The sequence below is a fragment of the Streptomyces sp. NPDC030991 genome (genome assembly GCF_055571235.1).
Genome location: NZ_JBVIFR010000001.1, coordinates 373,484 through 422,122 on the forward strand (window position 1 = coordinate 373,484; position 48,639 = coordinate 422,122).

General features: G+C 72.7%; 48 protein-coding genes and 2 pseudogenes. 22 read left to right on the top strand and 28 right to left on the bottom strand.

What is annotated here, in order from left to right; translation table 11 throughout:
- Positions 1-170: 170 nt before the first annotated feature.
- A complete protein-coding gene (locus ACZ45E_RS01825; RefSeq protein ID WP_468215250.1) occupies positions 171-497 on the bottom strand; it encodes a plasmid stabilization protein in 327 nt (108 codons plus the stop codon).
- A 395-nt stretch (positions 498-892) separates the two neighbouring features.
- Between ACZ45E_RS01825 and ACZ45E_RS01830 the strand changes: the two genes are divergently transcribed.
- Positions 893-1,696, top strand: coding sequence for a VOC family protein (locus ACZ45E_RS01830; RefSeq protein WP_468215251.1), 804 nt, complete (start codon positions 893-895; stop codon positions 1,694-1,696).
- 22 nt (positions 1,697-1,718) lie between these two features.
- On the opposite strand, the gene ACZ45E_RS01835 is transcribed toward ACZ45E_RS01830, so the two are convergent.
- Entirely contained in the window at positions 1,719-2,486 is a 768-nt protein-coding gene (locus ACZ45E_RS01835; protein ID WP_468215254.1) for a maleate cis-trans isomerase family protein, read from the bottom strand.
- A 119-nt stretch (positions 2,487-2,605) separates the two neighbouring features.
- Between ACZ45E_RS01835 and ku the strand changes: the two genes are divergently transcribed.
- Positions 2,606-3,646: a non-homologous end joining protein Ku gene (gene ku, locus ACZ45E_RS01840; protein WP_468215255.1), complete on the top strand. Its 1,041-nt coding sequence runs from the start codon at positions 2,606-2,608 to the stop codon at positions 3,644-3,646.
- Between the two features lie 13 nt (positions 3,647-3,659).
- On the opposite strand, the gene ligD is transcribed toward ku, so the two are convergent.
- Positions 3,660-4,571, bottom strand: coding sequence for a non-homologous end-joining DNA ligase (gene ligD, locus ACZ45E_RS01845; protein WP_468215256.1), 912 nt, complete (start codon positions 4,569-4,571; stop codon positions 3,660-3,662).
- 48 nt (positions 4,572-4,619) lie between these two features.
- Complete coding sequence (locus ACZ45E_RS01850; protein ID WP_468215258.1) at positions 4,620-5,501, bottom strand: SDR family oxidoreductase; 882 nt, start codon at positions 5,499-5,501, stop codon at positions 4,620-4,622.
- 342 nt (positions 5,502-5,843) lie between these two features.
- Here ACZ45E_RS01850 and ACZ45E_RS01855 point away from each other — a divergent pair, with 342 nt between their 5' ends.
- Positions 5,844-7,025, top strand: coding sequence for a PP2C family protein-serine/threonine phosphatase (locus tag ACZ45E_RS01855; RefSeq protein ID WP_468215259.1), 1,182 nt, complete (start codon positions 5,844-5,846; stop codon positions 7,023-7,025).
- A gap of 146 nt (positions 7,026-7,171) precedes the next feature.
- Positions 7,172-7,462: a DUF5133 domain-containing protein gene (locus ACZ45E_RS01860; protein WP_468215261.1), complete on the top strand. Its 291-nt coding sequence runs from the start codon at positions 7,172-7,174 to the stop codon at positions 7,460-7,462.
- A 9-nt stretch (positions 7,463-7,471) separates the two neighbouring features.
- Here the strand turns inward: ACZ45E_RS01860 and ACZ45E_RS01865 are convergent, their stop codons facing one another.
- Both ACZ45E_RS01865 and ACZ45E_RS01870 read right to left on the bottom strand, forming a co-directional pair.
- Entirely contained in the window at positions 7,472-9,283 is a 1,812-nt protein-coding gene (locus ACZ45E_RS01865) for an ABC transporter ATP-binding protein (RefSeq protein WP_468215263.1), read from the bottom strand.
- A gap of 74 nt (positions 9,284-9,357) precedes the next feature.
- The gene (locus tag ACZ45E_RS01870; RefSeq protein WP_468215265.1) at positions 9,358-9,828 is read right to left on the bottom strand and encodes an MSMEG_6728 family protein; all 471 of its coding nucleotides are present in this window, start codon (positions 9,826-9,828) and stop codon (positions 9,358-9,360) included.
- Between the two features lie 98 nt (positions 9,829-9,926).
- Here ACZ45E_RS01870 and ACZ45E_RS01875 point away from each other — a divergent pair, with 98 nt between their 5' ends.
- Complete coding sequence (locus ACZ45E_RS01875) at positions 9,927-10,964, top strand: aminoglycoside phosphotransferase family protein (protein WP_468215267.1); 1,038 nt, start codon at positions 9,927-9,929, stop codon at positions 10,962-10,964.
- Between the two features lie 36 nt (positions 10,965-11,000).
- On the opposite strand, the gene ACZ45E_RS01880 is transcribed toward ACZ45E_RS01875, so the two are convergent.
- Complete coding sequence (locus tag ACZ45E_RS01880) at positions 11,001-11,777, bottom strand: ANTAR domain-containing protein (protein ID WP_468215268.1); 777 nt, start codon at positions 11,775-11,777, stop codon at positions 11,001-11,003.
- Positions 11,778-11,906: 129 nt separating this feature from the next.
- Here ACZ45E_RS01880 and ACZ45E_RS01885 point away from each other — a divergent pair, with 129 nt between their 5' ends.
- The gene (locus ACZ45E_RS01885; protein ID WP_468215270.1) at positions 11,907-12,266 is read left to right on the top strand and encodes a helix-turn-helix transcriptional regulator; all 360 of its coding nucleotides are present in this window, start codon (positions 11,907-11,909) and stop codon (positions 12,264-12,266) included.
- A gap of 45 nt (positions 12,267-12,311) precedes the next feature.
- Here ACZ45E_RS01885 and ACZ45E_RS01890 read toward each other — a convergent pair whose 3' ends face one another.
- Positions 12,312-12,686: a VOC family protein gene (locus ACZ45E_RS01890; RefSeq protein ID WP_468215272.1), complete on the bottom strand. Its 375-nt coding sequence runs from the start codon at positions 12,684-12,686 to the stop codon at positions 12,312-12,314.
- 94 nt (positions 12,687-12,780) lie between these two features.
- On the opposite strand from ACZ45E_RS01890, the gene ACZ45E_RS01895 reads away from it, so the two are divergent.
- Positions 12,781-13,200: a carboxymuconolactone decarboxylase family protein gene (locus ACZ45E_RS01895; RefSeq protein ID WP_468215275.1), complete on the top strand. Its 420-nt coding sequence runs from the start codon at positions 12,781-12,783 to the stop codon at positions 13,198-13,200.
- An 11-nt stretch (positions 13,201-13,211) separates the two neighbouring features.
- Here ACZ45E_RS01895 and ACZ45E_RS01900 read toward each other — a convergent pair whose 3' ends face one another.
- Both ACZ45E_RS01900 and ACZ45E_RS01905 read right to left on the bottom strand, forming a co-directional pair.
- Entirely contained in the window at positions 13,212-13,625 is a 414-nt protein-coding gene (locus ACZ45E_RS01900; RefSeq protein ID WP_468215277.1) for a (R)-mandelonitrile lyase, read from the bottom strand.
- Between the two features lie 68 nt (positions 13,626-13,693).
- Complete coding sequence (locus tag ACZ45E_RS01905; protein ID WP_468215279.1) at positions 13,694-14,017, bottom strand: carboxymuconolactone decarboxylase family protein; 324 nt, start codon at positions 14,015-14,017, stop codon at positions 13,694-13,696.
- 258 nt (positions 14,018-14,275) lie between these two features.
- Between ACZ45E_RS01905 and ACZ45E_RS01910 the strand changes: the two genes are divergently transcribed.
- Complete coding sequence (locus tag ACZ45E_RS01910) at positions 14,276-15,163, top strand: helix-turn-helix transcriptional regulator (RefSeq protein ID WP_468215281.1); 888 nt, start codon at positions 14,276-14,278, stop codon at positions 15,161-15,163.
- On the opposite strand, the gene ACZ45E_RS01915 is transcribed toward ACZ45E_RS01910, so the two are convergent.
- On the bottom strand, positions 15,144-16,847 hold the full coding sequence (locus ACZ45E_RS01915; RefSeq protein WP_468215284.1) for a glycosyltransferase family 39 protein: 1,704 nt from the start codon (positions 16,845-16,847) through the stop codon (positions 15,144-15,146). The genes ACZ45E_RS01910 and ACZ45E_RS01915 overlap by 20 nt on opposite strands.
- Before the next feature lie 86 nt (positions 16,848-16,933).
- On the opposite strand from ACZ45E_RS01915, the gene ACZ45E_RS01920 reads away from it, so the two are divergent.
- Positions 16,934-17,146 (top strand): hypothetical protein, encoded by a 213-nt coding sequence (locus ACZ45E_RS01920; protein WP_468215286.1) that lies wholly within the window; start codon positions 16,934-16,936, stop codon positions 17,144-17,146.
- Between the two features lie 15 nt (positions 17,147-17,161).
- On the opposite strand, the gene ACZ45E_RS01925 is transcribed toward ACZ45E_RS01920, so the two are convergent.
- The 5 genes from ACZ45E_RS01925 to ACZ45E_RS01945 form a co-directional block, all read right to left on the bottom strand.
- Positions 17,162-17,317, bottom strand: coding sequence for a hypothetical protein (locus ACZ45E_RS01925; protein WP_468215289.1), 156 nt, complete (start codon positions 17,315-17,317; stop codon positions 17,162-17,164).
- The gene (locus ACZ45E_RS01930) at positions 17,314-18,156 is read right to left on the bottom strand and encodes a GNAT family N-acetyltransferase (RefSeq protein ID WP_468215292.1); all 843 of its coding nucleotides are present in this window, start codon (positions 18,154-18,156) and stop codon (positions 17,314-17,316) included. The genes ACZ45E_RS01925 and ACZ45E_RS01930 overlap by 4 nt, the downstream gene beginning before the upstream one ends.
- 140 nt (positions 18,157-18,296) lie before the next feature.
- Positions 18,297-19,022 carry a chitinase gene (locus ACZ45E_RS01935; protein WP_468215295.1) on the bottom strand — a complete coding sequence of 242 codons (726 nt, stop codon included), beginning with the start codon at positions 19,020-19,022 and terminating at the stop codon, positions 18,297-18,299.
- Positions 19,023-19,157: 135 nt separating this feature from the next.
- Positions 19,158-19,676, bottom strand: a complete 519-nt coding sequence (locus tag ACZ45E_RS01940) for a lytic polysaccharide monooxygenase auxiliary activity family 9 protein (protein ID WP_468215297.1) — start codon at positions 19,674-19,676, stop codon at positions 19,158-19,160.
- 326 nt (positions 19,677-20,002) lie between these two features.
- Positions 20,003-20,407: a hypothetical protein gene (locus ACZ45E_RS01945; RefSeq protein WP_468215299.1), complete on the bottom strand. Its 405-nt coding sequence runs from the start codon at positions 20,405-20,407 to the stop codon at positions 20,003-20,005.
- Positions 20,408-20,758: 351 nt separating this feature from the next.
- On the opposite strand from ACZ45E_RS01945, the gene malX reads away from it, so the two are divergent.
- Both malX and ACZ45E_RS01955 read left to right on the top strand, forming a co-directional pair.
- Entirely contained in the window at positions 20,759-22,351 is a 1,593-nt protein-coding gene (gene malX / locus ACZ45E_RS01950; RefSeq protein WP_468215302.1) for a maltose/glucose-specific PTS transporter subunit IIBC, read from the top strand.
- A 3-nt stretch (positions 22,352-22,354) separates the two neighbouring features.
- Positions 22,355-23,581 carry a MalY/PatB family protein gene (locus ACZ45E_RS01955; RefSeq protein ID WP_468215304.1) on the top strand — a complete coding sequence of 409 codons (1,227 nt, stop codon included), beginning with the start codon at positions 22,355-22,357 and terminating at the stop codon, positions 23,579-23,581.
- A 32-nt stretch (positions 23,582-23,613) separates the two neighbouring features.
- On the opposite strand, the gene ACZ45E_RS01960 is transcribed toward ACZ45E_RS01955, so the two are convergent.
- On the bottom strand, positions 23,614-23,973 hold the full coding sequence (locus ACZ45E_RS01960; RefSeq protein ID WP_468215305.1) for a hypothetical protein: 360 nt from the start codon (positions 23,971-23,973) through the stop codon (positions 23,614-23,616).
- A 178-nt stretch (positions 23,974-24,151) separates the two neighbouring features.
- Here ACZ45E_RS01960 and ACZ45E_RS01965 point away from each other — a divergent pair, with 178 nt between their 5' ends.
- The 3 genes and pseudogenes from ACZ45E_RS01965 to ACZ45E_RS01975 all read left to right on the top strand — a co-directional run bounded on the left by ACZ45E_RS01965 (position 24,152) and on the right by ACZ45E_RS01975 (position 26,393).
- A complete protein-coding gene (locus tag ACZ45E_RS01965; RefSeq protein ID WP_468216002.1) occupies positions 24,152-24,532 on the top strand; it encodes a helix-turn-helix transcriptional regulator in 381 nt (126 codons plus the stop codon).
- Positions 24,533-24,636: 104 nt separating this feature from the next.
- Positions 24,637-24,849: pseudogene (locus ACZ45E_RS01970) on the top strand (carbohydrate ABC transporter permease); the annotation flags it as partial.
- Positions 24,850-24,950: 101 nt separating this feature from the next.
- A complete protein-coding gene (locus ACZ45E_RS01975) occupies positions 24,951-26,393 on the top strand; it encodes a glycoside hydrolase family 43 protein (RefSeq protein WP_468215308.1) in 1,443 nt (480 codons plus the stop codon).
- A 15-nt stretch (positions 26,394-26,408) separates the two neighbouring features.
- On the opposite strand, the gene ACZ45E_RS01980 is transcribed toward ACZ45E_RS01975, so the two are convergent.
- A complete protein-coding gene (locus tag ACZ45E_RS01980; RefSeq protein ID WP_468215311.1) occupies positions 26,409-27,263 on the bottom strand; it encodes a class I SAM-dependent methyltransferase in 855 nt (284 codons plus the stop codon).
- Positions 27,264-27,358: 95 nt separating this feature from the next.
- Between ACZ45E_RS01980 and ACZ45E_RS01985 the strand changes: the two genes are divergently transcribed.
- Entirely contained in the window at positions 27,359-27,961 is a 603-nt protein-coding gene (locus ACZ45E_RS01985; RefSeq protein WP_468215314.1) for a TetR/AcrR family transcriptional regulator, read from the top strand.
- 270 nt (positions 27,962-28,231) lie between these two features.
- Here ACZ45E_RS01985 and ACZ45E_RS01990 read toward each other — a convergent pair whose 3' ends face one another.
- A complete protein-coding gene (locus tag ACZ45E_RS01990) occupies positions 28,232-30,442 on the bottom strand; it encodes an MMPL family transporter (protein WP_468215316.1) in 2,211 nt (736 codons plus the stop codon).
- 323 nt (positions 30,443-30,765) lie between these two features.
- Here ACZ45E_RS01990 and ACZ45E_RS01995 point away from each other — a divergent pair, with 323 nt between their 5' ends.
- Together ACZ45E_RS01995 and ACZ45E_RS02000 are read left to right on the top strand one after the other, a co-directional pair.
- On the top strand, positions 30,766-31,239 hold the full coding sequence (locus ACZ45E_RS01995; protein ID WP_468215318.1) for a MarR family winged helix-turn-helix transcriptional regulator: 474 nt from the start codon (positions 30,766-30,768) through the stop codon (positions 31,237-31,239).
- Between the two features lie 111 nt (positions 31,240-31,350).
- Positions 31,351-32,940, top strand: coding sequence for a DHA2 family efflux MFS transporter permease subunit (locus tag ACZ45E_RS02000; RefSeq protein ID WP_468215321.1), 1,590 nt, complete (start codon positions 31,351-31,353; stop codon positions 32,938-32,940).
- 143 nt (positions 32,941-33,083) lie between these two features.
- Here the strand turns inward: ACZ45E_RS02000 and ACZ45E_RS02005 are convergent, their stop codons facing one another.
- The 6 genes and pseudogenes from ACZ45E_RS02005 to ACZ45E_RS02030 all read right to left on the bottom strand — a co-directional run bounded on the left by ACZ45E_RS02005 (position 33,084) and on the right by ACZ45E_RS02030 (position 38,846).
- Positions 33,084-34,418, bottom strand: coding sequence for an MFS transporter (locus ACZ45E_RS02005; protein ID WP_468215323.1), 1,335 nt, complete (start codon positions 34,416-34,418; stop codon positions 33,084-33,086).
- A 193-nt stretch (positions 34,419-34,611) separates the two neighbouring features.
- Entirely contained in the window at positions 34,612-35,580 is a 969-nt protein-coding gene (locus ACZ45E_RS02010; RefSeq protein WP_468216004.1) for a catechol 2,3-dioxygenase, read from the bottom strand.
- A 24-nt stretch (positions 35,581-35,604) separates the two neighbouring features.
- A pseudogene (locus ACZ45E_RS02015) lies at positions 35,605-36,660 on the bottom strand (4-oxalomesaconate tautomerase); the annotation flags it as partial.
- A 32-nt stretch (positions 36,661-36,692) separates the two neighbouring features.
- Complete coding sequence (locus ACZ45E_RS02020) at positions 36,693-37,397, bottom strand: 4-carboxy-4-hydroxy-2-oxoadipate aldolase/oxaloacetate decarboxylase (RefSeq protein ID WP_468215326.1); 705 nt, start codon at positions 37,395-37,397, stop codon at positions 36,693-36,695.
- Positions 37,397-38,149 carry a PIG-L deacetylase family protein gene (locus tag ACZ45E_RS02025; RefSeq protein WP_468215328.1) on the bottom strand — a complete coding sequence of 251 codons (753 nt, stop codon included), beginning with the start codon at positions 38,147-38,149 and terminating at the stop codon, positions 37,397-37,399. Before ACZ45E_RS02025 ends, ACZ45E_RS02020 begins: the two co-directional genes overlap by 1 nt.
- Before the next feature lie 43 nt (positions 38,150-38,192).
- Entirely contained in the window at positions 38,193-38,846 is a 654-nt protein-coding gene (locus ACZ45E_RS02030; RefSeq protein WP_468215330.1) for a GntR family transcriptional regulator, read from the bottom strand.
- 204 nt (positions 38,847-39,050) lie between these two features.
- On the opposite strand from ACZ45E_RS02030, the gene ACZ45E_RS02035 reads away from it, so the two are divergent.
- Positions 39,051-40,325 (top strand): phytase, encoded by a 1,275-nt coding sequence (locus ACZ45E_RS02035; protein WP_468216007.1) that lies wholly within the window; start codon positions 39,051-39,053, stop codon positions 40,323-40,325.
- Here the strand turns inward: ACZ45E_RS02035 and ACZ45E_RS02040 are convergent.
- The gene (locus ACZ45E_RS02040; protein ID WP_468215332.1) at positions 40,303-40,761 is read right to left on the bottom strand and encodes a MarR family winged helix-turn-helix transcriptional regulator; all 459 of its coding nucleotides are present in this window, start codon (positions 40,759-40,761) and stop codon (positions 40,303-40,305) included. The genes ACZ45E_RS02035 and ACZ45E_RS02040 overlap by 23 nt on opposite strands.
- A gap of 120 nt (positions 40,762-40,881) precedes the next feature.
- Here ACZ45E_RS02040 and ACZ45E_RS02045 point away from each other — a divergent pair, with 120 nt between their 5' ends.
- The 3 genes from ACZ45E_RS02045 (at position 40,882) to ACZ45E_RS02055 (ending at position 43,557) form a co-directional block, all read left to right on the top strand.
- Positions 40,882-41,439, top strand: a complete 558-nt coding sequence (locus ACZ45E_RS02045; protein ID WP_468215334.1) for a quercetin 2,3-dioxygenase — start codon at positions 40,882-40,884, stop codon at positions 41,437-41,439.
- Entirely contained in the window at positions 41,436-42,314 is an 879-nt protein-coding gene (locus ACZ45E_RS02050) for an alpha/beta hydrolase fold domain-containing protein (RefSeq protein ID WP_468215337.1), read from the top strand. The genes ACZ45E_RS02045 and ACZ45E_RS02050 overlap by 4 nt, the downstream gene beginning before the upstream one ends.
- A gap of 79 nt (positions 42,315-42,393) precedes the next feature.
- On the top strand, positions 42,394-43,557 hold the full coding sequence (locus tag ACZ45E_RS02055) for an alpha-hydroxy-acid oxidizing protein (protein ID WP_468215338.1): 1,164 nt from the start codon (positions 42,394-42,396) through the stop codon (positions 43,555-43,557).
- Between the two features lie 125 nt (positions 43,558-43,682).
- Here the strand turns inward: ACZ45E_RS02055 and ACZ45E_RS02060 are convergent, their stop codons facing one another.
- On the bottom strand, positions 43,683-44,510 hold the full coding sequence (locus ACZ45E_RS02060) for an N-formylglutamate amidohydrolase (protein ID WP_468215341.1): 828 nt from the start codon (positions 44,508-44,510) through the stop codon (positions 43,683-43,685).
- 78 nt (positions 44,511-44,588) lie between these two features.
- Positions 44,589-47,783, bottom strand: coding sequence for an amidohydrolase family protein (locus tag ACZ45E_RS02065; RefSeq protein WP_468215342.1), 3,195 nt, complete (start codon positions 47,781-47,783; stop codon positions 44,589-44,591).
- 423 nt (positions 47,784-48,206) lie between these two features.
- Between ACZ45E_RS02065 and ACZ45E_RS02070 the strand changes: the two genes are divergently transcribed.
- Positions 48,207-48,497, top strand: coding sequence for a tetratricopeptide repeat protein (locus ACZ45E_RS02070; protein WP_468216009.1), 291 nt, complete (start codon positions 48,207-48,209; stop codon positions 48,495-48,497).
- The last annotated feature ends 142 nt before the right edge of the window (positions 48,498-48,639 follow it).

Consider the following 48,639-nt stretch of genomic DNA (forward strand, 5'->3'; position numbering starts at 1 on the left):
TACCCCCCCCCCCCCCCCCCCCCCCCCCCCCCCCCCCCCCCCCCCCCCCCCCCTCCCCTCCCCCCCCCCCCCCTCCCCCCCCCCCCCCCCCCCCCCCCGGGCCGGGTTCGTTCGGTGCCTCGGAGCCGCCGGACGCCGGCGGTGGCACGCCGGACGGCCGGACGCGTTGGTCAGCGACCGACGGCCTTGGCCAGCTCCTGCTTGTTCATCGACGAGCGCCCCTCGATGTTGCGCTTCTTCGCCTCCGCGTACAGCTGGTCCTTGGTCGGTCCCTGGGAACCGCTGTGGGAGCGCTCGCCGCCGCGCTGCGGGGCGGACTTCTTGTCGCGCGTGGAGGTCTTGCTCGCGGTCTTCGACTCGCCGGAGCGCGCCCGCTCCTTGTTCACGGTGCGCGACGCGATCTCCTTGGCCCGGCCCTCGGAGGTGCCGCGCTTCTCCGCGCCCTCCTTGATGTGCTCGTACTGCCGCTCGCGCTTCGCGTTGGAACCCTGGGGCATGCCGTTCTCCTTCCGGACCGGGCCGGCCTGCTCGGCCGCGCCGACTGTGCGATCACCCTCCGCGTACCCTCCGGCGGGCTGGTGACCCGCCCGGACTGTTCCCATCCGACGCGGGGCGCCGACGGTGTGCCAGCAGGCGTCGACCGAACGGATGAGCAGGCGCGGCCGGCCCGTGTACGCGCGCCGTGCGGAGGCGGGAAGCGGCGGAGTTGGGTCTAATGGACGTGGTTCGAGCAGCCACGAGAGTGAACGCGACGCACCGGGGGGCCGGTCGTTCGTTGGAGGTCACGCGCTCTGTCAGGGATCGCGGGCCACCGGTCGGCTTCCGGTCTCGGGCCGGGCCCCGGTAGCCCCGGACGGGCGGGGGCCTCCATCGACCTCGGAACGGTACGAAAATGAGCAGTTACGACACACCCGCGCACAAGGGGACCGCCAGCCGGTCGGTGTTCGGCGCGCCTTGTTGGGTCAGCTTGTCCACGTACGATCTGCGGACCGCCGAGAGCTTCTACCACGCCGTACTGGGGTGGGAATGGCACACCGGCGCGATGGGCGACCAGTACAGATTCGCGAGTGTGAACGGTGTGCCGGTGGCGGGTGTGTCCGCCGCGAAGAGCATCGGGCAGACGTCCGTCGCCTGGACGCCGTTCTTCGCCGCGTCCAGCGCGAACGAGACCGTGGCCCGCAGCCACGAGCGCGGCGGGACGACAGCCGTGGGGCCCCTCTCCTTCCCGCCGGGACGCGCGGCTCTGCTGGCCGATCGCGACGGGGCGGTCTTCGGTATCTGGGAGGGCGCGCTGGTGGCCGGCTGGGAGGAGTGGCGCCGCGCCGCGCCCGCGTTCGTGGCGCTCCACACGCGGAACGCCTTCGACGCGGCCATCTTCTACGGGGAGGTTCTCGGCTGGGCGTCCGATGCGCCCGAAGCCTGCGACGTCCAGTACGAGGACGAAGAGGTCGTGCTGCGCAGCCGGGGCGAGATCGTGGCCCGGATCCATTCGGGGGCGGTGGAGGCCGCGCCCGATCCCGCGATCCGGCCGCGCTGGCAGGTCCACTTCTCGGTGACCGACGTGGCGGCGTGCGCCGAGGCCGCGACCGCCCACGGCGGCAAGGTCCTGCCGGGTGGCAGCGGGCCCCACGAGGTCTTCCTGAGCGACCCGGACGGGGCACGCTTCGCGGTGAACTCGAACGGCTCGGCGAAGTGAGGGGCCGGAGGCCCGGTCGTCCTCAGCCGGCCCGCGTCCCCGGAGGCAGCGTGAGGAGCCGCTGACGGGGGCCGTGCGCCCGTTCGCCCACGGCGCCCAGTAGCGCCCAGACAGTGGCCTGGTTCGCGCTGATCACGGGCTTGCCGAGGCGCTCCTCCAGACGCGGCAGAGCATCGTAGGTGGGCAACGCGGTGCAGCTGATGAACAGGGCGTCCGCGTGGGAATGGTCTCCTCGCACCACCGCGTCCACCACCTGGTGCTCCTCGACGGAGTAGACGTCCTCGACCGTGTCGAGCCCCAGCGAGGTGAGCGCCACGACGTCGAAGCCGGACGCGCTGAGGTAAGCGGCCAGCAGACGGTCCACCGGCTCCTGATACGGATGGACGACCGCGAGTCGCCGGGCGCCCACGGCGCGGAGCGCGTCGGTGACCGCACCGCTGGTCGTCAGCGCCTGCCGCGCGCCGTACGAGAGCATCGCCTCCCGCAGCGCCCGCTCTCCCGCCACGCCGTGGACGAAGCTGCACGCTGTGCAGAGGTAGGCCACCGCCTCCGCTCCGCCCGCGACGACGTCGCGCACCGGCTCGGCCAGCAGGCTCGCCCGGCCGAGCCGGGAGACGAGCTCCAGGTTGTCCCGGTAGGGGACCTCCTCGGTCGAGGCCATCGCCCCTCGCACGTCCGGCGGGAACCAGCGCCGCAGTTCCTGCTGTCGGGTGAAGTCGCAGGAGGCGACCACCGCGACATGCCGGCCGGTGTGTCCGCCTCGCGTGGTACGCGGTTCTGCCTGACGCATGTCCACGAGGCTAACGACCGCGCGCCCCCGGGCACCCCTCCCCCGGATGCGGCGAGCCGCCGGCCGGGGTGCCATGGGGGGAGGCAGCCGAGCCGGGAGCGGGAAGGGGTGGCGCGGAGATGGCGCGTCCAGTGTGGAGCGGAACGCTGACCTTCGGTCTCGTGTCGCTGCCGGTCCAGATGTTCACCGCCACGGACAGCCACACCGTCAGGTTCCACCAGTTGCAGCGCGGCACGTCCGACCGCGTGCGCAACAAGCGGGTGAACGAGCGGACGGGCGAGGAAGTGCCGCTCGACGAGGTCGTCAAGGCCTTCGACGACGGCGACGAGTACGTACTGGTCGAGCCGGAGGAGCTGGACGACATCGCCCCCGGCCGCTCGAAGGCGCTGGAGATCACCGGTTTCGTCGACCTGGCGGACGTCGAGCCGGTCTTCTTCGACAGGACGTACTACCTGGGGCCGAAGGGCCAGGAGTACACCAAGGTCTACGCGCTCCTGGAGAAGGCCCTCGGCGAAGCGGGCAAGGCCGGGATCGCCACGTTCGTGATGCGTAACCACCAGTACCTGGTCGCGGTCAGGGCCGAGGCGGGTCTGCTGACGCTGCACACCCTGCACTGGGCCGACGAGATCCGTGACCCGCGCAAGGAGATCGACAACCTGCCGGGGAGGACGAAGGTCACCGACCGCGAACTCAAGATGGCGCGTCAACTCGTGGACACACTCGGCATGGAGTGGCGGCCCGAGGACTTCCACGACACGTATCAGGAGCGGGTCGCCGCTCTCGTCAAGGCGAAGCGCACGGGTGAGTCGGTCGAGAAGGCCGAGCCGCCGGCCGATTCCACCAACGTGGTCGACCTGATGGACGCCCTGCGGGCAAGTGTCGACCGGGCGAAGAAGCCCTCCGGACGCGGCGGCAAGCGTGCCGGGAGCGGTGCTCCGTCGGCTCCGGCCTCGATTCGGGACGCCGCGGCCAAGCGCCGCCCGGGCGCCAAGGGCTCGTCCCTCGGCGCCCTGACCAAGGCGGAGCTCTACCGGCGGGCCACCGACGCCGAGATCCCGGGCCGCTCGTCCATGACCCGGGAAGAACTCGTCGACGCCCTGCGGGGAGCCGGGAAGCAGCGGGCCACGTCCGGAGGCCGGAAGCGCCGGGCCACGTCCTGACCGGCCCCGGTCGTCAGCCCTGCTCCAGGCTCCGCAGGCGCTTGTCGGCCGCCGCCAGACCCCGGCCCCGCCGCGCGAGCCCCTCCCACGGGTCCTTCTCCAGGCGGTCGCCGAGGTCGGTGACCGTCCAGCGGCGCGCGGTCAGCCCTGGTGTGTCCAGTTCGTCCCAGTCCAGCGGGACGGCCACCGGCGCGCCGGGCCTCGACCGGACGGCGAAGGGGGCGACCACGGTCTGGGCGTAGCCGTTGCGCGCGACGTCCAGGTAGAGCCGTCCCTTGCGGGTGTCCTTGCGCGGCTCCGTCGTCAGCTCCTTCGGGTACCGCGCCGCCAGCGTCCTCGCGGCGGCGCGGGCGAACGCGAGCACGTCGTCGGCGTCGTCGCGCCGGTTCAGCGGTACGACGACGTGCAGGCCGCGGGAGCCCGTCGTCATCAGGCCGGACGAGAGGCCGAGCTCGTCGAGCAGCTCGTGCAGGCGGTGCGCGGCGCTGCGGACGGGTTCGAAGTCGTCGGCGGGCGGGTCGAGGTCGAAGACCAGGCGGTCGGGGCAGCGCGGCCGGTCCGCACGGCTCAGCCAGCGGTGCGGTGTGATGCACGCCTGGCCCGCCAGATAGACCAGCGTCGCGGCGTCGTCGGCGATCACATGCGTGACCTCACCGCCCTCCTTGGCCACCGGCGCGCGATGGATCCAGTCGGGGAAGTAGTCGGACACCTCCTTCTGGTAGAAGCGCTGCCCGTCGATCCCGTCCGGCATCCGCTCCAGCATCAGGGGTCTGCCGCGCACCTCGGGAAGCATGCGCGGGGCGACCCGCCGGTAGTGCTCGACGAGGTCGGCCTTGGTGAGGCCGTCCTGCGGGAACAGCTCCTTGTCGGGCCGCTTCACCTGGACGGTGTGCCGTCCGATCCGTACGTCGACGTCGGGGCTCATGTCATCGCCTCCTTCACACCGATGCCTGCGCTCCCTGCCCGCACCCGGCTACGGGAGCGGTGTACCCCCGGTGGCGTTCATGATCTCCGCGGTGATGAAGCTCGCGTGGTCCGAGGCGAGGAACACGTACGCGGGTGCCATCTCGGCGGGCTGCGCCGGGCGGCCCATCGGGGCCTGCTTGCCGAACTCGCTGGTGTCCGGGAGCGTGGCCGGGATCAGCGGCGTCCACACCGGTCCCGGGGCGACGGCGTTGACCCGGATGCCCTGCTCGACCAGCATCTGGGCGAGGCCCTGGGTGAAGGTGACGATGGCGCCCTTCGTCATGGCGTAGTCGAGCAGGTGCGGGCTGGGCTTGTAGGCCTGGACCGAGGTGGTGTTGATGATGGAGCCGCCGGACGGGATGTGCGGCACGGCCATCTTGCACAGCCAGAACATGCCGTACAGGTTCGTGTGGACGACGCGGTCGAACTGCTCGGTGGAGATGTCCCCGATGCCCTTGGGCTGGGACATCTGGTAGGCCGCGTTGTTGACCAGGACGTCGATCCGCCCGAACTCCGTCACGGCCCGCTCCACGAGCCGCCGGCACTGCTCCTCCTCCCGGATGTCGCACGGCACGGCCACCGCGCGGCGGCCCGCCTCCTCGACGAGGCGGGCCGTCTCCCGGGCGTCCTCCGCCTCCTCGGGCAGGTAGGTGAAGAGCACGTCCGCGCCCTCACGGGCGTAGGCCAGGGCGACGGCGCGGCCGATACCCGAGTCACCGCCGGTGATCACCGCCGCCCGGTCCCGCAGCAGCCCGCTGCCCCGGTAGGAGTCCTCACCGTGGTCGGGCGGCGGGTCCATGGGGCCGCTCCAGCCGGGCGGCTGCTGGTCCTGCTGGGCGAACTCCGGCTGCGGGTGCTTCGTCGTGGGGTCCTTCGGGGTGCCACCCATCGATGCTCTTCCTCTCCTTTTCGTGGTCCGGCCGTGGCCGTCGTGGTCCGCGCCGCGCGGAGCCGGTCACGGCCCACTCTGCTGGCCGCTGCCGAGCCGCGCGAGCGCAGATCGTCGAGGCATCGGGTGTCCCGCGGAGCGCGGCCCCACACCTGTGCGTCGCGTTCCGCGATACGTCGTTGCCGTCGCCGCCGCCCGGATCCGCCGGGAGGCCCCTTACGGGGTGGCGACCGGGGGACTTTCGCGGCCGTGCCCGTTCGGCCGGACTGCGGAGGCGGGCCGTGGGGCGCGGTGCGAGACTGCCCGGGCAGCCGTCCGTGCGGCCCGACAAGGAGTGATGAAGTGGCGGCACCCGAGAGCGCGGACAGTGTCCTGTGCGAGTTCCTCGCCGATCCCCGCAACGCGCCGCTGGACCTGCCGACCGCGGTGGCCCGTTGCGCCAAGGCGCTGGGCCTGCAGAACGCCGTGGTCTACCTCGCCGATCTCCAGCAGCGCCGGCTCGCCCCGCTGAACGAGGTCACGCCGATCCTCTCCATCGACGACTCGCTGGCCGGCTGGACCTACCGCACGGAGTCGCTGCGCGTGGAGGAGTCGCACCTGGGCGGCATGACGGCATGGCTGCCGATGGTCGACGGGGCCGAGCGGATCGGTGTCCTCGCCGTGCGGTCGCCCGCTCTCGACCCGGTCTCGCTGCGACGCGGCAGGACGCTCGCCCATCTGTGCGCCATGATGATCACCTCGAAGCGGGCGTACAAGGACACCTACGTCCGCCGGGCCCGCACCCGGCCCATGGAGCTGCCCGCCGAGATGCTGCGCGCCTATCTGCCGCCCCGCACGATCGGTACGACGAACGCCGTCTCGACAGCCGTCATGGAGCCGGCCTACGAGGTCGGCGGCGACGCCTTCGACCACGCCCTGACCGAGACGGCGCTGCACGCCGGGATCCTGGACGCCATGGGGCACAATCTGGCCTCCGGGCTGACCACGGTGGTCTCCCTGGCCGCTTGCCGCAACGCGCGGCGCACCGGAGCCGACCTGCCCGAACTGGTGGAATCCGTCGACGCGGCCCTGGCGCGGTGGCTGCCCGACCAGTTCTGCACCGCGATCCTCTGCCATCTCGACCTGGCCACCGGCGGGTTGCGCTGGATCAACTGCGGTCACCCCGCGCCGCTGCTCATCCGCGACGAGCGCCTCGTTCCCGACGCGATGGCCCGGGACGCCGACCCGCCCCTGGGGATGCCGGCCGCCTTCTCCTCCACCCCGCGCCGGGTGCACGAGCTGGATCTGGAGCCCGGCGACCGGGTGCTGATGTACACCGACGGCGTCACCGAGGCCCGGACCCCGAACGGTGGCGAACTCGGACTCGACCGGTTCGCCGACTACGTCATCCGCGCCACCGCCGCCGGTGAACTGGCACCGGAGACCCTGCGCCGGCTCATCCACTCCATCGTGGACGCGCAGGACAACCGGCTGCGCGACGACGCCACGATCGTCATGTTCGAGTGGCGCCCCACGGTCCGCTGACGCACTCCGGACAACCGGCCTCTTGTCTGGCATAGGCGGAAAAGGGACCAAGGTCCCGGTACGCGGCCCTGGGCGCGGGCAGAACCTCTGTCAGGAAGGCTCCGAAACCGCTGGAGCCGGACGGATGGGCGAAGGAGAACAAGAACATGACCGTGCTGCTTCCCACGGCTTCCGACCTGCGTCGCGCGCTGATACGTCACACCGAGGCCGTCGGCCGCGACGAGCGCCGCTCGACGCCCGAGACGCTCCGCGCACGTGAGGACAGCGCCTACACGCTGTGCGTGCTGACCGGCACGACCGGCGTGGAGGACGCGCTGCGGGCGGCGGACACCCTCCTGGCCCGGCGCGCCGCCCCCGTCACGGAGCTGCGCCCGGCGACGCCCGCGCCGGACGGGGCGGCCGCCCCGGGGCGCGTCGCTCTCCCGGTCGCCGCGTAGCTCCGCGCCCTACCCCGTCGCGGCGGGTTGCAGGCCCGCGTAGACCCCGCCGCGGGCCAGGAGCGCGGCGTGCGTACCGGTCTCGGCGATCCGGCCGTCCGCCATCACCACGATGCGGTCGGCGCCCTGGATCGTGGAGAGCCGGTGGGCGACCACGAACACGGTCCGGCCGTGCACCAGCCGGGCCAGCGCCTCCTGGACGAGCGCCTCGGAGCGGTTGTCCAGGGCCGACGTGGCCTCGTCCAGGACCAGGACGCGCGGGTCGCGGATCAGCGCGCGGGCGATGGCGAGCCGCTGCCGCTGGCCGCCGGAGAGCCGGGCGCCGCGCTCGCCCACGACCGTGTCCAGACCGTCCGGCAACCGCCGCACGAACTCCAGGGCGTTGGCGTCGCGCAGCGCCCGCAGCAGCGTCTCCTCGTCGGTGTCGCCGAGCCCGTACGTCACGTTGTCGCGGATGCTGCCCTCGAAGAGGATCGACTCCTGCGGCACCACCGACAGGAACCGCCGGTAGCTGCGCAGGTCGAGCGTGGCCATGTCGACGCCGTCGAGGAGGATCCGGCCCGCCGTGGGCCGGATGAACCCGATCAGCAGGTTCAGCACCGTCGACTTGCCCGCGCCGGACGCGCCGACCAGGGCGACGGTCTCGCCCGGCCGGGCGGAGAGCGTGAAGTCGGCGACGGCCGACCCTCCCGAGGGACTGTTGCCGCCGTCTTCTGCATCCTCGGTGTACTCGGCGGCGTACGAGAATCCGACCCGTTCGAAGTCGATCCGGCCCGTCACGCGCTCGACCGGCGCCTTGCCCGCGTTGCTCTCCAGGTCGGGCGCCTGGAGCACTTCGCCCGCGGAGCGCACCGATTCGAGTCCCTTGCTGATCACGGGGGCCAGGCCGAGCAGGGTCGTCACCGAGCCGGTCAGAACGGTGAAGAACGCGCTGAGCATGACCACATCGCCTGCCGAGACCCCCAGCCAGCCGTGATACGCGGCCAGTGCCGAGCCGGTCAGGCAGCAGACGCCGAGGATGTTGAGCAGGACCCAGGCCGCCGAGTTGAAGCGGCCGTTCATGGTGTCGAGGCGCAGGCCCGCCGCGAAGACCTGGCGCAGGGAGCCGTCGACGCGGCCGAGGGCGGTGCGTTCCAGGCCGTGGGCGCGGGTGATGGGGATGAGGGTGGTCATCTCGCCCACGCGCGAGGAGAGTTGTTCGACCTCGCGGCGGAACTCCTCGTTGTGGCTGCGCAGGCGTCCTCGCAGCCGCATCACCAGGAAGCCGGCCGCGGGCACGACGACCAGGAACACCGGCAGGAACTCGGGCGTACGGAAACCGATCATGACGAGCCCGCCGACGAGGGTGGTCACGGCGCCGAGTCCCATGTCGGAGCTCTGCTGCACCATCTGTTCCACCGCCTCCACGTCCCGTACGACCTTGGCCTGGAGGACGCTGGAACTGACCCGGGCGTGGTAGCCGATGGACAGTTGCTGCATGCGGCGGCAGAGCGCCGAGCGCAGCGTCGTGCCCGTCCGGCGGATGCTGCCGCCGAGCAGACGCACGTACCACTGGTGCAGCGGGTAGTTGATCACGAGGATGAACAGGAGAAGTCCGGTGGCCCGCCACAGGTCCGCCTGCGCGCCGTGCTGGACGACCACGTCGAGGACGGTGGCGGTGATGACCGGCAGCAGCCAGATCGGGCTGTGCTTGACGACGAAGAGGAGCGCGGCCAGCAGCAGCCGGCGGCGGTCGGGGCGGAAGAGGTGGCCGAGGGTGCGGATCGGATGCTCACCGCGGTAGCGGTGGTCCAGATGGTCGGGAGGAGACGGTTGGTGCATGAACCGATCCCACCGCATCGAGTACGGCCGGGAAAGCGCTTTCCGGAAGCTCGGCGAAATTCGGCTCCCGCGCCCTACGCGGCCGTCCGGTCCGAGGCCGGCCAGACATAGGGCAGGTCGTCGGGATCGTCAGGGAAGAGCGGGGCGTAGATCTCCGGCGCCTTGCGCAGCAGGGCCGATCTGTGGCTGCGGTGGAAGGCGGGATCGCCCAGCCAGGGCGGTAGTTCGCCCTTCTCGGCGAGCTGTTCCTGAGTACGTACGCAGGCACCGGGGCGATGCCGGGTGAAGTCGGTGACGAGCGTGGCCGCGCAGGTGTCGGCGCGCCCCTCGGCGACCCATGTCGCGCACACGTCCAGGCCGTAGCGGACCAGGGCCTCCTCGTAGCCGGTCCACATGCGGACGGCGGGGTGGTGCCGCCAGCCGTAGCCGGGCACGGTCAGGCCGCGCAGCACCTGAAGGGCCTCGACCCGCTGTTTGCCCAGGCGTGAGCGGTCCAGGGCCGCGGCGGAGAGGGTGAACTCGGGGTACGGGAGAAAGGTCTGCACGTGGGATGCCTACCGCGGCCGGCCCGTGGCCATACGGCCGCGTACGGCAGTCGGCCGAGCCTGGCCCGCGGGCCGCGAGCGGCTGGAATGATGAACGCATGTGGCCACGACTGCCGTTGGGGACCGAACTGCGTGCACAGCTCGGCTCCCCCGGGCGTGCCCGGCGGCTGAGCAGCAGCCCGCGCTCCCGTGTGTGGCGGGTGGAGCGGGCGGGGGCGCCGGTGGTGGTGAAGCAGATCGTCGGCAGTCCCGGCGCCGATGAGCGGTACGCCCGCGAGGTGAGTGCGCTACGGCTCGCCGCCCGGGCCGAGAACCCGGTGGTCCCCGCGCTGCTCGCCACCGACCCGGAGCGCCGGGTGCTCGTCCTGGAGCACCTGGACGAGAGGCCGCCGCCCGCCGACTGGATCGTCGGTTACGCGGCGGCGCTGGCCCGGCTGCACGCCACCGCCCGCCCGGAGGACGCCGGAGCGCTCCCCCGCTGGCGGGGGCCCGACAGGGCCGACGTCGCGTCCTTCCTCGGGCTCGCCGACGCCCTCGGGGCGTCCGTGCCGCCCGGCGTGTCCGCCGAACTCGACGCCCTCGTCGACCGGCTCGCCCGTGCGCCCGGGCATGCCCTGCTCCACGGGGACCCGTGCCCGGGCAACGATCTGCACACCAAGGACGGTGTCAGGTTCATCGACCTCGAAGGGGCCTCGCTGGGCAACGGCCTGATGGAGCTCGCCTACCTGCGCATCGGCTTCCCCACGTGCTGGTGCGTGACCTCGGCGCCCGCGCCGCTGCTCGACCGGGCGGAGAACGCGTACCGCACGGCCTGGCGCACGACGACCGGCACCGAACCCCACGGCGACCTCACCGACGCCTGCGCGGGCTGGCTGCTGCGCGGTGACGCGCTGGTCGAGCGGGCCCGGCGCGGCACGGCCGACCACCTGGCGCGGATCCCGGACCAGGACTGGAAGTGGGGCACGGTGACCGCCAGGCAACGGCTCGTCCACCGGCTCGACGTCGTCGCCCGGTCGGCCACCGGGCATCAGGGGCTCAGCGGTCTCGGCAGGCTCAGTACGGACATGCGCCGCCGCATGCTCACCCGATGGCCCGCGCTCGGACCCGTTCCGGCCCGGCGCCCGCCAGGGAGTTGAGCGCCCACCGTACGTCCCGGACGCCGGGCCCGCGCTTCAGGCCGAGCTGCTGTCCCGGTCCACGGAAGAGGCCGGTCCGGCGGCGATGATCGTCGACGGCGTCTCGGCGACGTCCCAGTCCCAGTCGAGTCCGTCGACCGGCTCCATGGGATCGACGGAATCGACGGCCTCGACCGGATCGGCGGAAACGGCCGGATCCACCCGGTCGTCCGAGCGGGTTCGCTCGCCGAGTTCGGCGATCACGGCGGAGAGCCGGCTCTGCACGGCCTTGGGCAGCGGTGCCGTGCCGTCGGTCGAATCGATCAGGTGCTGCGCCACCAGGTACAGCTTGATGTTGGAGCGCTGGGAGACGTCCACCAGCGCCGACCAGGCGTCCTGGGGGCTGATCCCGAAGGCCGCCATGAGGATGCCCCGGGCCATGTCGATGGTGCCGCGGCTCTGCATCGCCCGCCGCAGCTGGGTGACTTCGCGGCTCAGGTCCGCGTCCGCCCCGTCCGCCGGTTCGGCGGGCGAAGTCGCCACCGCGGGGTCGACATCCAGCAGAAGGTTGACGGCGGAGCAGTCGCAGTGGACGACACGGTTCAGATCCAGGTCGATGCTGCCGTTCGAGGCGAGGAGGAGCGGGCGCAGTGCGCCGTCGAGCCCCTGGCCCAGCTGGAGGTCGAGATCGCCGCGCACGCTGATGACCAGCCGCTCCCCGTCCCAGTGGTGGAAGAGTGTCAGCCCGGTCAGGCGGTGGGCACCGGCAGGGACTGCCGGTTCCGCACAGGTGGTGGCTGACGCCCCGGATTCGGACTGTGCTGACTCTGGCATGGCCTTCTCCCTCGATGCGGCCGTGCGGATCCGCCCCAGATTCCCGCCCCGCGGCAACATACGTCAAGCGATACCGGAAACGAAGTTCAGGGGTTCTATTACATGAACACCTACGCCTACGATTCGGCCATGGATGGAGTACCGGAACCGCATGCTGGATGGACGTTCATCACCAATCACGCGCGCGTGCTGGCCGCCATCGCCGACGACCAGAACGCGCGGATCCGTGACATCGCCGCACATTGCAGGCTCACCGAGCGGACCGTACAGAAGATCATCTCGGATCTGGAGGAGAGCGGCTTCCTCTCGCACACCCGTGAGGGGCGCGGCAACACGTACCGGATCGCGCCGGGGAAGACCCTGCGTCATCCCGCCGAGGCCGAGGCCGGACTGACCGTCGCCTCGCTGCTGGCCCTGCTGGCCCACGACGAGGCGTACCGCGCCGACCGGACCCACGACGGCGAGCGGCAGGGCGCCGACCACGGCTGAGCGGACCGCGCGCTCCTGGCCGGACCTCCCCCGCACCGGCGGGTGTCAGGCGCCCGGGAGGAAGAAGCAGAACGGGTGCCCGTGCGGGTCGCGCAGGACGCGTACGTCGTTCTGCGGCTGATGCTCCTCCAGCGTGGCGCCCAAGGCGCAGGCGCGCTCGACCTCCGCCGCCAGATCCCGCACCTCGAGGTCCAGGTGCGCCTGCATCTGCTGGCTGCCGGCGCGCTGCGGCCACTGCGGCGGCGTGTGGTCCTTCTCCAGCTGGAAGCTCAGCCCGGGCCGCTCCCTGTCGGGGGCGCGCAGACGCACCCACTGCGGATCGCGTTCCACCTCCTCCCAGCCCAGCAGGGCCCGGTAGAAGTCGGCCAGCGCGGGCGGGTCAGGGGTGCCGAGAACAAAACCACCGAGCGTTGCTGTCATGTCCCTACGGTTGCCCATGCCCCCCGGTCCTACGCGGTCTCACGTGTTGTCAGGAGTCCGTCCGGGGCTCACCGTCGCTCAGTAGGGTGAGGGGATGAGCACTTCGCCCGGCTCCGAGAGTCGCCAGGAACGCTTCGAGCGCGGCATGGAGGTGTTGACCAGCGTCGACGGCGAGGGCGGCCCACGTGTCGTCGACGCCCTCGCCGATGTCAGCCCCGAGCTCGCCCACCAGATCGTGGCCTGGGGTTTCGGGGAGATCTACAGCCGCCCCGCGCTGCCGCCGCGCGACCGGCAGCTGGTCACCCTGGGCCTGCTGACCGCCCTCGGGGGCTGCGAACCGCAGTTGGAGGTGCACGTCAACACCGCCCTCAACGTCGGCCTCACCCCCGAGGAGATCGTCGAGGCCCTGCTGCACTCGGCCGGTTACTGCGGCTTCCCCAGGGCGTTGAACGCCACGTTCGTGGCCAAGAAGGTGTTCGGTGAGCGCGGGCTCCTGCCGGTGGCCCAGGAGTAGCCCCGGAACGGTCAGCCGGTGACGGCGGAGAGCGCGGCCGTGTACTGCTCGTCGGTGAGGGGTTCGAGCCAGGTGGTGCCGTCGCCGTCCCCGTCGCCGACCACGATGGCGATGTGGGCCATGAGCGTGGTGTCCGTGGCGCCGTGCCAGTGCTCCTCGTCGGGCGGGCAGGAGACGGTCTCCCCGGCGCTGACCCGCACGACGTTGCCGTCGCGGGTGCCTACGAGGCCGACGCCGTCGGTGATGTAGAGGGTCTGGCCGTTGGCGTGGGAGTGCCAGTTGGTGCGGGCGCCCGGCGTGAACCGGACAAGGCCCACGGCCAGCCGCGCCGGTTCGGCGGGGGCTTCGATCAGGTTCAGGTAGACGTCGCCGGTGAAGCGTTCGGCCGGGGTCTTGACCGTGGGCGTCGAGGTGGTGTGTTTCATGTTCTCTTCCTGGGCGGGTGAGCGGGTCCTGGGCGGGTGAGCGGGCAGGACGCGCGTTCGGGCGGTGGTCAGGCGGCGTCGCGGGCGTCGGCGACCTTTTTGAGCTGGGTGATCGCGGTCATGGCGTTGGGCCAGCCCGCGTAGAAGGCGAGGTGCGTGATGGCCTCGGACAGCTCCTCGACGCTCAGCCCGTTGTCCAGGGCCACGCCGAGGTGGTAGCCGAGCTGTTCGCCGCGGTAGAGGGCGGCGAGCGCGCTCACGGTGACCAGGCTGCGGTCGCGCGGGGAGAGCCCGGGGCGCTCCCACACGTCGCCGAACAGGACGTCGTCGGTGACCTCGACGAGCTTCGGCGCGATCCCGGCCAGCTCCTGGGGTGCGGACTGCTGAGGCATGGTGAGGCTGCTCCTGGTGCGAGTAGTGCGAGGTTCGACCGGTCAAAGGGGCGCGGACGGCGAGGTGCCGGCAGGAGCCACTGTGGGGCCGGGCCGCGCGTGTGGCAGCCGCTGTGCTCCCCGGCCGTCGGACCGGCCGGAGGGCCCGGCCCCTGCCCTGTCGAGGAAACCGCAGGTCAATACCGTGGAGAAGGGTCTGGCCTTACAGGTAACGACAGGGCCCCCCACAGATACGCCGTCCGATCTAGCCTGGAATGTGTGAGCACCGAGAGCGACATCCGCGAGTTCCTGGCCTCCCGCCGCGCCAAGATCACCCCGCGCCAGGCGGGTCTGCCCGCCTACGGCGGCAACCGGCGTGTGCCGGGGCTGCGCCGGGAGGAAGTCGCCCTGCTCGCCGGCGTCAGCATCGACTACTACGTCCGTCTGGAGCGCGGTCACCTCGCGGGCGCCTCCGAGGAGGTCCTGGACGCCGTCGCGAACGCCCTCCAGCTCGACGACGCCGAGCGTGCCCACCTCTACGACCTGGCCCGCGCCGCCGCCAGACGGCCCGCCCGGCGCGGCAGGCGGGCGCGCGGCCCGCTGCCGGACAGCGTCCTGCGCGTCCTGGACTCCATGACCGACTCCCCCGCCTTCATCCGCAACGGCCGCCTGGACGTCCTGGCCACCAACCAGCTGGGCCGCGCCCTGTACAGCCCGCTCTACCGCGACGAGGGGCGGCAAGCGGCCAACATCGCCAGGTTCCAGTTCCTCGACCCCGCGGGGCGCGACTTCTTCCCGGACTGGGAGGAGTCCGTGAACACCACCGTCTCCTTGTTGCGCACGGAGGCGGGGCGCGCCCCGGGCGACAGCGAGCTGACCGGACTCGTCGGGGAACTCGTCACCCGCAGCGACGTGTTCCGCACCGCCTGGGCCAAGCACAACGTGCGCCTGCACCACACCGGCCGCAAAGCCTTCCGGCACCCCGCCATCGGCGAGATCACGCTCGACTTCGACGCGATGGAGCTGCCCGCCCAGCCCGGCCTGACCCTCACCGCCTACAGCGCCCCGCCGCACACCGCCGACCACGACAAGCTCCAGCTCCTCTCCGCCTGGTCGGCCCCTTCACGCCAGGAGGCGACCGCCCCGGTCAGCCCGCCCGGCGCGTAGTGCGCGGCCCGGACCGCGCCGCGGGCGACGCCTCGGCGGCGCGGCGCACGTAGAGCCGCAGCAGCCCGCCGCGAGCTGCGTGCTCCTCGCGCAGCACGAAGTCGGCCCGTAACGCGTCGAGTTTGGCCCGCTCCGTGCGGCTCGACGGGGTCCAGCCGGGCCGTACGACGCGGAGGTCGACCACGACCCACACCCGGTCCACCTCGCGCAGCCGGTACGTCAGCGTCGCCGCCCGGGTCTCCTCGTCGTACAGCTCCCCCGCCTGTCGGCCGCTGCGGGCCAGGGCGACATCGTCGAGGCGGGCGAAGTCGGCCGGGTAGGCGGCGGCGGCGCGCCGGGCGCCCGGTGACGGCAGGAACAGCACCGCGCTTCCCGGACCGGTCTCGCGTGCGGCCAGCACCGCGATGCCGCGCAGGTCGTCGGGGCGTGCCAGTGGTCCGCGGTCATGCTCGTGCACCGGCAGCTGCGCGGCGAAGGACACTCCCACCAGGGCTGCGCCGCCGGCCGCGAGGAGGGCGCGCCCGGCCGGGCTCCGGACCTTCCTGGTCCCGGGTACCAGGCACACGAGCCGTTCCGCGCCCGCCGCCGCGAGCAGCGGAACGCCCGCCAGGCAGAACAGCACGTACCGGTCGTAGTAGAGCGGCTCGTACTGCGAGACGCCGAGCAGCACGGCGGGTGGTACGAGTGCCAGGGGCAGCGCCACCGCGCGCAGCGACACCGGGCCCCGACGGGGAAGCGGCGCGCACGCCCCCACCGCCACCAGCGCCAGCACCACGGCGCACACCCCGCCGGTGGGGCCCGCGAAGGAGTCGACGAGGCCCATCACCTGCTGCCGGCCGGGCCGGCCCAGCCAGGCGACCTGGGCGCTCTGGCCGTGCGAGACGTGGACGAGCGGGAGCAGCGCCGCAGCGACGCAGCCGGCCACGACCAGCCACGCTCCCCACACCGCCCGTGGCACCCGGGAGCAGGACAGCGTGCACGCGTGCGCTACCAGGACGAGTACCGACAGTTCGTGCAGCCAAGCCGTCCCGGTGACCAGCACCGCGTAGAGCAGCCAGTGCCGGCGGCCGGGTGTTCGCACGGCGCGTACCAGCGCGGCGGTGGCCGCCAGCGCCCCGGCGGCCACCAGCGCGTAGGAGCGGCCTTCTTGCGCGTACCGGCCGACGAACGGCGTCACGGCGTAGAGCAGTCCCGCCCACAGCCCGACCCGGGGCCGCGCCAGCCGTGCGCCGAGCAGGCCCACGAGGGCGGCCGCGAGCGCCGCGCCCAGCACGGAGGGCAGCCGCAGCAGCACCTCACCCGGGCAGGGGGCGAGGACGACGTGCATGAGCCCGTAGTAGAGGGCGTGCACCGCGTCGATGTGGGCGACCAGGTGGGCGATCTCCGGGAGCGAACGGTGTGCCATCTGCAACGTGACGCCTTCGTCACCCCACACCGCGTCCCGGTCGAGCCCCCAGGCTCCCAGTACGGCCATCACCCCGAAGGGCACGGCGACGGCGAGCGCGGCGCCCTCCGGCGCCCGGGGCCGCGGGCGCTGCCGCCCGGATGCGGGGGCGGGCGCGGGGTCGTTCTGGACGAGGTCGACGGCCACCGGGGCGCTCTCCTGTTCGAGCGATGTGCGGCCGAGCGCCGGCACCTGACGCGCCTCATCCTGGGAGGGCCCGCACGCGACGCGTGACGCCACGCGCGGCGGGTCACCTGAAGCGCGCAGCCCGCCGATGGGGTGGTTCCGGGATGCAGGAGGGGCGGGCACGCCGGACGGTGGGGGGCATGAGCAAACCGATCATCGTCTATCAGCCCTCCCCCTCCGGAGGGCGCCGGGTCCGTGTGGACGGCGAGATCCTCGGACTCGCGCACGAGTTGCGCGATGTCGCCGAGTTCCTGCGGCGGGCCGGGCTCGACATGGACGAGGCCGATGTGGAGGCGTCGCCGTTGATCGACTGGCGCGGCGGCGGACCCGGCACGTGGCCCGCGCCGTGGTAGGGGCGGGATCGTCGTTCAGTACGCGGCCGCGCCACCGCGCCGGACGCGCCCGACGGCGTCCGCGTGCAGGGCCCTGAGCCCGTCGGGCGGCAGGGCGGCGGGGCTGCCGGTGAGCGTGTACCACTCGTCGGCGCGGGTGCTCCGCGCGGGGCACGCCGATGAGCTGTTCACCCGCGCGACGCACCCCTTTTGCGCAGCGCGGGGACGACGGCGTGTTCGGTGAAGCGGCCGAAGGGGCGGAAGCCGAGGCGGCGGTAGACGGGTTCGCCCGCGGTGGTGGCCTGGAGCACGGCGAGGGGGTGGCCGTTGCGGCGGGCCGTGTGCAGGGCGGCGAGGGTGATGGCGCCGCCGTAGCCGCGGCCGCGGTGGGCGGCCAGGGTGCTGATGTTGTAGATGCCGGCGACGCCCGCGTGCAGGAAGACCTCGGCCGTGCAGACCGGGCGCCCCGCGACGTACCCGACCAGGTAGCGGGCCCGGCAGTCGGCCGCCAGGGCCTGCGGCGCCGACTGTTCGAAGAAGCGGCGGACCGTCGCGGCGGGCGGCTCCCAGATCGCGGCGAGGAGGGCCGCGTAGTCGGCCAGCCGCTCGGGCGAGGTCACGGGGTGGACGTCGAGGCCGTCGACGTAGGGCTGGGGCAGGGTGTCGGCGAGCTCGGCCCACATGCCCGTCTCCGTGTCGGCCGCGGGCAGACCGGCGGCCGTGAGCCGGGCCGAGAGGTCGGGGGGCGTCGAGGCCGGGCCCACCCACCAGGAGAAGGGGCGGCCGGTGGCGGCCAGCGCCGCGGTCGTCTCGGCGATCCGGGCCGCCGCGGCGCCCGGGGTGAAGCGGGCCGCGGCGACGATGTTGAAGGTGTCGTCGTCGAGCCCGCTGTCGGCGATCAGGAGGTCGTCGGTGGCGGTCACCGTCGCGCCGCGGAGGCGGCGGTGCAGATGGCCTGCGTGCTCGGCAAGGTTCTGCTCCGTCCGGCCCGCCAGCTCGGTCGTGTCATGGGGGTCCTGCTGCGCGCTCATAGTGGTCGATCACATCACACCCGGATGAATCACCCCGTGTCCGAATTGCGCGGCGGAGGGCGCGGCGCACACGCCCTCCGCCGGCTGTCGCGCGTCCAACGACCTCAACTGCTGCCACGGCGCCCCTTGCTGAGGGCCGATCAGCAGCTGAGGTTGGCGCCGGGGTCGACGCCGAGGATCTGCGAGAACTTCTTGTAGTTGTCGATGCGGCTCTGGACCTGCGCCGGGTTGCCGCCGTTGCACTCCAGGCTGCCGTTGATGCTGCGGATGGTCTCGCCGAAACCGGCGCCGTTGACCATCGCGTTGTGCGGGGTCATGGTGCCGGGGCCGCTCTGGGTGTTCCAGTACCACAAGCCGGTCTTCCAGGAGACCGCCGCGTCGGTCTGCACGAGGTCGGGGTTGTGCAGCAGATCGATGCCGAGTGCGTCGCCCGCGGACTTGTAGTTGAAGTTCCAGCTGAGCTGGATCGGCCCGCGTCCGTAGTACTTGTCGGTACCGGCAGGACAGCCGTACGACTGCGAACTGTCACAATAATGGGGGTAGTTGGCGGTGTTCTGCTCGACCACGTGGACGAGGCCGCCGGTCTCGTGACCGACGTTGGCGAGGAAGGCCGCGGCTTCCTGCTTGCGCACCGTGTCGCTGCCCGCGCCGGTGAACTCCGGGTACGCGCCGAGGGCGGCGGTCAGGCCGGCGTAGGTGTAGAACGAGTTCCGGCCCGGGAACATCTGGTCGAACTGGGCCTGGCTGACGACGAAGTCCGCCTGGGCGTCGGCCTTCTCGGCCGAGGCGGGTGAGGCCAGGGTGAGCAGGCCGAGGGGGGCGGCTGACGCGGTGGCGGTCAGCAGCGCGAGGATGCGACGGCGCATGGGGGCGCTCCAATCGGATGCGGAGGTGGGGGGTACGACGCCGCGAGCCGTGACGCGCATGCGCGCATGCGCGTCGTGGGGGAAGGCTCGCGGCGCCGCCGATCAGGGGACCGTCAGGCTCTCGCCTCCGGTCGGTCAGCCGCCGACGTTCACGTCGATGCAGGCGTAGAACGCGTTGGTCGTGTCCGCTACGTTCCAGACGGCCAGCACCTTCTGACGCCCGGTCAGCGAGCCGAAGTCGACCTGATGGGTGACGGTCGCACCGGGCTTGGCCCCGTTGTCGTTGAACTCGGCGATCTCCTGGCCGCCGACGAAGTACTGCCAGGTACTGGTGGCATGCTGGGCGGTCAGCTTCCACTGGAAGCTGGTGCTGCGCTGGACCGGTGTGGCGATCCAGCCCTTGGAGTCGTCGTCCAGATCGGCGAACCGGCTGATACCGGCGCTACAACTGGTCAGCCCCTTGGGGCCCTCGACGCTCTGCGGTTCGTACGTGATGGCGCCGCAGGACACGGTGCCTGCCGCGCACTGGGCCTGGCGGCTGGGCGGGGTGGAGATGTATCCGTGCGCGCTCGCCGATCCGGCGGGCAGGCCGACGGCGATGACGGGGGCCAGTGCGACGCCGATGAGCGCAGCCGTCTTCCTTCTGGCGTTCATGCGTACTCCTTCACTCACGGTCTTCCCGCGGGCGCGAAACGTGGGGGCGCGCAGGCGGGTCGGCCTCTCGTGGGTGGGGCCAAGAGGCGCGAAGGGACAGGGGAATGCCGCCCCGGAACGCGGGGCAAACTCCCGTAAGCGGAACGGCCGTTACTGCTTGGCCTAGACCATACAAGCGGTCGTGCCCCTGTCAAGGCATCCGTGGTGAACCCGCAGAACGAGGAAGACCTCCGGTGCGGCAGGGCCGTTCGGGCCCGCCGCACCGGAGGTCTTCCTGTCTCCGCGCCGAGGTCACACTGTCGCGCGCGGTGTCCGGCCGCGCCGCGTCACCCCATCGCCCGGCTCCCGCCCGCGTCGATGCTCAGGGCGCGGACGATGGCGTCCTCGGTCTCCGCGCTGAAGAACCCCGTGATGCCGCGCAGGAGTTGCAGCGCGGTGCGCACCCCGGCGGGCAACGGCCGGGGCATCCCCACCGTGGCCACGGCGTGCTTGTCGGGAGCGGTCCTGGCCGCCTCCAAGTGCTCGCGTGCCAGGCCGAGTTCACCGGTGACCGTGTGCCGCACCGCGCACGTCAGGTCGTAGGACGCGCTGCGCGAGAGCGCGAGCAGCGACGTGATCCCGGAGGTCTCCGCGTCATCGTGGGCCGCGGCGCTGAGATGTCCGCCCGCCCGGTCGAGAATCTTCGCTATGGCGGACAGCCGCCCCGCCTCCAGCACTGCCTGAGGTGCCATGCCGATTCCTTTCATCACCCCGTCCGCCGACCCCGTCTCTCCAGCGTTATCACCAGGGCCCGCCCGGGGCGAACCTCCGTACGGGGGCGCACAGCACGCGCAGAGAGAGGGCACGGGGCGCTGGGACGGCGGTTGAGGCACAGGGCGGCGCACACGACCGCCGGAGGGTTCCCGCCGGTGCACCGGTCACCGCCCCGGTCCGGCCCGGCGGGGCTCGACCGGCCGGGTCCAGCGGCCGGGGCGGCCCGCGGACCGACCGGACCCCACGGTTCCGCCCCCATGGACAGTCCCCCACCTGCTGTGATCTCATCCGTCCCGCACGCCTTCCGCCCAGGCACGAAAGACCCCCACATGCAGAAGACCAAGGCCGCACTCTGGGAATTCCTCCAGGGGCTCGGCAAGACATTCATGCTCCCGGTGGCGCTGCTCGCGTTCTGCGGCATCATGCTGGGCATCGGCTCCTCGCTCTCCAGCACCGCCGTCACCGACAACCTGACCTTCCTGCGGAGCGAGGGCTTCCACCTCGTCTTCACCTGGATGGCCAACACGGGGCTCGTCGCCTTCCAGTTCCTGCCCGTCATGTTCGCGATAGCCATCCCGCTGGGCCTGGCCCGCGAGGACAAGGGCGTGGCCGCCTTCTCCGGTTTCGTCGGTTTCGCGGCGATGAACCTGGCCGTGAACTTCTACCTCACCGCCAAGGGGGTCGACCTCGACGACGAGCGCGCGATCGCCCACTACGGCATCGCCGACGTCATCGGCATCCAGTCCATCGACACGGGACTGCTCGGCGCGGTCGCCGTTGGCATCGTTGTCAGCGTCCTTCACCAGCGCTTTCGCAGCCAGCGGATGCCCGACGCGCTGGCCTTCTTCGGCGGCCTGCGGTTCGTGCCGATCATCTCGACGCTCACCCTCAGCCTGCTCGGCCTGCTGATCCCCCTGGTGTGGCCGACGTTCAACGGCTGGATCACCGACCTGGGCCGCGCGATCGGCCACGCGGGCGTCTTCGGGCCGTTCTTCTTCGGCATGGGCGAGGTATTGCTGCGCCCGATCGGCCTGCACCACATCCTCGTCGCGATGTTCCGATTCACCGATGTCGGCGGCTCCGGCACGGTCTGCGGCGACCACGTATCCGGCGCGCTGAACCTCTTCTACGCCCAGCTGAACTGCTCCCGGCCGCCCACCGGCTCGGTCGTCGACGCCACCCACTTCCTGTCCCAGGGCAAGATGGCGGTCTACCTCGGCGGCCTGCCGGGCGCGGCCCTGGCGATGTACCACTGCGCGCACAGGAAGATGCGGCCCGAGATCAAGGCGCTCCTCGTCTCCGGTGTCGTCGCGTGCGTCGTCGGCGGCATCACCGAACCCCTGGAGTTCCTCTTCCTGTTCATCGCCCCGTGGCTGTACCTGCTCCACGCCGTACTGGTCGGCCTCGGCTTCCTGACGGCCGCCGTCCTCGGTGTGTTCATCGGCAACACGGACGGCAACGTCATCGACTGGCTCGTCTTCGGCGTGCTCCAGGGCACGACCACGAAGTGGTACCTGATCCCGGTGATCGCCGCCGTGTGGTTCGCCGCGTACTACTTCCTCTTCCGCTGGGCCATCGTCCGCTTCGACCTCAGGACGCCGGGCCGCGACGAACCCGAGGAAGAGACCGGCGACGGACCGGAGCCCGCCGACGAGAGCCCTCGCGAACTGGTCGCCGGCAAGTACGACGCGGTGGCGATCCTCGACGCGATCGGCGGCGCCGACAACATCCGCTCCCTCGACAACTGCATCACGCGGCTGCGGATGACCGTCGCGGACGCCGAACGCGTCGACGAAGGACGCCTCAAGAAGCTCGGCGCCGTCGGTGTCATCAAGCTCGACGCCCACAACGTCCAGGTCGTCATCGGCCCGCAGGTGCAGTCGGTGAAGGACGCGATCGCCACGATGGTCCCGGTGGGCTGAGCCATGCCCCTCCCCTCCCCCGCCCCCGGCACCCCTGGGGCCTCTGACGCCGCTGGCACCCCTGGCACCCCTGGCGCCCCTGTCTACGAATTCGACACCCCCGTCGACCGGCACGGCACCTGGTGCACACAGTGGGACTACGTCGAGGACCGCTTCGGCGTCCCGGACCTGCTGCCGTTCACCATCTCGGACATGGACTTCGAGACGGCGCCCGAAGTCCTGCGCGCGCTGCGCGGCCGCCTCGACCACGGCGTGCTCGGGTACTCCCGGTGGCGCCAGGCCGACTTCCTCTCCGCGGTCGTCGACTGGTACGGCACCCGTCACCGCACCACGGTCGACCCCGACGCGATCGTCTACGGCCCGTCCGTCGTCTACCAGATCGGCCGGCTGCTGCACCTGTGGTCCCGGCCGGGCGACGGTGTCGTGGTCCACACACCGATGTACGACGCGTTCCCCAAGGCGGTCGCCGCGCACGAACGGCGGCTGCTGCCCTGCCCGTTGGGCGACTGGGACGCACTGGAGCGGTTGCTCGCACGGCCCGACACCGCGGTCCTCCTCCTGTGCTCGCCGCACAACCCCACCGGCCACGTCTGGACGCGGGAGGAGCTCGACCGGACGGCCCGGCTGTGCGCGCGGTACGGCGTGGCGGTGATCAGCGACGAGATCCACTCCGACCTCGCCCACCCGCCCCACGTCCACCGCCCGTGGGCCCTGCACGGCGCACCCGGGGCGCGCTGGGCCGTCGTCACCTCGGCGTCGAAGTCGTTCAACATCCCGGCTCTCACCGGGAGTTACGGCATCATCGGCGATCCCGCGAGCCGCGACGCCTACCTGCGCCACCTCAAGGAGGCGGACGGCCTGTCGTCACCGGCCGTGCTGTCGCTCGTCGGGCACATCGCCGCCTACCGGGAGGGCGGCCGCTGGCTTGACGCGCTGGGCGGCTACCTGCGCGGCAACCTCTCCCACGTCGCCGAACGGCTCGGCGCGGCCTTCCCGGAGCTCGACTGGGCGCCCCCGCAAGCGGGTTACCTCGCCTGGATCGACGTACGGCCCCTGGGGGTCGACGACGAGGCGTTGCAGCGCGAGCTCGTCGAGGTGCAGAAGGTGGCCGTGATGCCCGGGGCCGCCTACGGAGCACCGGGGTTCCTGCGGCTGAACGTGGGGTGCCCGCGCGTCAAGGTGGAGCGGGGCACCGACGCCGTGATCGCGGCGCTGCGGGCCGTCGGCTGAGCGCCTGTCCTTGAAGGCCGGCTCCCGTCGCGTCAGCGGTACGGCGGCGCGGCGGGAGGCGGCGGCGCCATCGGCTGCGGGGGCACCACCGGCATGTCGGGCCGGGTGTCGTGGACGACGCGGGCGAGCCGGAACTCGTACTCGAACGTCTGGGTGATGCCTTCGGCGAGCACGAGGTAGCCGTCGCCCTGCTCGTAGATCGTGCGGCGCTGCAGACTGGTGGGGTGCTTCGGCTCGAAGGAGAGCACGTGGCGGTACAAGGCGTCCCGCGCCTCCTGCCGGGTCCCGGTCACGTGCCCGACGGGGCGGGTCACCATCCGCACACCGCCGAGGCCGCCGCCCAGGGCCGCCAGCATCAAACCCCAGGTACCCCTGGCCGATTCGTCCGTCACCGCTCCCCCGTACGTCGCTGTCGGCAAAACTCTGCCACACGGGTGCCGCCGGTCCGGTCCTCGGGGTGGGTCCGGACCGCGGGCGTCCGGCGCGCAGGACCGCCCGTTGTGCGAACATCGTGGGGTGAAACGGCAGGAGCTCGACGACCTCGCCCGGCTGCGGCGGGCCCGCGACCGGATGGACCGGGACTACGCCGAGCCGCTCGACGTGACGGCGCTGGCGCAGGTCGCGCTGATGTCCCCCGGGCACTTCTCGCGCAGCTTCCGCGCCGCGTACGGGGAGTCGCCGTACAGCTATCTGATGACCCGCCGCATCGAGCGGGCCAAGGCGCTCCTGCGCCGCGGCGACCTCACGGTGACCGAGGTCTGCTTCGCCGTCGGGTGTACGTCGCTCGGCTCGTTCAGCTCGCGCTTCACCGAGCTGGTCGGGGAGACCCCGAGCGCGTACCGGGCCCGCTCCCACGACGACGCGGTCGCGTTCCCCGCCTGCGTCGCGAAGATCCACACGCGGCCCCTCAAGAAGGGCGGCGGCGGGCCCCGCACCCCGGGCATGGACTGAGTCCGCCCGCGCGGCCGGCGGCGCGGGCGATCTCCTTCTTGTCCGGGGCGACCGTGGTCAGGCTCGGCACGCTGAAACGGGATGCCTCGATGTCGTCGAAGCCGAACAACTTCCTGTGGCCGTTCGTGTCCACCTCCGACCCCTCCCTGATGACGCTCCCCGTCGGCATCACCTCGGTGAAGGACGCCTACGGCATCCAGTACGCGCAGTCGATGGCGTCGGCCGTCCTCGCCGCGCTGCCGCTCGTCGTGGTCTTCATGTTCTTCCAGCGCCACATCGTGAAGTCCGTGGCGACCACCGGCCTCGGCGGCCAGTGAAACGACTTCAAGTCGCCGCCTCGCGCGTCCCGTTGACACCTGTGCAGCGCCTCCCTACCGTCCTGAAGCCATGAGACTTACATCGATGTAAGGAGCCGCTCATGCCCACCCGGCCCCGTACCGCTCTGGTCGCCGCACTCCTGACCCTGCTCGTCGGACTGGTCTGCGCACCGCAGGCCGCCGCCGCGGGACAGGCGCCCGCCGCAGCCGCCTCGCACACCTTCCGCAACCCGCTCAACACGGGCCCCGACCCGTTCCTGGCCTACGCGAACGGGGCCTACCACCTCACCACCACCCAGGGCGACAGCATCAGGATGTGGCGCTCGCCGTCCCTGGCCACACTGCTCGACGCCGACCCCATCACGGTGTGGACGGACACCGACACCACCCGCAACCAGCACATCTGGGCCCCGGAGTTCTACCGCTTCGGCAACCGCTGGTACCTCTACTACACCGCGGACGACGGCACCGACGACCATCACCGCCTCTACGTCCTGGAGTCGGAGCGCGACGACCCGGCCGGCCCGTACCACTTCAAGGCCAAGCTCGCCCCGCCCAACCACACGGGGGACTTCGCCATCGACCCGGGCATCCTCCAGCACAACGGTCGCCTCTACCTGGCGTACAGCGGCATCAACGCCTACCAGCACAACGGCCTGAACATCGCGCCGATGTCGAACCCGTACACCGTCTCCGGCGACGCGGTCGCGATGAACGCCGCCGGGGGCTGCCCCGAGGTCCGCGAGGGCCCCGAGTTCCTGAACCGCAACGGCCGTACGTGGATGACGTACTCGGCCTGCGACACCGGCAAGCCTGACTACCAGGTCTGGATGATGTCACTGGCCGACGGCGCCGACCCGCTCGTCACCGGCAACTGGAGCCGACGCTCCGGGCCGGTCTTCTCCCGCGCCGACGCCCGCGGCGTGTTCGGCCCCGGGCACCACGCCTTCTTCACGTCCCCCGACGGCACCCAGGACTGGATCGTCTACCACGCCAAGTCCACCTCCGTGAACACGTACACGAACCGCACCACCCGCGCCCAGAAGATCGGCTGGAACGCGGACGGCTCCCCCGACCTCGGCGTCCCGCTCGCCCTGGGCGCGACCCAGGACCTGCCGTCGGGCGACCCCGGCTCGGGCACCTACTGGATCAACGACGACGGCCGCTCCAGCGGCGCCGGCACGGTCGCGTACACCGGCACGTGGAACTCGGGCACCGGCTGCGCCACCCAGTGTTTCTGGAGCGACGACCACTGGATCGACCGGGCGGGCAACACCGCCACGTACACCTTCACGGGCACCCGCATCGCGCTCCTCTCCGTCCGCGACACCGGTAACGGCATCGCGGCGATCAGCGTGGACGGCGGTCCCGAACAGCGGGTGGACTACTACAACGCGATCCGTACCGGCGAGACGCTCCAGTACCTCAGCCCGCGCCTGGCGAACGGCGCGCACACGCTGCGGGTCCGTGTCACGGGCGAGCGGAGCGGATCGTCCGGGGCGGCGTTCGTGAGCGTGGACCGGGCCGAGGTGTACACGGACTGACCCCGGCGCGCGTGCTCAGCCCGGCCGGCGGGCGCCGGTCCGCGCCGCCGTCACGGCCACCGTGGTGTACGGCATGGTGAACGTCGCGCCGATGGCGTCGATCACGGCGCCCGTCCGCGCCAGCAGGTCCGCCGTCTGCCGCGGCGTGCGGTGGACCGCGTCGCCGGTGGTGCGCAGATGCTCCAGCCACGCGTCGCGGGTGTATGTGTACTCCTGCTCGAAGCGCCACTCCTCGGGCTCCTCGAAGCTGTCCGAGGCACGCAGTCCGTCGGCCACGGCGTCGAAGACGGTCGCGTACGCGTCGAGGGCGGTCCGCGCCCAGGGGTTGCGCGGCGCGTCGGGCAGCGCGCGGGCGTGTGCCTCGCGGAAGGCGTCCGCGAGGTCGGGGGCGGGCCGGTACACGTTCCAGAACAGGGCGAGCCGGCCGCCGGGGCGCAGTACCGCGGCGGCCTTCTCGGCGCCCGCCACCGGATCGATCCAGTGCCAGGTCTGACCGGCGACGACCGCGTCGAACGTGCGGCCCGCGGGGTCCCAGGTCTCGAACGCGGCCACCTCGACGGTGCATCCCTGCGCCCGCGCGAAGGCGGCCATGCGCGCGTCGACGTCGATGCCGAGGACCGTGCTGCCCGCCGCCAGGAACTGGCGGGAGGCGATGCCCGTGCCGCATCCGACGTCGAGGAGTTCGGGCCCGGGAGCCGCGGCGACGATGCGCCGCACCAGGGCATCGGGGTAGCGGGGGCGGCTCCGGTCGTAGCGCTCGGGGTCCGTGCCGAAGGACTCGGCCATGGTCCGCGCCCGGTGCGCCTCGTCCGCCGACTCCCGGGGCGTGTCCCGCGGGTCGGTCTGCTGGTCCGGTCGGTGAGTGGGCATGCGCCCACCATAGTGGGCAACTGCCCACTCGTCTACGGTTGCCGCAGTCCCGATGCCCGGGGACGAGCGGAAGACGACCGGAAGGGGGGCCGCACGTGCCCACCGGTGTGGCCCTGCGCGATGTACGCGCCCAGTTGTTCGAGGCCGCCGAGCGTGTACTCCTGCGGGACGGCGCGGCCGCGCTGACCAGCCGGGCGGTCACCACCGAGGCGGGGTGCGCGAAGGGTGTGCTGCACCGGCACTTTGCCGACTTCGACGCGTTCCTCGCGGACCTCGTCCTGGACCGCGTCGCCCGGATCGGCGCCCTCTCCACCGACCTGCGCGCGTCCGCCGGCACCGGCTCCGTCGTCGAGCACCTCACCGGCGCCCTCGTCGACCTGTTCAGCCCGGTCGCCGTGGCGATGGTCGGCCTCATCACCTTCCGGGACGGGCTGCGCGCCCGGTTGCGTGCCGCAGGGCAGCGCGGCATCCCGGTCCTCACGCAAGTCACCGAGGCGATCGTCGGCTACCTCGGCGCCGAGCGCGCGTCGGGCCGGATCGCGAAGGACACCGACCTCGACACCCTGGCCCTCACCCTCGTCGGCACAGGGCATCTGCTGTTCGCGGACCGGGAGAGCGGGCCGCCGGAGAGGGAAGCGGTCCGCAAGGTCGTCACGTCGGTCGCCTCCGCGGTACTCACCGGGACGGGCCGGCCCTAGAAGTCGCGAAAACCCAGGGGAACATCCGATCGACCGGACAACCGTCCGGAGGGAAGGTCCGGGTGCCCGTCACCCCGGACCGGTCGCGGCGGTTGAGGTCCGTGGATGCGCCCCGGCGACCGGCCGGGTGGATGCGTCCGGGCGGCGGTCACGGCACTGTGCGGGTGTGTTCGACGTGACCGCCGCCTGCACGGGGACGGCGGACGACAGCGGCGGGCCCGCTCCGGTGGACGACCGGAGCGGGCCCGCACGTGACAGGAGGGCCGGGACTCAGCCGCGCAGCGGCTCCAGCTCCCTGTCGTCCTCGGCGGACGGGGTCTCGGTCAGGTCCTTGCGCAGCTTCTCGCCCTCGACGTCGACGTTCGGCAGCAGCCTGTCCAGCCAGCGCGGCAGCCACCAGGCCGCCTTGCCGAGCAGCGCCATGACCGCGGGCACGATGGCCATGCGGACCACGAACGCGTCGAAGAGGACGGCGACGGCCAGGCCGAAGCCCATCATCTTGATCATGTCGTCGTTCTCCATGATGAAGCCGGAGAAGACGCTGATCATGATGATCGCGGCGGCGCCGACGACCCGGCCGCCGTGCCGGAACCCGGTCACGATGGCCTCGCCGGGGCGCGCCCCGTGGACGTAGGCCTCACGCATGCGCGTCACGAGGAACACCTCGTAATCCATGGCCAGGCCGAAGACCACGCCGATCATGAAGATCGGCATCATCGACATGATCGGGCCCGGCTGGTCGACGCCGACGATGTCCGCGAGCCAGCCCCACTGGAAGACCGCGACCACGGCGCCGAGCGCCGCCGCCACCGACAGGAGGAAGCCGAGCGCCGCCTTGAGCGGGACCAGGATCGAGCGGAACACCAGCATCAGGAGGAGGAAGGCCAGGCCGACGACGAGCAGCAGATACGGCACGAGCGCGTCGTTCAGGGTCTGCGAGAAGTCGATCGTCATGGCTGTCTGGCCGGTGACCAGGACGTCGGCGCCGGTGTCCGCCTCCCACGCGCCGGCCTCGGAACGGATCGTCCTGACCAGTTCCTCGGTCCGGTGGTCGCTGGGTCCTGTGCTCGGGACGACCGACATGATGGCGGTGTCGCCCGCCTCGTTGACCTGGGCCGGAGCGACCGCGGCGACGCCGTCGACCTTTTCGAGCGAGGCGCCGACCGACTCGGCCGCGGCCTGCGCGCCCTTGCCGTCGACGGTCACCATCAGCGGGCCGTTGAAGCCCGCGCCGAACGACTCGGACAGCATGTCGTACGCCTTGCGCTGCGTACTGTCGGGGGCCGACGAGCCCTCGTCGGGCAGGCCGAGTTCGAGGCTCGCGGCCGGGACGGCGATGGCGCCGAGACCGAGGACGGCGACCAGCAGCACGGTCAGCGGGCGGCGCATCACGAACCGGGACCAGCGAGTGCCGAGGTTCGGCTTGCCCGCCCCAGCCCCCTGGGCGGGGACGGCGGTCTTGCGGTCCTTGCGGCGCAGCACCTTCTTGCCCGCGAAACCGAGCAGGGCCGGGATCATGGTGAGGGCGATGACGACGGCGATGGCGACGGTCGCCGCCGCGGCCAGGCCCATCTTCGTCAGGATGGGGATGTTCACGACGGACAGGCCCGCGAGGGCGACGATCACCGTCAGGCCGGCGAAGACGACCGCCGAACCGGCCGTGCCGACCGCGCGGCCCGCCGCCTCCTCGCGTTCGCGGCCCTCGGCTATCTCGGCGCGGTAGCGGCTCACGATGAACAGGGCGTAGTCGATGCCGACCGCGAGGCCGATCATCATGGCCAGCGTGGAGGTGGTGCTGGAGAGGTTGAGGACGCTGCCGAGCGCCGCGATGCCGGAGACTCCGATGCCGACGCCGATGATCGCGGTGAGCAGCGGCATGCCCGCGGCGACCAGCGAGCCGAAGGTGATGAGCAGGACGATCGCGGAGATCGCGATGCCGATCAGCTCGGCGCTGCCGCCCATCTCCTGTTCGGCCTGGACGGCGTCGCCGCCCGACTCGACGGTGAAGCCCTCGGCGCGGGCGTCGTCGGTGGCCTTGGTGAGGGCGTCGCGGGCCTCGTCGGTGAGCTCGGTGGAGGCGACCTTGTACGACACGGAGGCGTAGGCGGTCGTGCCGTCCTTGCTGACGGCGTTCGCCTTGTAGGGGTCGGCGACGGAGGAGACCTGGGGGCCCTTGCCGAGCGCGCTCACCAGCTTCTGGACGTCGGCCTTGGGCGCCGGGTCCGTGAGCTTCTCGCCCTGCGGGGCGCGGACGACGACGCGGGCGGTCGCCCCCTCGGCGCCGGCCGCGGGGAACTTCTCTTCGAGGAGGTCGAAGGCCTTCTGCGACTCGGTGCCCGGCATCGAGAACGAGTCGGCGGGCGGGGCCGGCGCGGCCGACGACGCGAAGCCGATCCCGCCGAGCAACAGCACCCACAACAGGGCCACATAGCGACGGCGCCGGAAGGACAGCCGTCCGAGTTTGTACAGGAACGTAGCCACGGCGAAAGGGGCTCCCGTCGGGGTCGTGGAACGAGGAGCGACTACCCGGTGGTGCGTCGTCGCACGTCAGGGTGGTCGGCAGGATCGGATTCCATCGTCTCCGCTCCCGAAGGCCCCTGGCTAAGCCTCTGAGCCGGACTCCGGACCCACGTTCGCGGTAGGCGCGGGCGGCGCGTGTCATACCCGGGGAGGAGTGGTGCGCGATACGTGTAGACCCCCAGGTGCACCGGCCGGTCCGGCCACGGGTCCACAAGCGCAGGTGGGAGGCGTCCGCGGAGATGGCTGCTTTGACATACCTATGTACTCATACTTATCTTGGGACCATGCCCGCCTCCCGTGCCGCCCGCAAGGACATCGACCGCGTCGCCTCCGCGCTCGCGGCGTCCCTGCCGACGCTGCACCGGACCCTCGACCGCCGGATCCTCGAGGACTTCCCGCACGACCGGCTGCCCGAGGCGCAGATCGCTCTGCTCCGTCTGGTGGCGGACCGGGACGGCATCACCGTGCGCGAGGCGGCGCACGAGCTGCTGATGCAGCCGAACAACGTCAGCGCGCTCGTCTCCCAGCTCACCCGCTCCGGCCTGCTCGAACGGCGCTGCGACGCCGCGGACCGGCGGGTGGCCCATCTGCACACCACCGCCGTGGCCCGGGAGCGCATCGCCGAGGTCGAGGGGATCGCCCGGCGTCATCTCGCCGAGGCGCTGCGGCACTTGACGGGCGGCGAGCTCGACGCGCTCGGCTCCGCCGTGGGCGCGCTGAACTCGCTCGACACCCTGCTGCGGCCGACCGCGGGCTGACGCCCGGCCGGTCCCCCGCACTCTCCGCCCTGCCCCGCTCACGTCGGGGCAGGGCGCTTCCGTGCTCCTGCGGCACGCTCCACCCTCGTACGAGACAGACAAGGCAGTCCTATGCCCTCCTCCTCCGTTGCCCCCTCCCCTGCCCGGGCGCTCGCCCCGCCCGACGCGGCGCCCTCGGGACGGCGCGGCAATCCCTGGCTGACGCTGATCGCCGTCGCTTTCGGCCTCTTCATGGTCGGCCTCGACGGTTCGGTCGTCTCCATCGCCAACCCGGCGATCGGCCGCGACCTCCACGCCTCCACCGCAGGCCTGCAGTGGGTGACCAACTCCTACCTGCTGGCGCTCGCCGCCGCGCTGATCCTCGGCGGCAAGCTCGGTGACCGGTTCGGGCGGCGCACCGTCTACCTCGTCGGCGTCCTGGGCTTCACGGTGGCCTCCGTCGCCATCGGCCTCTCCGGTTCCATCGAGCTCGTCATCGCGTTCCGGGCGCTCCAGGGCTTCTTCGGCGCGCTGCTGATGCCGAACACGCTCGGCCTGTTGCGCGCGGTCTTCCCGCCGCGGAAGTTCGGCATGGCGGTCGGCATCTGGGCCATGGTCTCCTCGGTGTCCACCGCGCTCGGACCGATCGTGGGCGGGCTGCTCGTCGAGCACGTCAACTGGGAGTCGGTCTTCTACATCAACGCGCCCGTCGGCGTCCTCGCCCTGGTCGTCAGCGCACTGGTGCTGCCGCAGAGCAGGAACGCGGCCGCGGCGGACGAGAAGTTCGACGTGCTCGGTGTCGTGCTGCTCGCCCTCGGCATGCTGGTCGTGGTGTTCGGCGTGGTCAAGGGCGAGACGTGGGGCTGGAGTTCGGCCGGCACGCTCGGCGCGATCGGCGCGGGTGTCGTGCTGCTCGTCGTGTTCTGCGTGTACGAGTCCCGCATCGCCCATCCGCTGCTGCCGATGCGGCTGTTCCGCAGCCCGGCGGTGACCGTCGGCACCTTCGTCACCGCGCTGAACTTCTTCGTCCTGCTCGGCGGCATCTTCTTCGTGATGCTGTACCTCCAGAACGTGCGCGGGTTCTCGCCGGTCGAGGCCGGTGTCCGCACGCTGCCGCTGAGCCTCGCCTCGGTCGTCGCCTCCCCGCTGGGGGCGGCGCTCACCGACCGGTTCGGGCCGCGGCTGACGATGCCGCTCGGCATGGTGCTCCAGGGCGCCGCGTCGTTCCTGATGCTCGGCTGGGCGGCGGACTCCGGATACGCGGCCCTGTGGCCGCCGTTCGTCGCGCTCGGTCTGGGCGTCGGCATGGTGATGTCCGCGTCGTCCGCCGCGATCGTGGGCAACGCGCCGGTCGAGGACGCCGGGGTGGCCGGCGGGCTCCAGGCCACCGCGCTCCAGGTCGGCGGGGCGCTGGGCACGTCCGTGCTGGTGTCGCTGATCAGCAGCCGGGTCGGCACGACACTCGGCTCCGAGCTCGGCTCGGCCGGTGTGCCGGACCAGGTCGCCGGGCGTCTCGCCGAGGCCAAGGACGCCGTGGCGATGGGCGCGGCGCCGGTCTCCGGCTCGATGCCCGCCCAGCTGCGGGCGGCGGTGACCGAGGGCAGCCACGCCGCGTTCATGAGCGGCGTGCACACCGCCGTCCTCGTGATGGGTGTGCTGTGCGCACTCGGCGCGGTCGTCTCGGCGGTGGTACTACGGGGGCAGGCGGCCGCCCGGCACTGAGAACCTGTCTTTGAACCCCCGTCTGCGCGGGGGCGGTGCCCCGCACCACCCGAGGGGATCGGGCCCGGCCGCCGTTGCGCGCCGGGCCCGATCCTGTTGCCTGGGCGGCATGTCGCGCCCGGGGTTCCGGGGCGCGGGCGGTGTCAGTGGGCGGCGGGCACCGGCTCGTCCGTGGGCTGTCGCGTCGCCTGCTGGGTCTTGCGCAGGGAGGCGATGCCGATGAAGACCATCGAGAAGAGGCCGGTCAGGGCGAAGGCCGTGAAGCCCCGGTCACCGTTGCCGGAGGCGAGGAGCTGGCCGCCGAGCCAGGGGCCGAAGACCGCGCCGAAGCGGCCCATGCCGGAGGTCCAGCCGACCGCGGTGGCACGGCTCTCGGGGGTGGAGCGGATCGAGACCGTCGCGTAGATCATGACCTGGGCGCTGTTGAGGAAGACGCCCGCGAGGAGGACCACCACGAAGGTGAGCGCGAGCGCCATGTGGATGCTCAGCAGGTAGACGCTGACCGCCGTGAGCAGGAACCAGATCGCCGAGATGCGCGGGGCGCCGAAGCGGTCGGCGGCGCGGCCCGCGACCAGCATGCCGACGATGCCGCCGAGGTTGAAGACGACGACGAACTGAAGTGAGGAGCCCAGGTCGTAGCCCTCCGCGCGCATCAGCGTGGGCAGCCAGGTCGCGACTCCGTAGACGAGGAGGAGGCCGCCGAAGGAGGCCAGCCAGTAGAGCAGGGTCTGGACCCACTGGTTCGCGCGGAACAGATCGCTCAGCGCGTCCCACCGGCCGGCGCCGGCCGGGCGCCGCGTCTTCACGGCGGGCAGTTCCACGTCGTACGTGGCCGAGAGGCGCCGCGCCTCGTCGGTGCGGCCCCGGGCGAGCAGGAAGCTCAGGGACTCCGGCATGACCTTGGCGATCACCGGCACGAAGAGCAGCGGGACGACACAGAACCAGAACGCCGCGCGCCAGCCCAGCGGTTCGACCACCCATGTGGCCACGTACGCCGAGAGGATGCCGCCCGCGTGGTGGGCGGTCATCAGGCCGCCGACGATCAGTGCGCCGCGACCGCGCGGGGCGTAGTCGGAGACCATCGTGATCGCGGTGGGCAGCAGGCCGCCGAGGCCGATGCCGGCGAGGGTGCGGCCGAGGCCGAACGTGGCGACGTTCGGGGCGGTCGCGCAGAGGGCCGAGGCGAGCGAGAAGACGGTGACGCAGCCGACCATCATCTTCTTGCGGCCGATGCGGTCGGAGACGGTGCCCGCGGTGAGGGCGCCGATCAGCATGCCGAAGGTGGCGTAGCTGCCGAGGTCGCCGGCCTGGTCGGGGTCGAGGCCGAGCGCCTTGGTCTCCAGCATGTGCGGCAGCACGGAACCGTAGATGAACATGTCGAGGCCGTCGAAGAGGACGGCGAACCAGCACAGGGCGAAGACCAGTGTGGCCATTCCGGGGCCGCGGCGCGCGGGCGGCGGGGTGGCGGAGGAGGACATCGTTGTTTCCTCTCGTCCGGGAGGAGAGTCCCTGGAGCGGTGGGATGGGGACGGCCGTGCGGCGGCCGGAGCGGGGGGCGTGAGCGGCACGTTAAGAACCCCCACGGCCCTTCGTCAACACTTTTGTTGACAATCTCAGAAACAAAAAGGCCCCGGGCGACGTGGTGTGGTCCCCCGGGGCCGGGCGGCTTCCTCAGGCGCCGACGGGCGGCGGCTCCACGGGAGGGGTGCCGTGGGTGTGGAAGGACTGGATCGTCTTCAGGCCCCAGGCCTGCCCCTTCGCGCGCTCCGCCTCGGTCCAGGTGATCAGCGGCCAGTCGGGCGCGAGGACGAGACGGGTGAGCGGGTTGCACAGTTCGATGCGGTTGCCGCCGGGTTCGTAGACGTAGAGGAAGAACGTCTGCTGGATGGCGTGCTTGTGCGGGCCCGTCTCGATGAAGACGCCGGAGTCGATGGCGAGGTCGGCGGCGCGCAGGACGTCCTCGCGGGTGTCGGTGGCGAAGGCGATGTGGTGCAGGCGCCCCTCGCTGCCGGTCCAGTCCTCGGTGTAGACGACGTCGTACGACTTGTTCGTGAAGGTCAGCCAGCGGGCCGCGACCCGGCCGCTGTCGAGCCGGATCTGCTCGGTGGGCCGCGCACCCAGCACGTTCTGCTGGAACTCCGCGTTGGCGAGGACATCGGCCGCGAGGAAGTTGACGTGGTCGAGGCGGCGGACGCCGACGCCGCGGTTGGGCTTGGCCTGCGGCTGGTTCTTGAGGGACGGCCTCAGGTGATCGGGGGCCCGGTAGTGCTCGCTCTCCCAGTACAGGGCGTGCTCGTGGCCGTCCGGGTCGGTGGTGACGTACAGCTTGCCGATCCCGGGTTCGTCCTCGGCCCACGTGCCGGTGCCACCCGCCTCCTCGACCGCCTTCACCCGGCGCTGGAGCGCCTCCTCGCTGGAGGTGCGCAGGGCGAGCCGGCCGAGGCCGGGCCGGTCGCGGGCGGTGAGGACGAGGCTGTGGTGCTCGTAGTCGTCAAAGGTCCGCAGGTAGACCGTGTCGCCGTCCTGGCCGTTGACGGTGAGGCCCAGGAAGTCGGTGCAGAAGGCGACGCTGGCGTCCAGGTCAGGGGTGAAGAGCTGGGCGTGGCCGACGTGGGCGATGTCGCCGAGGGGCGGAGTCATCGGGGACCTCCTGAAGAGAGTGCGGGCAGGGGGGGAGACGGCGGCCGGGCGGGGGAAGACGGTGCCGTCGAAGAGCTTGCGGGCCGTACGGACCACGGCGGTGCGGCGGGCGCGGGGCAGCCCGTCGGGGCCGGTGGTGAGGCCGCTCTCGATGTCGGTGAAGCCGGTGGGATGCTCGATGCGCAGCCGGTCGCCGTCGCCGGGCGGCGCCGCGAGGGGAGCGCCGACACCGCCCTCGACACGCAGCCCCGCGGCCACGCTCGCCGCGCCCAGGACCCCGATCGAGGTGTGGCAGCGGACGGGGATGAAGGTGCGGGTGGTGACCGCGCCACCGTGCCGGGGCGGGGCGAGCAGGGTCACTTTGGGCACGGTGGTCGCCGAGACGTCACCGAGGCCCATCAACTCCCCTGCCGCGAGCCTCAGTTCATGGATGCGGCCGGTCAGGTCCTGGTTCTCCTCCAGCTCCGCCGGGTCCTCGTATCCGGTGACTTCCAGGGACTCCGCCGCGACGAGGACCGTCGGCATGCCGTTGTCGACGCAGGTCACCTCGGTCCCGGCGACGGTGTCGCGGGCGCGGCCGGTGGGCAGCAACGGGGCGCCGCCCGGCGGGAATTCGACGACGACCGCCGCGGCCGTGCCGGGGACGCCGGATATCTCCGTGTCCCCGTCGTAGGCGACGCGCCCGCCCGGGGTCGGGAAGGTCGCCGTGGCGAGGTCCCCGGTGTTGAGCATGCGGATGCGCACGGCACTCTCGTCCCGGCCGGGTGCGACCAGGCCGCGTTCCACGGCGAACGGGCCGACGCCCGCGAGGAGGTTGCCGCAGTTCTGCCGGCCCGACACCTCGGGCCTCTCGACGCCGACCTGGAGGAACAGGTAGTCGACGTCGGCCGCCGGGTCGGCGGAGGGCGCGATGACGGCGACCTTGCTAGTGAGGGGGTGCGCGCCGCCGAGGCCGTCGATCTGGCGCGGATCGGGGCTGCCCATGATCCGCAGCAGCAGGTCGTCGCGGGCGGCCGGTTCCGCGGGCAGGTCCCCGGCGAGGAAGTAGGCGCCCTTGGAGGTGCCGCCGCGCATCAGCATGCAGCGCACCTCGGCGAAGTCCGCGGGCCCGGTCACGCGCCGGCTCCGTTGTGCTCCTCGTACGTGCGGTACTCGACGCCCAGCCGCTCGAGCGTGTCGCGCAAGCCGTAGCGGTCCAGGCCGAGTTGGCCCTCCAGGAAGGCGGCGCGGGTGGCCGCCTCCTTGTCCTCGCGGGCCCGGGACCTCTCGGCGGTCTCGCGTGCCTGTTCGCGGGCCACGACCACGACACCGTCGTCGTCGGCGACGATCACGTCACCGGGGCGGACGGTCTCGGCGCCGATCACCACGGGCACGTTGACGCTGCCGCCGGTCGCCTTGACGGTGCCCTGCGCACAGACCGCCGCCGACCAGGCGGGGAAGCCCATCGCCCGCAGTTCCGCGGTGTCGCGGACGCCGGCGTTCGTGACGACGCCGCGCACGCCGCGCCGCTTGAGCGCGGTCGCGAACAGCTCGCCGAACATGCCGTCCGTGGAGGGCGACGTGGTGGCGACGACGAGGATGTCGCCCTCGCCGCACTGCTCGACCGCCGCGTGGATCATGAGGTTGTCGCCGGGCCAGGACAGGACCGTGACCGCGGTGCCCGCGACGCGGGTGTCCTGCTGGTTGGGGCGCAGATGGCTGCCGAGCAGTCCGGTCCTGCCCATCGCCTCGTGGACGGTGGCGACGCCGTACCCGGCCAGCGCCTCGACGTCCTCGGGCGCGGCCTTGGGCGGGCCGGTGACGATGACGCCGGGCATCAGGCGAGCTCCTTCGCGATCTGCGGGTACGGGCGCATGTAGGCCTCGGCCATGGTGGCGTGGGCGAGCCCCAGGTTCGGGCCGGCGTTCCGCTTGAGCTGGACGCCGCGGCGCACGGCGAGATCGGTGTAGTAGTCCCACAGGTGGCGCTGCGCGGCCAGGCACTCCATGGCCGCCCGCTTGGTCTCCCAGACCTCGGTGATGTCGAGCAGTACCTCGGGCCTGAAACCGCTCATCTCCGGCTGGTGCGGCTCGAAGTAGAAGACGGGCGGGGCGCCGATGATCTCGCCCTCGCCGGGATAGCCGATGGCCTGCGCGAGGACGCGGGCCTCCAGGGCCATGCGGTGGGCGGCCGGATGGTCGCCGTTGTACGGGTCCTCGGCCGGATGCGTGAGAACGACGTCGGGCTGGGTCTGGCGGTAGAGGGTGACGAGCCGGTCGGTCAGCTCGGCGGTGGCCACCAGCGGGTAGTCACCGGCGTCGAAGAAGCGGACCTGCGCGCCGAGTTCGGCGGCCGCGCGCTCGGCCTCGTCCCGGCGTATCGCCTTGATCTCGTCGAGCTTCCTGCCCTCGCGCCAGGCCTTCGCGGACTCGCCGCGCTCACCGAACGTGAGGCAGGCGATGGTGACCTTCTCGCCCCGGGAGGCGGCCAGGGCGATGGCGCCGCCGGCCCGCCACACGAAGTCGCCGGCGTGGGCGGTGATCACCAGTGTCGATCGGGGCGGGGCGGCGGGCGCGTTGCCGTTGGTCATGCTGTGTCTCCTTGGATCCGGGGGTGCGCCCGCCCGGGCGGCGTCAGCCGGCGCGCAGGGCGTCGATCACGCTGCCGAGGTGGGCGCGGACGGCCCGTTCGGCCGCCTGCGGGTCCCTGGCGCGGATCGCCTCGATCACGGCCAGGTGCTCGCTCAGGGACTGCTGCGGACGCCCCGGACGCAACGCCAACTGGAAGCGGTGACGCACCAGTTGGGCGTTGAGACGCTCCAGGAGACCGACGGCCGTCTGCTGGCCGGAGATGTCCCGGATGCGGGCGTGCAGTTCGTGGTTGAGCTCGGAGTAGGAGAGCGGGTCGCCGGCGCCGACCGCCTTGGCCATGGCCTTGCCGAGGTCGGTCAGCTCGTCGAGCTGCGCCTCGGTGGCGTCCACCGCCGCCTTCGCCGCACACAGCCCTTCGAGCGCCATCCGGCACTCCGTGATCTCCACGGCCTCCTCGACCGTGACCACGCGCACTCGCGATCCGCGGTTGCGGATCCGCTCGACCAGTCCTTCGGCGGCGAGGTCGAGCAGCGCCGCCCTGATGCTCGCGCGGGTGACGTCGTACTGCTCGGCGAGTTCGTTCTCCACCAGCCGTTGGGCCGGTGACATCTCGCCACGCAGAATCGCCTGCCGCAACCGCTCCAGCGCGTACTGCTTGGCCTGCTCTCCGGAGCCTGGACGGGCTTCCTTCGGCATCTGCCCTCCCTGAGTGAGTGCCTGTCGACGCTAAATCTAGGCCAACAAGATTGTCAACGATTTTGTTTGCAGATTCTCCGCCCCTGGCATCGCGAGTTCAGCTCCCGTACAGTCCCGCTCCACCCACCGCCCCCTTGCGCCTCACGCCAAGATCACACGATGCATCCGGTCATGTTCCCGACATAAAGGAGCTCCCTCGTGGTCATCTCCCGGAGGCCCCTGGTGGTCCTCGCGACAGCCGTCGCCGCGCTCACCGTCTCCGCCGCGACCCCGGCGCCGGCCGCCTCCCCGCTGCCCGCCGTGACGCCCCGCGCCGAGACGGCCGCCCTGCACGACGACGCGGCGGGCGGCGACGCCGACGCGGACGACCCCGCGATCTGGCGGGACAGCGCCGACCCGGACCGCAGCCTCGTCATCGCCACCGCCAAACAGGGCGGCCTGCGCGTGTACGACCTGGACGCGCGTGAGGTGCAGTCGGTGCCGGCGCCCGCCGCGCCGGGCCCCGGCGACGCGCCCGGCCGCTTCAACAACGTCGACCTGGTGCACAGCGCGCGCCTGTCGGACCTCGCCGTCACCACGGACCGCGGCAGCGACCGGCTGCGCCTCTACCGCATCGACCGCGACCGGGTCGGCGGTCCCCTGAAGGACGTCACCGACCCGAAGGCGCCGGCGGTCTTCTCCTCGTCCCAGGAGGAGATCAACGAGCAGCGCACCGCCTACGGCCTGGCCACCTGGACCGACCGCACGACGGGCCGCTCCTACGCCCTCGTCAGCCAGCGGGAGCGTACGCGCCTCGCGCTGCTGGAGCTGACCGCCCGGCAGGACGGCACCGTCGGCTACCGCCCCCTGCGCACCCTCGACCTGCCCGCCACCTTCCGCCTGCCGAACGGGACTTCATGGTCGCCGTGTGCCGAGCCCGGTGAACTCCCGCAGGTCGAGGGGATGGTGGTGGACCCCGCCGACGGCACGCTGTACGCGGGCCAGGAGGACGTCGGCATCTGGCGGCTGCGCGCCGACCTGACGGGCACGCCGAAGCTGGTCGAGAAGGTGCGTGAGTACGGGGTCCCCGGCACCTACGACGCGGCGACCGAGGAGTGCGCCGCGGGCGCCGACCCCGGATTCGGCGGCACGCACCTCACCGCGGACGTCGAGGGCCTGACCCTCGTCACCGAGCAGGACGGGGACGGCCTGCTCCTCGCTTCCAGCCAGGGCGACAACACCTTCGCGGCGTACGACCGCGAGGTGTCCGACGACAACGAGTACGAGGGCGGCTTCCGGGTGACCCCGGCGTCGGCGGCGCTCGACGGCTCCGAGGAGTGCGACGGCGCGGCCGCCCTCAACGCGCCGCTCGGCCGCCGCTACCCGCACGGCCTCCTGGTCGTACAGGACGGGCACGACGCGCCGGGCGATCCGGAGCGGGTCTCCACCGATTTCAAGTTCGTCGACCTGGGCAAGGTCATGGACGCGGTCGAGGACTGACCTGAGCAGCGGGCGGCTCGCCCCACGGCGCCTCCAGCACGGACCGCAGCGCGGCGAGGGCCCGCGCGCCGAGGCGTGCGGCGAGCCGCTCCTCCAGCCGGTCCAGGGCGCGGCAGGCCCGCTCGTGGGCGCGCCGCCCCTCGGCGGTGCGGCGGATCAGCCGCTGCCGCGCCGAGGCGGGGTCCAGCACCTGTTCGAGCAGCCCGGCGGCGACCAGGGAGTGCACGGCCTGGTGCACGGTCTGCCGGGTCACACCCATCCGCCGGGCCAGCTCCGCCACGGTGGTCCCGTCCTCGTCGAGCGCGGCGAACAACTGCACCTGCGGCGGCGTCACCGCGGGCACGCCCTCGCCCTCCAACTCCGCGACCAGCCCCTCCTCGAACCAGCGTCTGGCCTCGCCCAGGAGTTGCGGCAGATCACGTCGGATCCCGGTCATCGCTTCCTCGCGCTCTCGCACACGGCTTCGGCCGGGACACTTGCCCGCCTCCCGTGACACATGTCAGGCTACCTGACGTACATCGTCAGGCGACCTGACATAGATGAAGGTGAGCACGTCATGACCATCGAGTTCGCGACACGCTACCGGGACGCCTCCCGCATCCCGCCCGAGCCGGGGAAGCCGTATTTCATCGAGAAGGGCGAGGGCGACCGCGCCCATCTGTTCGGAGATCTGATCACCGTCTACGCGGGCGGCGAGCAGACCGAGAACACCTTCAACTTCTTCACCTGCGAGGGCCCCAAGGGCGACATCATCCCGGCGCACCTGCACGCCGACACGTACGAGGTCTTCTACGTGACGCAGGGCGCGGTCCGGCTGTTCGTCGAGGACACCGAGGGCGAGCAGACCGAGCGCCTGCTGACGCCGGGCGACTTCGGCTTCGTACCGAAGAACTGCCCGCACGCCTACCGCATGGAGCGCCACCACACGCAGATCGTCGGCGTCGCGGCCGGCCCCGGCGGCACCTTCGAGCGGTTCTTCGAGTCGCTGGGCACCCCGGCCGATGAGCACGGCATGCCGCACCGGCCGTTCGTCCCCGAGCCGCACAAGTTCGGCACCGTGCCGCAGAAGTACGACGTCCGCTTCCTGCCCGACCAGCAGTGGCGGACCTCGTGACGCCGGACGAGCTGCGGGGGCTGATCGCCGCCCCGCACCCGGACGTCGCGCCCCTGCCGCCGGCCGCCGAACGCGCGGCCGGGGTCCGCGAGCTGCGGGGTGTCCCCTACGGCGCCCTGGAGGGCAGCCGCCCGCTGGAGCTCGACCTGTGGCTGCCCGGCCCGGGCGGGCGAATCCCCGCTCCCCTGGTGCTGTTCGTGCACGGCGGGGCGTGGCGGCGCGGGCGCCGGGACGACATGGGCGTACGCACCCGCGACTGGCTGCCGGGGCCGTTCGAGCGGATCGCCGCGGCCGGACTCGCCGTCGCCTGCGTCGACTACCGGCTCAGCGGCGAGGCCACGTTCCCCGCTCCGCTCGACGACCTGCGCGCCGCGCTGCGCTGGCTCGGGCTCCGCGCGGACGAGCTCGGCATCGACCCGGGGCGCACCGTCGTGTGGGGCGAGTCCGCGGGCGGCCACCTGGCCTCGCTCCTCGCCCTCACGCACACCGCGCCGCCGCTCGCGGGGGCCGTCATCTGGTACGGGCCCGCGGACCTCACGACCGCGCGAGCCCCGTTCGACCCCGCCGACCCGCACACCTTGGAGGCCCTGCTGCTCGGGGCGGCTCCCGCCGCGGTGCCCGAGCGCGCCGCCGACGCGAGCCCGGTGCACCAGGCGCACGCGGGCGCCCCGCCCTTCCTGATCGTGCACGGCGAGGACGACACCATGGTGCCCTGCGGGCACGGCCAGGCACTGGCGTCCGCGCTGCGGGCCGCAGGCGCGCCGGCCGAGCTGCGGACGGTGCCCGGGGCCCAGCACGGCTGGGTCGGTATCGACGGAGAAGAGGTGGAGGGGATCTTCACCGCTTCCCTGGAGTTCGCGCTTTCCCGGACGTAGAAGTGCTGGCAGATTGGGGCGCGCCGGACCGGGACCCGGTCCGGGCCCCCAGTTCAGGACTTCGATGACGAGGTGTGCGATGAGCCCGCAGTTCGGCGACTACCAGTACGAGATCTACCTCGACGGACTGCGCGGTGTCGTCCCCACACTCCCGATGGAGTTCGACACCCTCCAGGAGCGGGCGCGGGCGGCGCTGCCCGCGTCCGTGTGGTCGTACGTGGCGGGCGGCGCGGGCGACGAGCACACGCAGCGCGCCAATGTGCGGGCGTTCGAACGGTACGGGCTGGTGCCCCGCATGATGGTCGGCGCGGCCCGGCGGGACCTGTCGGTGGACCTGTTCGGACTCCGGCTGCCCTCCCCGCTGTTCATGGCGCCGGTCGGCGTGATCGGGCTGTGCGCGCAGGACGGGCACGGCGACCTGGCGACCGCCCGGGCCGCGGCCCGCACCGGTGTGCCGATGGTCGCCTCGACGCTCTCGGTGGACCCGATGGAGGACGTGGCCGCCGCGTCCGGGTCCACCCCGGGCTTCTTCCAGCTGTACACGCCGACCGACCGGGAGCTCGCCCGGAGCCTCGTCGAGCGGGCCGAGGCCGCGGGTTACAAGGGCATCGTCGTCACCCTCGACACGTGGGTCACCGGCTGGCGCCCGCACGATCTGTCGACCTCCAACTTCCCGCAGCTGCGCGGCCACTGCCTGGCCAACTACACGTCCGACCCGCGGTTCCGCGCGCTGGTCCCGAGCGACGACCCGACGGACACCGTCTCCACCTGGGTCGGTCTCTTCGGCAACCCGCTCACCTGGGACGACCTACCCTGGCTGCGCTCGCTCACCGATCTCCCGCTGATACTCAAGGGCATCTGCCACCCGGAGGACGTGCGCCGGGCCCGCGACGGCGGCGTGGACGGCGTCTACTGCTCCAACCACGGCGGCCGGCAGGCCAACGGCGGGCTGCCCGCGCTCGACGCGCTGCCCGGCGTCGTCGAGGCCGCGGACGGCATGCCGGTCCTCTTCGACTCCGGCGTCCGCTCCGGCGCCGACATCGTCAAGGCGCTGGCCCTGGGCGCGACGGCGGTGGGGGTCGGGCGGCCGTACGCGTACGGGCTCGCCGTCGGCGGCGAGGACGGCCTCGTCCACGTCCTGCGCACCCTGCTCGCCGAGGCCGACCTGATCATGGCGGTGGACGGCTATCCGACGCTCGCGGACCTCACACCCGAATCGCTCCGCACCGTCCTCCCATCCTGACCGGCTCTGCCGGCCACCCGCCGTGACCCGCGCCGGCCGCTCCGTCGATGACCCCATCGGCGACCCCGGCCGCGCACACGACGATGTACGGGGACGGGGTGTGCGCGGTCTCGGCCGCACTCGCCTCAGGCACACCGCACCGCCTCGATCAGCTCGGCGAGACACGCCGCGGCCTTCGCCAGGCCGTCGTGCGGGGTGACGGGTTCGTCGAGGTAGACGTCCCGGCGCAGCTCCAGCATGAGGGCGCTCACCCGGGTGTCCTGGCCGAAGTGCCGCAGGGGCACGTACGTACCGGCGAACGGGGTGTCGAGGCCGACCTCCCCGAGCGGCGCGAACGCCTCCCGGGCCCGCGCGAGCAGGGCGTCCGGGGTGTGGAAGGCGTCGGTGCCGAGGCAGACCGCCGGGCGCGGGTCCGTGCCGTGCAGTTCGTAGGGGAGGGCGCGGCTCGGGTAGGAGTGGACGTCGATGATCACGGCCCGGCCCGTCGCCGCGAGGCGGTCCTCGACGGCCCGGGTCATGGCCGCCGCGTAGGGGTGGAAGTACGTGGCGAGGAGCGCGGCCTCGTCGGCGGGCGGCTCGGGGCGCAGCGGCGCCCGCCCGGTGGTGCGGGTGTAGACGGCGCCCATGCCGACCGCGCGCATCTCCTCCCGCTCGTCGGGGAACCGCTCGGGGTCGACGACCAGCCGGGACCGTTCGTTGACGAAACGCCACGGGGTCACGGCCGCCGTCCGCGCGGCCTGTTCGGCGATGTCCTGGGTACGGGCGTCGGTGATGAGGTCCAACTCCCGCTCCAGAGCGGCCTCGTCGAGCAGCAGCCCGGCGCGGACGCTCGCGGGGACGGCGCGGGAGCCGTGCGGGACGTGGAGGAGGACCGGCGAGGCCGGGTCGCCGGGTACGAGACGGTGGGCGGGCCCGTCGTCGCGCGACGGGGCGGGGCTGAGCGTGGTGTGCATGCCCCTACTCTCCCCCGCACGGCGAGGCGTGTGCTTCGGGGTACGCGTCCCGGGCGGGGGCGTCCCGGGCCGGTGCCCTCAGGAGCCGGGGTCGCAGCAGCCGTCCCGGCGCATGTGGCGGCCCACCTCCAGCCAGTCGTGCCGCGCCCCGGCCGTCCGGGCCGTCGTGGTCACCGGTTCGAACGCGCCGACCAGGTCGGCCTGTCGGAAGGGGATGCCGCCGCGGAGTACGGAGGTCGTACGGACCAGGTCGTCGAAGTCGGTGAACGGGTCGCCGTCGACGAAGGCGAGGTCGGCGAGCTTGCCCTCCTCCACGGTGCCCAGGTCCGCGTCCGCGCCGAAGACCCGCGCGGGCAGCACGGTCACGGTGCGCAGGGCCGCGGCCGGGGAGAGGCCGCCGCGGTGCAGGGCGCGCAGGGCGAGATGGAGGTGCAGGCCGACCGGGACCAGCGGCTGGTCGGTCCCGAGGGCGATGAGGCCGCCTGCGGCCAGGACGCGCCGGTAGACGTCGGTCTCCCGGGCCAGCGTGGCGAGTTGGGCGCCGGTGGGCGGTGTGCCGGCCAGTTGGTCCACGACGGCGGTGTCCCAGGGCGGCATCAGCGTGGTGACGCGCGGGTCGTCCGCGAGCGCGGGGTCGGCGCCGAGCAGCGGCGCCGCGGTGAAGGGCGTCGCGACGAGGTGGAACCCGGCGTGCGTGTAGATCTCCTCGACGTCCTGGCCCGCGCGGCCGGTCGCGGTCGTGGCGTGCCCGAACTCCAGTCGCTGGGTCGCCTGCAGATGGGTCGTCAGGTCCTGGCCGAGCTGTACGCCCGGTGTGCACAGGTGGCTGCCGCTGCGCACTCCGAGCCGTTCGTGGGCGAAGCGGGCCGCCTCCGCCATCATCCAACCGGGCGCCCTGACATAGGTTTTCACGAAGTCCCAGTCGAGCGCGGCCGCCCGGTCGAGGGAGCGGCGCAGCCCGGCGCGGGTGCGGTGGGCGCGGCCCATGCTGTACGCGACGCGGGCGCCGTCCAGGAGTTCGCCGGTGGCCAGCAGGCGGGGCCCGGCGAGCGCCCCGGCGTTCACGGCCTCCCGGATGCGGGCCTGTTCGTAGGCGAACCCGCCCAGGGAGACGGCGGTCGTGATGCCGTACGCGAGTTGCAGCGCGGTCTGGCGGCCTCCGTAGGTGGACTGCCAGGGGTGGGTGTGGGAGTCCCAGAGGCCCGGCAGGACCGTACGGTCGGCGGCGTCGACGCGGTGGACGGCGGGCCGGTGCGTCGCGCGGTGCGGTGCGACGGCGGTGACGCGTCCGCGTTCGATGGTGATGTCGACGTCGTCGCGGACTGTGGAGCCGGTGCCGTCCCAGAGGCGGCCGGCGTGCACCACGGTGTCGGCGGGGCGCGGGCGGCGCTGGTCGAGCGGGATCCGGACCGTGCGGGCGGTGCCGTGGATGACGTCCAGGAGCCGGAGCTTCCCGCCTGCCCTTCCCGCGCCGAGGTAGAGCAGGTGGCGGCCGTCGGCCGCCCAGCTCGGGTGGTCCGCGGCCTCCTCGGTGACCTGGCGGGGCGGCCCGTCGGGGGTTCCGTCGGGGCGCACCGGCAGCAGCCACAGCGCGGACTCGACCACGACGGCCATGGTGCGCCCGTCGGGGGACCAGGCGGGCCCGGAGTCGTACCGGTCGGCCAGGGAGACGTGCGGGGCGACGGCGTGCAGGGCCGCCTTGCCGGTGGTGGTGTCGACGACGCGGATCTGGTTGTAGCCCTCGCGGAAGCGCTGGTTCAGGCGGCCCCGGTCGCACAGGGCGACGTACCGGCCCTCCGGCGACCAGCAGGGTCTGCCGGGCAGACCGCCGCCGCCCAGCGGCTTCGCCAGGAGCTGCTCCGTTCCCGCGGCGAGGTCGCGGACCAGGAGGTTGCCGGACACGTCGAGGCAGGCCAGCCGGGTGCCGTCCGGTGAGAGGGCGGGGAAGACCCGGCCGCCTTCGGCGAGGACGGTCTCCTCGCCGGAGGCCAGGTCGTGGCGGCGCACCGAGAACAGGCCCGCGCGGTCGTCGGCGTAGACGAGCCCCGTGCCGTCCGGGGTCCAGGCCGGGGTGAGGACGTACCGCGTCACCGGGGCACGGACGACTCTGCGGGGCGCGTGGCCACCCGAAGTGGCGCCCACCCACAGGGAGTTGAGAGCGGCGAAGGCGACCGAGCGGCCGTCGGGCGAAAGGGCGGGCAGGTGCGGGGCGCGCACCGGGCGCACTCCCCCGGCCTCGAAGTCGTAGCGCTTGACGCGATACCGGGGCCGGTCGACGGTGTGCCGTGCGGTGAAGGGGATGCCTTCGCCGTCCCCGGGCGCGGCCGGGCGGACGATACGGAACGTGCCGTCGACGGTGAGGAGCAGAGCGTCGTCACCGGTCCAGCGCGGCGGCACGGGAGCGAGGTCGCCGGGCACCGCGACGGGCCTCCCGTCGACGACGAGCGTGCAGCTCGCGGCGGGCGCCGGGGTGGTCCGCAGATGGGCCAGGCGGCCGCGGGGCGACACGGCAGGGGTCATGATCTGGGCCCCGGAGTCGTCGCTCCGCTCGGTGACGACCGGCCCGGCCCCGTCGGCGGCCACCGAGGCGACCGTCGAGGCCTGGAGCGTGCCGGCCGCGGTCACGACGGCGCGGACGAACAGCACGCGCGTGCCGTCCGGCGACCAGGTCGGGTCGAAGTCCTCCCAGGCGCCGCCCTGCCCGGGCCCGGACTGTCCCGGCAGGCCGGTCAGCCGGGCGAGCGTTCCGTCCCGTACGTCGATGACCCAGACGCGGTAGGGGCTGCCGGTGACCGGGTCGCCGCCGCGCTCGGAGGCGAACGCGACGCGGGTGCCGTCCGGGGACCAGGCGGGGCCTCGGTCGTCCCACGGGCCGTCCGTCAGCTGCCGCGGCCTGCTCCCGTCGGCGTCGAGGAGCCACAGGTGGAAGCCGCCGCCCCGGTAGGCGCTGACGACGAGGCGGCTGCCGTCCGGGCTGAACTGCGGTCTGGTGGGTTCCAGTTCGGGGGCGGTGAGCGCGGTCGCGGCGCCGCCCGCGCGCGGGATCGACCACAGGATGTTCTGGATCTCGGCGACGAGGCGGTCGCCGGACGGGGCGAGGGTGGCGGCCCCGTTGGTGGCCGCCGTGAACGACAGCGTGGCGGGCCGGGCGGCGGCCGCCGCGGCGCCCGGGTCGAGAGCGGCGCCCGCGGCGACCGCACCGGCGGTGACCGACGTGGTCTGCAGGAAGCGACGGCGGGAGAGGGCGGGACCGGAGAGGCGGGTGATGTCCATGAGGCTCCCAGGGCACGAAGGGTGTGCGGGACCGGAGGATGCGCGGGGCGGGTGAGGAACCAGCAGACGAGCGAGGACCCAGCAGGCGAGGCGAGGGAGCAGGAGGAGTGCGGGAGGCTGGAGAGTGCGCGAGGCGGGTGAGGGCCGGAGGGGGCGCAGGGCGGGTGAGGGACCGGAAAGCGCGCAAGGCGGACGGGAGACCCCCAGCAACATAGGGGCACGGTCAGGGGAAGTCACCGACCCGCGCCAGTACGGCCGGAACCTTGCCGCGACCCGGCATGCCCACGGCGCCCGGGCGACCTGCGGCGAAGGGCCCCGGGAATATGCCGTACGCCCTCCCCGTTGACGGCCCCGAAGGAGGCAACCGTGGAGCAGAAGTACTACACGCACGGGACGGCCGCGGAGCGCTGGGAGCGGGCGCGGATGTTCTTCGACGCGAAGGAGTTCACGACCGCCGCCGGGATCCTGGACGGTCTCGTCGAGGAGGTCCCCGAGCAGGTCGGTCCGCGTCTGCTGCTCGCCCGTTCCTACTACCACTCGGCCCAGCTCGGGCGCGCCGAGGCCCAGTTGCGCATCATCGTCGAGCGCGACCCGGTCGAGCACTACGCCCGGCTGATGCTCGGGCGGACGCTGGAGCGCCAGGGCCGGGACGCCGAGGCGGCGCCGCATCTGCGGATGGCTGCGGCCCTCGCCGGGGATTTCCCGCAGGACTGAGCCGGGGCCCCGGACGACGGGGCCCCGGACGACGGGGCCCGGGAGGCCGGGGCCCGGGAGGCCGGTGGTGGGGGGGGGGGGGGGGGGGGAGGCGGGCGTGCACCCCCCCCCACCCCCCCCCATCTCCCCCCCCCACCCCCAC

What these genes read in the sequence shown, in the direction of transcription:
- ACZ45E_RS01825 (WP_468215250.1), bottom strand. Translation starts at nt 497, where the DNA reads ATGCCCCAGGGTTCCAACGCGAAGCGCGAGCGGCAGTACGAGCACATC.
- ACZ45E_RS01830 (WP_468215251.1), top strand. Translation starts at nt 893, where the DNA reads ATGAGCAGTTACGACACACCCGCGCACAAGGGGACCGCCAGCCGGTCG.
- ACZ45E_RS01835 (WP_468215254.1), bottom strand. Translation starts at nt 2,486, where the DNA reads ATGCGTCAGGCAGAACCGCGTACCACGCGAGGCGGACACACCGGCCGG.
- ku (WP_468215255.1), top strand. Translation starts at nt 2,606, where the DNA reads ATGGCGCGTCCAGTGTGGAGCGGAACGCTGACCTTCGGTCTCGTGTCG.
- ligD (WP_468215256.1), bottom strand. Translation starts at nt 4,571, where the DNA reads ATGAGCCCCGACGTCGACGTACGGATCGGACGGCACACCGTCCAGGTG.
- ACZ45E_RS01850 (WP_468215258.1), bottom strand. Translation starts at nt 5,501, where the DNA reads ATGGGTGGCACCCCGAAGGACCCCACGACGAAGCACCCGCAGCCGGAG.
- ACZ45E_RS01860 (WP_468215261.1), top strand. Translation starts at nt 7,172, where the DNA reads ATGACCGTGCTGCTTCCCACGGCTTCCGACCTGCGTCGCGCGCTGATA.
- ACZ45E_RS01865 (WP_468215263.1), bottom strand. Translation starts at nt 9,283, where the DNA reads ATGCACCAACCGTCTCCTCCCGACCATCTGGACCACCGCTACCGCGGT.
- ACZ45E_RS01875 (WP_468215267.1), top strand. Translation starts at nt 9,927, where the DNA reads ATGTGGCCACGACTGCCGTTGGGGACCGAACTGCGTGCACAGCTCGGC.
- ACZ45E_RS01880 (WP_468215268.1), bottom strand. Translation starts at nt 11,777, where the DNA reads ATGCCAGAGTCAGCACAGTCCGAATCCGGGGCGTCAGCCACCACCTGT.
- ACZ45E_RS01885 (WP_468215270.1), top strand. Translation starts at nt 11,907, where the DNA reads ATGGATGGAGTACCGGAACCGCATGCTGGATGGACGTTCATCACCAAT.
- ACZ45E_RS01890 (WP_468215272.1), bottom strand. Translation starts at nt 12,686, where the DNA reads ATGACAGCAACGCTCGGTGGTTTTGTTCTCGGCACCCCTGACCCGCCC.
- ACZ45E_RS01895 (WP_468215275.1), top strand. Translation starts at nt 12,781, where the DNA reads ATGAGCACTTCGCCCGGCTCCGAGAGTCGCCAGGAACGCTTCGAGCGC.
- ACZ45E_RS01900 (WP_468215277.1), bottom strand. Translation starts at nt 13,625, where the DNA reads ATGAAACACACCACCTCGACGCCCACGGTCAAGACCCCGGCCGAACGC.
- ACZ45E_RS01905 (WP_468215279.1), bottom strand. Translation starts at nt 14,017, where the DNA reads ATGCCTCAGCAGTCCGCACCCCAGGAGCTGGCCGGGATCGCGCCGAAG.
- ACZ45E_RS01920 (WP_468215286.1), top strand. Translation starts at nt 16,934, where the DNA reads ATGAGCAAACCGATCATCGTCTATCAGCCCTCCCCCTCCGGAGGGCGC.
- ACZ45E_RS01930 (WP_468215292.1), bottom strand. Translation starts at nt 18,156, where the DNA reads ATGAGCGCGCAGCAGGACCCCCATGACACGACCGAGCTGGCGGGCCGG.
- ACZ45E_RS01935 (WP_468215295.1), bottom strand. Translation starts at nt 19,022, where the DNA reads ATGCGCCGTCGCATCCTCGCGCTGCTGACCGCCACCGCGTCAGCCGCC.
- ACZ45E_RS01940 (WP_468215297.1), bottom strand. Translation starts at nt 19,676, where the DNA reads ATGAACGCCAGAAGGAAGACGGCTGCGCTCATCGGCGTCGCACTGGCC.
- ACZ45E_RS01945 (WP_468215299.1), bottom strand. Translation starts at nt 20,407, where the DNA reads ATGGCACCTCAGGCAGTGCTGGAGGCGGGGCGGCTGTCCGCCATAGCG.
- malX (WP_468215302.1), top strand. Translation starts at nt 20,759, where the DNA reads ATGCAGAAGACCAAGGCCGCACTCTGGGAATTCCTCCAGGGGCTCGGC.
- ACZ45E_RS01955 (WP_468215304.1), top strand. Translation starts at nt 22,355, where the DNA reads ATGCCCCTCCCCTCCCCCGCCCCCGGCACCCCTGGGGCCTCTGACGCC.
- ACZ45E_RS01965 (WP_468216002.1), top strand. Translation starts at nt 24,152, where the DNA reads ATGGACCGGGACTACGCCGAGCCGCTCGACGTGACGGCGCTGGCGCAG.
- ACZ45E_RS01975 (WP_468215308.1), top strand. Translation starts at nt 24,951, where the DNA reads ATGCCCACCCGGCCCCGTACCGCTCTGGTCGCCGCACTCCTGACCCTG.
- ACZ45E_RS01980 (WP_468215311.1), bottom strand. Translation starts at nt 27,263, where the DNA reads ATGCCCACTCACCGACCGGACCAGCAGACCGACCCGCGGGACACGCCC.
- ACZ45E_RS01995 (WP_468215318.1), top strand. Translation starts at nt 30,766, where the DNA reads ATGCCCGCCTCCCGTGCCGCCCGCAAGGACATCGACCGCGTCGCCTCC.
- ACZ45E_RS02000 (WP_468215321.1), top strand. Translation starts at nt 31,351, where the DNA reads ATGCCCTCCTCCTCCGTTGCCCCCTCCCCTGCCCGGGCGCTCGCCCCG.
- ACZ45E_RS02005 (WP_468215323.1), bottom strand. Translation starts at nt 34,418, where the DNA reads ATGTCCTCCTCCGCCACCCCGCCGCCCGCGCGCCGCGGCCCCGGAATG.
- ACZ45E_RS02010 (WP_468216004.1), bottom strand. Translation starts at nt 35,580, where the DNA reads ATGACTCCGCCCCTCGGCGACATCGCCCACGTCGGCCACGCCCAGCTC.
- ACZ45E_RS02020 (WP_468215326.1), bottom strand. Translation starts at nt 37,397, where the DNA reads ATGCCCGGCGTCATCGTCACCGGCCCGCCCAAGGCCGCGCCCGAGGAC.
- ACZ45E_RS02025 (WP_468215328.1), bottom strand. Translation starts at nt 38,149, where the DNA reads ATGACCAACGGCAACGCGCCCGCCGCCCCGCCCCGATCGACACTGGTG.
- ACZ45E_RS02030 (WP_468215330.1), bottom strand. Translation starts at nt 38,846, where the DNA reads ATGCCGAAGGAAGCCCGTCCAGGCTCCGGAGAGCAGGCCAAGCAGTAC.
- ACZ45E_RS02040 (WP_468215332.1), bottom strand. Translation starts at nt 40,761, where the DNA reads ATGACCGGGATCCGACGTGATCTGCCGCAACTCCTGGGCGAGGCCAGA.
- ACZ45E_RS02045 (WP_468215334.1), top strand. Translation starts at nt 40,882, where the DNA reads ATGACCATCGAGTTCGCGACACGCTACCGGGACGCCTCCCGCATCCCG.
- ACZ45E_RS02055 (WP_468215338.1), top strand. Translation starts at nt 42,394, where the DNA reads ATGAGCCCGCAGTTCGGCGACTACCAGTACGAGATCTACCTCGACGGA.
- ACZ45E_RS02060 (WP_468215341.1), bottom strand. Translation starts at nt 44,510, where the DNA reads ATGCACACCACGCTCAGCCCCGCCCCGTCGCGCGACGACGGGCCCGCC.
- ACZ45E_RS02065 (WP_468215342.1), bottom strand. Translation starts at nt 47,783, where the DNA reads ATGGACATCACCCGCCTCTCCGGTCCCGCCCTCTCCCGCCGTCGCTTC.
- ACZ45E_RS02070 (WP_468216009.1), top strand. Translation starts at nt 48,207, where the DNA reads ATGTTCTTCGACGCGAAGGAGTTCACGACCGCCGCCGGGATCCTGGAC.